Below are 57,671 nucleotides of genomic sequence, written 5' to 3' on the forward strand. Positions count from 1 at the left end.
CCAATGTGCTCGTGTTCCAAGTGGGCAAGTACAAGTACATGGATTTCGTCCGCGTCGGCGTGCCGTTGAACCTGGTCACCTGGATCGCCGGGGTCATCGCCATTCCGGTCTTCTTCCCCTTCTGACACCGATCACCGGCAAGTTCTGGTTTCAGCCCGTCGAAGCCTTTCCATCGGACAGATCGATCGAGGGCTGGTGCGTGAAACCGCGCAGGCCGCCGACCGCCTGGGCGTCGCGGCCGATTTCGACATCGCTCTCGGCATAGGCGACCAGCATCCGCGCGACATCGACCAGTGCGCTTTCGTGGATCCGCTCATAGCCGTGGCTGGCGTCGATCCCGAAGGTGACCAGGGCGGTGCGGATATCTGCGCCCGATTCGAGCGCCGAGGCCGAGTCGGAGCGATAGTAGCGGAACACGTCCTTCTGGTGCGGGATGTCGTGGTCGCGGGCCAGTTGGACCAGCTTGCGCGACAGGTGCCAGTCGAACGGACCGGTCTGATCGGCCATGGCGATGGTGACGCCGAACTCCGACGAATTCTGCCCCGGCGCAGTCGTTCCGTTGTCCACCGTGACCATGGCCGCCACGTCCGGGATGAGCACGGAAGAAGCCCCCAGGCCGACCTCCTCGGCGATGGTGAACAGCCACCAGGTATCGACCGTCGGCATGCGTTCTTCCCGGATCATGCACTCCAGCGCGGCCAGCAAGGCAGCGACACCCGCCTTGTCGTCCAGATGGCGCGAGACGATGAACCCTGTCTCCATAAACTCCGGCTGGGGGTCGATGGCGACGATGTCGCCGACGTCGACGCCGAGGGCCAGGGTGGCGTCCCGGTCGTGAGTCACCGCATCGATCCGAAGTTCGACCTGACGCCAGTTCACCGGCTGGGTGTCCACCTCTTCATTGAAGGTGTGGCCCGAGGCCTTCAGAGGCAGGATCGTCCCGCGCCAGGTTCCGCCTTCGGAGAAGATCGTCGCTCGCGCCCCTTCCGCGAAGCGCGAGGACCAGTTGCCGATGGGGACGAGTTCGAGCCGTCCGGTGTCCTTGACCGCCTTCACCTGCGCGCCCAGCGTATCGACGTGGGCGACGATGGCGCGGGCCGGCTTGGGCGCTCGGCCCGGCAGCCGGGCACGGATGGCGCCCCGTCGGGTCAGCTCATAGTCCATGCCCAGCCGATCCAGTTCGCGGCACAGCATCCAGACGGCCTCGTCGGTGTAGCCGGTGGGGCTGGGCGTGTTCAGCAGGTCGGCCAGACGGGCCTTCAGATAGTCGAGATCGATCGTGGGGCGGGCCAAGGGGCCTCCTTCAGGCTTAGGAGCGCGGGACGGAACGCGCGGCGGTCGGCGCCGACAAGGGGAACAGCAGATCGACAAAACGCTCCGCCGTCGGTTGAGGTTCGTGGTTGGCCAGGCCCGGACGCTCGTTGGCTTCGATGAAGGCGTACTCGGCTTCACGCGGAGACCGGACCATCAGATCGATGCCGGTCACCGGAATATCGATGGCCCGGGCGGCGGCGATGGCGGCGCGGATCAGCGTCGGATGCACCTCCTCAGTGACGTCGTGAATCGTGCCTCCCAAGTGGAGGTTGGCGGCCTTGCGCACCAGAATCTCCGCCCCGTCTGGAGCTACGTCTTCCAGCTTGTATCCAGCCTCGGCCAGAGTCCGTTCCGTCTCGGCGTCGATGGGGATGGTCGATTCACCATCGGTGGCGGCGGCCCGACGACGGCTCTGATGCTCGATCAGCGCGCGCAAGGTCGAACGGCCATCGCCGACGACGCGCGGCGGACGCCGCAGGGCGCAGGCGACGACCTTGTAGTCGATCACGACCAGCCGCAGATCCTCGCCCTGAACCTGTTCCTCGATCAGCACCTCGGGACAGATTCGGCGGGCCCGGTTCAGGGCGGTCTGCACCTCGCTCATGGTCTTCAGCCCGACTGCGACACCCTGGCCCTGCTCGCCACGAGCGGGCTTGACGACGAGGCTGCCGTGGGCCTCCAGCCCCGCGTCGATCGAGGACGGCTCGTCCGGGTCGAAACGCGCGGGCACACGAACGCCGGCCGCCTCGACGATACGGCGGGTCATCCGCTTGTCGTCGCAGATGCTCAGGGCCACGGCGGACGTCAGTTCCGACAGGCTTTCACGACACCGCACGGTGCGGCCGCCCCAGTTCAGCCGGAACAGCCCACCTTCCGCGTCGACGATCTCGGTATGGATGCCCCGGCGGCGCGCTTCGTTGACGATGATACGGGCATAGGGATTCAGGTCGTGATCGTCGGTCGGCCCGACGAACAGCGCCTCGTTGATCGGGTTCTTGCGTTTCACCCCGAAGAACGAGACCCGGCGGAAGCCGAGCTTTTCGTACAGGGCGATGGCCTGTTCGTTGTCGTGCATGACCGACAGATCCATGTGGGCGAGGCCCTGGGTCTTGAAATGCTCCGCCAGGCGACGGACCAGGGCTTCGCCAACCCCCGGCTGGGTCGCCTGAGGATCGACGGCGAGGCACCAGAGGGACGAGCCGCACTCGGGGTCGGCGAAGGCGCGCAGATGATTGACGCCGGTGACGGTGCCGATGACCCGACCCGTCGCCGTGTCCTCCGCCACGAAATAGGTCAGGGTACGGTCGTCGCGACGCGACCAGAAGAACTCAGGCGGAACCGGCACCATCTTGCGTTTGGCGTAGATGTCGTTGACAGCCTGGGCGTCCATCTCCGAGGTCAGGCGGCGCACGGTGAAGCCGCGCGGCTGGCGGCGACTGGCGCGATAGGTCGCCAGCTCCAGCCGGAAGGTGTCCGACGGATCCAGAAACAGTTCCTGGGGCGCCGAAGCCAGCAGGACGTGCGGCTTGCGCACATAGAAGGCGATGTCGCGCCGGTCGGGTCCCTCCGCGCGCAGGGCTTCGACCAGCGGCTCGGGCGTGTCGAACGTCTGGGCGAACAGCAGCCGGCCCCAGCCACAGTCCAGCACCGCGTCCGGCGTCGGACCACCGCCGTCCTGCCCCTGGACCGGCGGCTTCAGCCCTTCATGGCGCAAGCGTTTGAGCCGATGGGCCTTCGACCGTTCGGGCCGGATGTCAGACGCCATGGTTCTGCATCCACATCTCGAGGACGGCGACCTGCCAGAGCTCGGAGCCGCGCAGCGGCGTGATGTGCTCGGTCGGATTGGCGAACAGGGTGTCCAGATAGGTCTTGTCGAACAGGCCGCGATCGCGCGCCGCCTGATTGGTCAGGGCCTCGCGCACCATTTCCAGATACGGTCCCTGGATGTATTTCAGGGCGGGCACGGGGAAGTATCCCTTCTTGCGGTCGATCACTTCGGACGGGACCACCAGGCGGGCGGCCTCCTTCAGAACGCCCTTGCCGCCTTGGGATAGCTTGTGCTCGGGCGGGATACGGCCGGCCAGTTCAACCAGTTCGTGGTCGAGGAAGGGCACGCGCGCCTCCAGACCCCAGGCCATGGTCATGTTGTCCACGCGCTTTACGGGATCGTCGACCAGCATCACCTGGCTGTCGAGGCGGAGGGCCTGATCGACAGGGGTCGCGGCGCGCCCTTGCGCGAAATGGGCCTCGACCAGGGCGCGACTGACGTCGGTGTCGGCCATGTAGGCACCGTTCAACTGGGTCTTCAACGTCGCGTGGCTGCGGTCGAAGAAGGCCTTGGCGTAGGTCTCAACAGGATCGGTCGCGCCCAGCATCGGCGGATACCAATGGTAGCCGGCGAACACCTCGTCGGCGCCCTGGCCCGACTGGACCACCTTGATGTGCTTCGAGACTTCCTGGCTCAGCAGATAGAAGCCGACATTGTCATAGCTGACCATCGGCTCCGACATCGCGCCGATGGTGCCCGGCAGGGCCTCCATCAGCCGCTGGTGCGGCACGAAAATCTGGTGGTGTTTGGTCCCATAATGTTTGGCGATCAGATCCGAATAGACGAACTCGTCGCCCTTCTCGCCGTTGGCCTCCTCGAAGCCGACGGAGAAGGTCATCAGATCCTTCTGACCCAGTTCGGCCAATAGGCCGACGATCAGGCTGGAATCCACACCGCCCGACAGAAGGACGCCGACCGGCACGTCGGCGACCATGCGGCGCTTCACCGCTTCACGCAGACTGTCCAGAACCCGGTCGCGCCAGTCCTCAGCGCTCAGGCCCGCATCTTCGGCATGGCGCGTCATGTCGGGCTGCCAGTAGAGCGTGTCCTTCGCCGTGCCGTCCGCCTCGATCACCCGAATGGTCGCCGGCGGGAACTTCTTCACGCCCTTGAGGATGGTGTGCGGCGGCGGCACCACGGCGTGGAAGGTCATATAGTGGTGCAGGCCGACCGGATCGATGGTCTTGTCCACATCGCCCGCCGCCAGCAGGGCCGGCAGGGTCGAGGCGAAACGCAGGCGCTTGCCCTGTTCGGCCAGATACAGCGGCTTGATGCCGAACCGGTCGCGGGCGATCACGGTGCGGCCGGTGTCGCGTTCATGCAGAACGAAGGCGAACATGCCCTTGAACCGCTCGACGCAGGCCTCGCCCCAGGCCTTCCAGGCCTTGATGATGACCTCGGTGTCGCCGTGCGAGAAGAAGCGGAACCCCATCCCCTGCAGCTCTTCGCGCAGTTCAGGATAGTTGTAGATGCAGCCGTTGAAGGCCAGGGTCACGCCCAGGTCGGCATCCACCATCGGCTGCTGCGCGGCCTCGGAAAGGTCGATGATCTTCAGCCGTCTATGGCCTAGTCCGACTGGCCCCCGCATCACGATGCCCGACCCATCCGGTCCCCGAGGCGAGAGCGCATCCGTCATGCGTTGAACAGCCCCGGCATCGGCCGGTCGTCCGTCGAAGTTGATCTCGCCGCTCAGACCGCACATGGGCCCTCCTTGATTTGTAGAAGCAGCGTGTACAAATGGTTAGTGTACGAAAGAGTTCAACCCAATGACTGATATTTGTCCGGCGCCGAACCCGAATCCAACGGATTCCCTTGTGCGATCGGTTCGGCGGATCGCACAGGCGATCGATGTGCGGTCTCGCGAGATCGCGCGCCTGACGGGTCTCACCCTGCCCCAGCTCCTGGTCCTGCAGTCGATCCGCGGCCTGGGCGAAGTCAGCACCAGCGCCATCTCCCGCGACGTCTCAATGTCACCGCCCACGGTGGTCGCCGTGCTGGACAGGCTGGAGGCGCACGGCATGGTCGTCCGCTATCGATCGATGACGGATCGTCGGATCGTTCATGCCCGCTTGACCGATCAGGGACGCGAGGCATTGACGACCGCGCCCGGCCTGCTCCGCGCCGACGCGCTTTCGCGCTGGTCCGCTCTACCCCTGGACGAGAAGCAAGCCCTCGCGGACGCGATGGAGATGTTGTCGGCCCTCATGACCGTGGAGGCTCCGACCCGCGAAACCGGGTCGGTTTAAGGAGACTCAATCCTTTGGCGGCCATCGTCATCGGGAGAAACGTTTTGGGGGTCCGGTCAGTGCCGGCGGACCAAGGCTTGGCGCCTATTATTCGATCGCCTCCATTGCCGTCAGCGGCACTGACAGCAGAATCTCCATATCGTCAAACATACGGGCTTCAGCGCGGTTGAAGCTCCTCCGACAGAACCAGCGCACGGCGGATGGCCGGGTGGCGGGCCCAGATCGAGGTTTAGCGCCGAAATCCACATTGGTGGTGATAGCAGGCGGTTCGCATCCCACCGACTGCAGGTAACCGCATTCATCACGGCTCGGGCTGAACGCGGAAAGCGATCGAATGGCCGTCGGGCGTCGAAGCCAGGGTGACAAATCTGCCGGCCTGCCCGGGTGCCCAGGACGTAGTGACCGTCCCGGCTTGATGCTCGCCGTAAGAGTAACTCTGTGGATACAGGTGACCGGATACGGTTTCGAACAGGGCAGACGTCAACGGCATGACTGGTCTGGATGCTCGCACATCGCACTGCATCAATCCGCCGTCGGCCTCCACCTCAATCCATGCCGCCGGATTTGTGGGGTCCGTCCATCGCTGGACCCTGAAGTCATCTGTGACGAGAAAGCCAAGCTGATCGCCGTGATACTGGATGCTGTCGTCCAGTTGTTGTCTGACGAAGTGCGCGCAAAGGTCGAGGGCGTGGCGGAGCTGGGTTTCTGTGCGGGAAGGCGTCTCGGCGCAGGCTGCGGCCGTCCAGGTGAGCACAATGACTCTGATCAGGATCCCTGAGCTCATGATCGCCAGTTCCTCGCAGTGTTCAAAAACCACACCGACGCCTGGCCGTTGCCAAGGGCGTCGCTGGCGAGGGCGGGTGCAGCGTGTTGCTTCAATTTTGGCCGGAATGAAACATGGCGTTCACCTGACAGCGCCGTACCCATGGTCAATTGGCGGCGCCGAAGCAGGCCTCCATCGTGGCCACGACCGCGGCGGTCGTGTCTTCGGGGAGGAAGACGAAGTTCGCGCCCACGATTTGTCCGTCAAAGCTGGAGGCCCTGACCTGCAATGCCCTGGCTTCAACGAGCCGCCGCAACAGGGCGGAGAGATCGACCATCGACCAACTGTAGGCGGTGCCTTCAACGACTCTGCCGTCGCCACCGTTGCTGGACCAGGACTGCGTCAGGGAGGCCCCCTCTCGGAAGGCGAACGTCAGAAGGGGTGTTGGTCTGAACGAAAGGCTCCGACCGGAAACACGAAAGAGCCCCTCCAGCCTGTCGACCTCATCGCTCTGACACCGAAAGGTGAGGCTCGCCTGCCAACCCTTACCCCCGGTCTGATTCTGGCGGGTGTCGAGAACGACGCGGGTCGGCCCTTCCGCCGTATCGACGATCCGGGACAGGGTCCAGCGACCAAAGTTCTCTTCGGTTCGGGACTGCGCCCCGGCCAAGCCCGGAAAGCCGAGGAGCAATCCAGCGAGCAGATACCGCACCAGCATCCGTCTTTGCACCGGAGCCGCGACCTGGATCAGCGGACGTAGACCTTGGCGCCCGCGCGGCATGCGGCTGCGGTGCAGGCCGTCATCGCGACTTCCACCGTATGGGGGCCTGAAGTCGTGGCGACGAATCCAAATGTCGGAAGCTGGTCGGGCAGGACGTCGGACCCGATTGAGGAGGAACCGGAAAACACCTCGATATCCAGATTTGTACAATTTTCCGCGCAAAGCCCCACGACGATGTACACAGCCCCTGCGCGGGCGTTGAAGGTAAAGCGGGATCGGCGCCCCTCGGCCAGGTCGACCCGGTGGCTTTCGATCGCGGACAACTCCGGCTGCCGCCGCTCCATCTCGTGAAGGTGTCCGTCAGCCAGGCGTCGCCCTCAGGATCCGCGCGGGGCGCCGCCACCGTCGCACCGGCGCCGAGCGCGATCGCGGCGGCGAAGACGCCGCATGCGCCGAACAGGGACCGAACCCAAGGGGCCTGATCGGGGTTGGAAATCGTCATCTTGTTTGTCCGTGTTGAGAGCCTGTGGCGCTGTTCCGTTTCGCTTCAGCGCACCGCGTCGGGTCGGCGGAAATCATTCGCGATCGCTTCCGGCGAACGGCCCAGAACCTCGCCGGTCGGCACCTGCCCCCGGCAGCCGACGTTGAACATCTCCGCGCTCGGACTGCCCGGAGGGATCGGCCCCCAGCTTCCCCCGCCAGGTATCTCGCCCATGAAACGTCCGGTCGCGTCATAGCCCTTGCCCGAGCCGGCCCGGAACGTCCCGGAGGCGCAGTTGAACTCATGGGCAACCACCATATGCGAAACCTGTGTCTCGGCGAGGGCTTCGGCGTCCTGAGCGAGGATGCTGGTGACATGGGCGATATCGCCGACGCGACGGATGGAGCCGTGCTCCATGAACAGGAGGTCCGACCCGGGCCTCGACAGCAAGGTGTAACGACCCTGTGGCGTCGGCAGGCCCGGGCTCTCGACGCCCCCGGCGGAAACGTTCCCTTGTGATGGGCGCGGGGCAGTCTGCTGGCGCGAGCCGACCTCGGACACCCTGACGCTGTAGGCGCCGGTTTGACGGGCGAGCAGGCTGTTGACGCGGATCGTCCGCGTTACGCCGTCGCCATCGACCGTCAGCCTCGCACGGTTTCCGCCGCCACTGGCTACATTGCTCTGGTGCAACGTCATGCTGCCGCACTCACCCGTTCCGATCGACAGATAGCTGTGGAAAGCCTCCGACGTCTGGTCGATCTGGATCGTTTGACCTCGCCGGGTCTGCAGGGTGAAGCAATCGTAGTGGCTGTTGTCGTCGAGCGTGGGATCCGACGCCGAAAGCTCACCCTCGATCGTCTGTCCGGCGCGGACGGGCGTCTGTGCCGCCGCCTAACTGGCGCTGAAGGAGATCACGGCCGCGACCGCGCATAGGCCGAGGGCAGAGCGAACCATTTGGACCGGGCGGAGAGCGGGCGTCTGCACTGTGATTCACCAAGGTTGAGAGGGTTGATACGGCTCGTGTCGTTTCAGCGCGCCACGGCCGATTGACGGAAGTCGTTCGCGATCGTCTCCGGCGAACCGCCGAGAACCTCGCCGGTCGGCGCCTGCCCTCGGCAGGCCACGTTGAACATCTGCGCGCTCGGGCTGTTCGGGGCGATCGGGCCCCAGGTCACCGTGCGCGGGGACTCGTCCACCACAGCGCCGTTCGGACGATAGAATCGGCTGGAGAAAGCGCGGGACGTCTCTGACTCGGAGTTGAACTCGTAGGCCAGATCGAGATGCGAGATCAGATTCTCGGCCAATCCTTCCGCATCCAGGGCTTGGAAGAGCGTGACATGGGCGATGGGGCCGATGCGCTGGATCGAGCCGAGATCCATGAACAGCAGCTCGGAGTCTCGCCGCAACAACGAATGGTAGGACCCTTGTGATGCCCGCCCACCCGGGTTCGCCGGCCGACCGGCGGAACCTCCCGCTTGCGCCCCGACCTCGAACACCCTCAGGCCGTAGGCTCCGGTCTGACCGCCGCTCAGGCTGTTGGCGCGAATGGTCAGCATTGTGCCGTCACCTTCTAGCGTCAGCCGCGCATTCTGCCCTTCACCACCGTCGTCGTCGCTCTGGAGCAGGGCCATGCTGCGGCACTCGCCCGTTCCGACCTGCAGATAGCTGTCGAAAGCTTCCGAAATCTGGTCGATCTGGATGGTTTGACCTCGCCGGGTCTGCAGGGTGAAGCAATCATAGTGGCTGCCGTCCTCGAGAACCGGATCCGACGCCGAAAGCTGCCCTTCGATCGTCTGTCCGGGACGAACGGGCGTCTGAGCGGCGGCAGGGCTCGCAACCAAGATCGCCGCCAGAAGCAGGGTGTACGTGCGTATCATCAGACAATTTCCGTATCGGTGAGGGGCCGGTAATGCGGGGCGGCGCGCATTCAGCCAGACAGGGCGAATCAACCGCGCGATTCTTGACCAGAGACCCTGCAAAATCCGGGACCAGTCTCGCCGCTGACCGGCTCATGGAGGCGACGGATAGGCTCTTCAGCTTCCGGAGCGAAGTCGGGCGAGCTTGGCTTCATGCGTCGTATAGGCTCGCCCCCAGTCGTGCCCAGCCGGGTTACAGGCAATACGAACGACTTCAGACGGGAGCGTTCCCTGCGCTGGAGCGCCGTATCCACCCTCCGTAGCGACAGAGAATACCACCCCCTCATCAGAGTAACCTGTACCATTGGACGCAAAATACGTTCCTTGACGACAGTCGACGCTGTAGTCAGATAGCTGTGCAGTCACAACAATATCATTTCCATTCTCATCTTTTGAGTATGGCTTGCCTTCCTTGAACATGGTCAGGACTGGGAATATTCTGATTCCATTTATTTGCTCTTCGATCGGCAGACCAAAGAAAACATCGCGTCCCGCAGAAGCGAGAAATATCGCGGGTGCATTGAATGGATCCCTGATCGACGGGCTAACGGTTTCCGCCGACGCACCGATCAATGAGACACCGAGTTGATAGAGACCCGTCTGATCCGCCAGGAGCGTGTTGACCCGGATCGGCAACAGGTTGCCGTCACCCTCGACGACAATACGGGCGTTGAGGCCTCCGCCGCTGTCGTCATCGCCTTGCCGCGACTGGAAAGCGTCACACCCTCCTGTTCCGACTTGGAGAAAACTGTCGAACGCTTGCGAGGTCTGATCGATCTGGATCGTCTGCCCTCGCCGGGTCTGCAGCAGGAAACAGTCGTAGTGGCTGCCGTCGTCCAGCTTGGGGTCGGACGATGCGAGGAGGCCGGTGATCTTCTGGCCCGGTCGAATGGAATACTGGGCGGCCGCCGGGCCCGCCGCCGTGGCGACCACGGCCGCAAGGACGACGAGCCCCAGGCTTGAAAGGCCCCTGGTCCTGTTCGGATTGCCGCTTGATCGGCGGTCAGGGGTTTCGGGACGGGTCATCGATTTCGTTCCTGCAGTGTGATGTGTTCGGCGAGTCCGGACCGGTTCGTCACGGCGCTTCGTCCGCCTGGGTCCGGTAGGCGGCGTCGGCCCAGGCGCGGGCTGCGGCCATGTCTTCGACGACGACCTCGGGCGGCAGGTCATCCGGGCTGCAGATGTGGGCCAGAATGGCTTGGTGGTCCTCGCCGGTCGGCGTGCGCATCCGGAACGGCGGCGTGCTTTCCTCGACCAAGGCGTCGTCCTGATAGACCCGGTGGTTGAGGGACGCTGATCGCCCCGCCTGACAGTCGATCCGGGAGCGCGAGACCCGCGTGTTCCAGCCCCACGCCGATGTCAGGCGATCGGCCGGGTTGAAAAAGGTCCAGTGGGTGACCTCGACCGGCTCTGTCGGGATTGACCGGGCGCCTGCGGCCTCCTTCGGCATGAAGACCATGGCGATCGGACCGGAATAGATGAGCTGCAGCTGCTCCTGCTCCCCCGCCACGGCCATCGGTGCCGACAGAAGCAGGCCGGCGAGGGTGAGGACGGACGACAGCCTGGTGCTGGCAATCACCCTTCCGAAAGGTCCGTCGTCGACACGAGACGTGGTGAGCAGAGCGTGCGGTGCCCGCGGCGGTCGCAGGCGTCGGTCCGGTCGAACGGTCACCTCTTGTCCTCCAGCGGATCAAAGCTGGGTGACTATGAGAACCGTCGCCCGATGGTGCATCTGACAAAGGCCGACAGGTTTCGCCGACCTGTGTTTACCGCGCTTCCCGGACCTCAGGAGCCGACGACCGCGAAGGGTGCCCAGACCTCCGGATCCGATCCATTGAGCACGGACGGATCGTCCATCAAGGCCAGCATCGCGGTCCGAAGGGCCTGGGCGGAGCTTTGACCAGCGGCCGAGGCCTGGATGGTCGCGACGGTCAGCCGGGCCGCCGCATCGTCCCTCACGGGCCAGTGCGAGACCAGGATGTTGCGCCCTCCCGCAAACAGAAAGGCGCGCGCCAGACCCGTGAAGCCGGCTGCACCCGGCCGATCCCCGGCGGCCGTGTTGCAGGCCGACAGGACCACCCAGTCCGCGTCGAGATCCAAGAGCGCAGCCTCCGAGGCAGTCAGCAGGCCATCATCGTCGGCAGACGCAACGGCCGGCGGGGTAAACGCCAGGGCGGGCTCGGCAAGCCCCGGAACCTCCCCGGCCATGAGGCCATGGGTGGCGAACACCACCACATCGGCATCCCTCATGGCGGCGGAACGGACCGCACTCTCGGTCGCGTCGAGACCTCGAAGCACCCGGGACGCCGGGAAGGCGACCTCGAGCGCGTCAAGTTCACGTCGGGCATGGGGCAGATCCACCAGCGATTTCAGGGTCGATCCCTCTCCTGCAGAGTCAAAGATGGCCGCACCGGCCGCGAACAGGGTGTTCGACGTCCGGGCCCCGGCATCCCCGCGGCGCAGGGCGCTGATCGACGGCGCAACCTGGACCGCGACAGAGCGGATCAGCCAGGCGGTCTGTCCCTCCGCCGCCGGTTCCGTGATCAAGGCCGCCCAGGAAACAGGTGCGAAATCCTTACCCGTGGCGAAGATGAGCGTGTCCTGGCCGCAGACCGTCTGCGCAATCGTTGGCGTGAAGATGGCTCGGTAGAGGGCATGCGCCGCATCACGGTCAAAGACAGGCCCGGGCGGGCCGGGTGTCAGGGCGTCGACACCATCGCGTCGCAGGCCCGGTCCCGGGGCGTCGCCCGGACGGAGGCGGGACACGAGGCCTGCGATCTCGCCCGGCTCGACCTCTGTCCGCGACCAGGAGGCCGATGTCGCGGTCAAGGCGAACACATAGAGACTGTCGCGCGTCAGAAGCGGCAGGATGAGCGCCTGTCCGGGCTCCAGTCGGCCCTGGGCCTCGGCGACGGAAAGTATCTCCGCTCCCAAAACGGCTCCAGCCTCGGGGAAATCCAGACGCAGACGTTCTCCGGACGCCCGATAGGCCGCCTGCGCCTCGGCCACGGCCGCCCGCGCCGCGGCAATGGCGGTTTCATCTCCTGACGGAACGGCTGCCGAATAGGCACGATCCAACCGCTGACGCCTGAACGCATTGTCCTGATGCGCCCTCAGGGCCTCGGCCAGTGCGTCCGAGCGGCTGCCCAGCCGTGCGCCCGCCGCCGCCGCCGCCCGGGCCGTGTCGGTCTCGATGAGGGTCTGGGCCGCCCGAAATCCGGTCTCGATGTCGTCGGCCAGATAGGCCGTCTCAAGAACCTGGCCAAAAGCCGTGCGCAGGTCACGAGGCGGTGCGGGAGCCCCGCCCACCGCCAGTCTGGCCGCCAGATCGGCTTCCAGGTCGGGAAGGCTTGCGCGAGTGGCGCGCACGCCGGGCTCGACGTCGCCGGCCCTCGCAAATATCCAGGCCTTTGCGACCTCGGCCCGGATCATCTCGAAATCCGAGGCCGGTCGGACTGCGCCCAGGGCCGTCAGGGCCTCCTGCACGGTCGTGGTCGCCTGCGGCAGCTTGAGGGCGGATTGGTCCTCAGCGAGACCGAGCTTGATCTGGCCGACGATCAGCGGGTCCGCATCCAGAACGGCAGCCGCCGCGAGGGCGCGCTCGCGATACTCAATCGCCCGGCCGAATTCACCCCGGGCGGCGGCGGCCGAGGCGGCGTGCCTCAGGCTGATCATCACCGGTCGGGATTGGGGGCCAGCTGCGGCCTCAAAGCCCTCGATGGACCTGAGGAACGCTGCCTCGGCCGACTCGGGCCGATCGAGCGCAAGCGCGGCCAGGCCGTTCATGCCCCAGGACGCGGCCAGCTCGAACGGCAGGCCGACGCCGGCCTGGCGTTGCGCCAGGGCCTGTTCAAACGTGGCCGCGGCCTCGATCTCATTGCCCTGGGCGAGTTCGAACATGCCGAGCGATTCGGCGGCGAGGACGGTGTAGGTGTCAGACAGCCCCCGTTGGGCGCGACTATCCGCATAGGCGCGGCGATACTGTGCAAGAGCCTCGGTCCTGGCACCCGTTTCCGCGAGGGCTGTCGCCAACTGCAAGCGGGCCGACATCACCCCCGCGTCTGCGATCGGCAGGGTTCCCTCGACGGCGGCGAGCGCCGGTCGCAGACGCTGCACCAGATCCTCATATCGGCCGGCGCGGCGGTCCACACTGGCAATGGCCGCGTCAAGTCGGAAAAGTTGGGGGTCGGCCGGTGGCAGCGTCGGAGCGAGCAGTGCCCGCGCCTGTTCGAATCGTTCGCGGGCGTCGTTGAGCCGCCCGGTGTGGAGGTCGATCCGGGCCCTCCACTCGAGGGCGTCCGCCAGGGCCAGGGCGGTCGCGTCCGGCGCGGCCTCCAGAGTCGAGATGGCGGCGTCGGCCTCGACCCTCGCGGCGTCGATGTCCTCGCCATGATACAGCGCGGCGGAGCGCCAGCGCTGGGCCTCCCCTAGCCGACCCGTGGGCTGATCGCTCGTGGCCTGCAACACGGCCTGCAAGCGACGCCATTCCGCTTCAGCCTCCGCAGGCACCTGCGAGACGGTCAGTTCGTGGGCCGCTGCGAAAGCGGCGTCGAGTTCCGCCCCCGTCATGGCCTCCTGGGGCAGTGCGCGCGGAGGCCCTGCCCCCTCCCCAGCGTTGACCGTCCTGTCGGCCGGTTCCTGGGACGGGCCGGCCTGGGCCGCCGACCCGGCCAGCAGGAGGGCGATCACGCCCGCACCTATGCGCACGATCAGCGGCCTGGACCAGGCGGGGGAAGTGTCCGGACAGGCGCGACGGGGGTGCGAATCGGACATGGGAACAACAACTCGGCAGCGCAGCGGGAATGAACAGCGCGTCGCCGGAAACTGCAGGTGTCTGCGGGCCGGTCAGAAACGATGCGATCGACAGTCATCAAGACAACCGTCGATATGTCAACGCACCGGGCCGAAGGTCTGAAAGGTCACCCGGAGGCACAGACCCGGTGCGCGGTCGCCAAGGTCCAGGCTTGCACCATGGCGTTTGACCACGGCAGCCACCAGCGCCAGCCCGAGCCCATATCCGGCGGCGGGCTGAGCGTCCGCGCCACGCACGAAGCGTCGCAAGACCGCTTCCCGTTCGTCGGCGGGGACCCCTGGCCCCTGATCCTCGACGGTCAATACGGCTTGCTGTCCCGATGTTTGAACGGTGACCGTGACCTCACCGCCTTCCGGCGAGAATTTGATGGCATTATCGATCAGATTGGCGGCCAGCCGGACCAGCAGAACCCGTTCGGCCAGGATCGTCGCCGGTTCACGGGACAGGCGCAGGAGCACGCCCCGATCCTCTGCCACGGCGCTATAGAGGTCGGTGGCCGCCTGTACGGCGTCGCCCAGATCCAGCGGCACAAAGCCGGCGTCCGACCCCGCTTCGGCCTCGACGATGTCGAGCAGGGCCTCGAAGGTCTGCAGGATTTCATCGGTCTCGAAGACAGCCAGCGCCGCGCGCTCGCGGGCCTCGTCCAGGGTCTCCGCTCGCGCGGCGCGTTCAAGGTCAGACTTCAGCCGGGCCATCGGCGTGCGAAGATCGTGCGCGACCCGGTTGGAGAGGTCGCGCAGACCGATCATCAACTCGTCGATCCGCTCGAGCATCCCGTTGACGTGTCGCGACAGCGCACCGAACTCATCGTCGACGGCCGCCCCCGGAGCCCGTGTGGACAGGTCTCCGCCCCGTACCTGATCACAGGCCCGATTGATCGCATCAACCCGGGCCAGCAGACCGCGGCTTGCGAGGGGCCCGACCACAAAGGCACCAAAGGCCGCGAAGGCGAGGGCCAGCGCGGCGACCGCCATCATTTCCCGGCCGATGGAAAGGCCGTCATCCTGCCAGTCGGCCACCAGGACCAGACCGGGAGCGAGGATGCGATCCTGCGCCCCGGCCGTGGTGGCACCGGAACTTCCCGCGAGCGGCTGGCCGTCGCGAAGCAGAACATAGACGCGGGGGTCTTCCGGGCGTGCGTTGCGCGCCAGCACAAGAGCGGTGGCCTTGGCCTGCAGTCGTTGCGGATCATCATCCGCAATCTTGTCGAGCACGGCCTCCAGATCCGCCTCGATCAACGCAGTAAGGCGCTGATCGTTCTTGTACTGAATAAGTTCATATGCACCGGCCGCAAACATGACGGCGGCGAACGCGAACGACAGGGCGAAGACCCCTATCAACCGCCAGATCGCGGACCGACGGCCTCTCCGGCCCTTAAGCCGCACGAAGGACGAATCCTTGGGTTCGAACCGTTTCGATCATGGACCGACCTGCGACGCCGTCCAGCTTGGCCCGCAACCGGGACAGGTTCACATCGATCACATTGATCTGCGGGGGGATGCGGTATTCCGGCCAGACGGCATTCCAGATCATCTGGCGCGAAACGATGTCTCCGGCATTGCGCGCCAGGTAGGCCAGGATGTCGAACTCCTTGGGCGACAGATCGACATGTACCGTCCTCCAGTGAACGGTGCGTGCCTTTATCCGCACCTCCAGCATGCCCAGCAGGATGACGTCGGGGTGGGCGGTCTCTGCCCCCCGTCGCGCCAGGGATCGCACCCGGGCCGCCAGTTCCTCGCCGTCGAAGGGCTTGGCCAGATAGTCATCCGCTCCACCGTCCAGCCCCTCCACGCGGGATCGCGTCTGACCCAGATTTGAAAGGATCAGGGCGGGTGTCCGCACGTCGATACGGCGCAAATGGCCGAGGACGGTCAACCCGTCCATACCCGGGACCATCCGGTCCAGCACCAGCACGTCGTACTGTGTGGCGGCAGCGGCTCTCAGGGCTTCTTCGCCCGTCACGAAATGGTCGATGATGGCCTGTTCCCCGGTAAAGACCTGAGCGACGCGGTCCGCAGCGTCCGGGTCGTCTTCGAGAAGAAGGATGCGGAGAGGCATTGCGTGTTGCATGTCGGGCGTCATGGGACCGGACATCACCTGTTTCCCACTCCGGGCGCTTCTGACAATAATCGTAAGATGCGACGGCGCTGCTGAAGAGGCAAATACCTACGATGAAATGGGGTCTGATCAGCTTGCTGGCGCTTGGAATATGCGGAGATTCGGTGCCTTCGCACGCACAGTCAGCAGACGCGGACGCTGCGCGCGCGCCGTTTGATGACATGATGCTGGCGGCGCGGCTGGCGCGTTGGGGTCTGGCCAATGACGATCCCTTTGCCCTGGCGACCGCCGCGCGTCTGCGACAGGCCACGGACCGGGTGCTGATCGATCGGGGCGATCGGGGCGAGGTCGACGCACACGATCCAGTCGAACGCTGGCTGGCGGCGGCGGAGGCCCTCGCCGGGGGCGATCCTCGCGTCACTGCCTTGGTCGACGAGGTTAGGGAGACCGGCTTCAAGGGGCGACGCGGTGGACCCCGGGTCTCGCTTGGCCGGGTCAGGGCACAGCAAAGCAACCGTTATATTGAGCCCTTTGATCCGGCGAGAATCGCCGTGGTCTATGTTGAGGGCGATGGCGATACGACGCTCGAACTCGTGGTGCGCAAAGCCGACGGAACCATCGTCTGCGCCCAGGACGACCCAGGCGACCTCAAGATGTGCGTCTGGACGCCCGACCGCGTCGGCGGCCATACCGTCGAGGTACGCAACGACGGTATGGTCGACAATGTCTACAGTCTGGCAACCAACTAGGCCGGGCGTCCTGGCCGTGGGCCGATCCTGCCTCGCCACCCTGTGCGCCGTGGCCGCATTGGTCGGGGCGGCCCCCGCCTTTTCGCAGTCCCCCGAACCCCATGCCCTTTTGATCGGCGTCGGACGCTATGCCGGCCTTGCCCCTGGCCAGGGCCTAGAAGCGCCGATGGCCGATGTGGCGCGGCTGCGCGAGTCCCTGACCGCGGCGGGATATCCGGCTCACCGCATCGCGACAATGACCGAGGATGGGGCGCGCTCCCCGACCCGCGCCAATGTCTTGGAGGCGCTGGAGGCCCTCGCGACCGGGGCCCAACCGGGGCAGGAGATCCTGATCTATTTCTCCGGGCACGGGGCCCAGGCCGCCGCGCGTCACCCGGACCGGGAAGTCGACGGGCTGGAAGAACTCTATCTGATGGCGGACGCCGCCCCGGCGGACCGCTCCACCGGCAGCGCGCCAGGAACCATCGCCGATTTTGAGCTGGAGGCCGTGATCGCGCGGATCCGGGAGGCCGGGGCCGATGTCGTCCTGATCGCCGACGCCTGCCATGCCGCAGGCGTGACCCGGTCGGGGGAGATCACGGGCCGGGTCAAGGGGATGACCGGCATCGCGCTCGGAATGCCGGAGAGTCTCCCTCTGCGAAGCCGGCTCCCGCCCGATGCACAACCGGTGCGCGGAGATTTTACGGGCATCTTCGCGGCCTCGCCCGGACGGCTCGCGGTCGAGCGACACCTGCCTTTGGGCGAGGCGGGTGCGCAGCCTGCATCGGCCTTTACCTTTGCACTCTCACAGGCGATCCGCGACGGCCGCCATCGTAGTTGGAGGGATCTGCAGGACGGTGTGCGCGACGCGAGCGTGGAAGCAGGGCCCGGGCCCGTTCCTGTCTTCGAGGGCCGCCTGGACGCGGTGCCGGCGGGCCTTGATCCGGACCGACCACGATTGTTCCGGACGTACGACCAGGGCGGCATGGGCATCATCACCGCAGGCCAGATCGAGGGGTTCTTGCCTGGAGAGAGGGTGGAACTGGTCGATCTCGACGGGCGGGTTCTGGGCCAGACGACCGTCAGCGCCAGCAATGCGTTCAGCGCGCGCCTGGCCGCCCCGGCGAACGGCGCGAGGCGCGCCCGGGGCCTGCACGTTGGTCCGGGCGCGCCGTTTCTCGCCATGATCGGGCCCCACCTTGCATCGGCTGCGTCAGACCGGCCCATCCGGATATCCGGTCATGTCCAGTCGGGGGGATGCGGTTCAGCGGGACCGCCAGACCCCTCGGCGTCACCTCTGAGGGTTATCGACTTCACCGCGCGCCCTGAGCTTTCGCATTGTGACGTGGTTCATCTCCAGCTCCGCAACGACAACGACGCCGCGCTCGATACAGCCCTGTTCTTCGTCAATGCCCGAGGCGTACCGACTCCGCTGACCCTGGGCCCGGACAACAGTCCGCGGCTCGAACCCGGCCAAACACACCACGCCGCGGTCCGTATCGTGACACGCGATCCGGAGGGCCGTCGCCTGGCCTCGGGCGAGGAGGCCATCGTGCTCCTGTGGGTTCCAGCGAGAGGTCGGACCCCGAGGGATCTGCGCGCTGTCGCCCAGGGAGCCATGAGGGGAAGCCTCATCGCAGATGACCTGCGCGCTGTCGTACTGCCGGTCCTGACCTTGGACTCGAAGCCCGTGCCGTAGACAGTTGAACCGGCCGATGAGTTTGTTTGCCCTGCGTGGCCCGAATACGTTCCAGGCAGGCGTGACCGTCGATGACCCCGGTGATCCGGGTGGCGGTTGGAGGAGGCTCTGGGCGCGATGCCGTTTTCGAGGGAGGGCCATGTCGCTGAAGAGGGCTGTGGCCAAGGGAGTCGCCTCGCGACAGCCGGTCAGCCCCCCGAGCGGCAGACTGACGAGGTGGTCCTGGAGGTGGACATCTGACAATGCGCCGTCCGATCCCGGTCATGGGTTTGCGAGGCGGCATCCGCGGAATTGAGCACCGGCGGACAGGCTACAGCAGCGCGGTCGAACCTGTCGGCATTTGTCAGGTGCAGGTCGCCGCGGCGATGCTCACAGTCCGCTTTGCGACGGCGACGCCGCGATTGCGAGTGCTTCGGCGAAGATCGCGACGACCAACAATCTCGATCAAAAGGAGCTCCCATGAGCCGTAATGACCTCATCGATCGGCGCGCTTTGATCGCTGCCGCTGCCGCTTCGACAGTCGTGCCTTTGGCTCTTCGCACGAATCCAGCCTTGGCTGCCGCCACAGACTTGCCCATGCGCGTCAACAATGGACGCGCGATTGCGGGCATCGGACGCGTCATGATCGGCAGCTTCGGTGTGAACTTCGTAACCGAGCGCAAGGCCAGTCAGTCAAGCGGCGGCGGCTTTCGCGCGAGATTCACCCAGTCGAATGTGAACGTGCAAACAAACCTCACGGGGTTGACGCCGGAAGACTACATCGCCGCTGCCGACGCGGCCTACGCCGCTGCGATCGAGGCCTTGGGTGCCAGGGGGATCGAGGTCGCCGACAATACCGCGCTCCTGGCGTCCCTTCGCAACAGACTGGCTCCCCAACCGAATGGTGGGTCAGACCAGTTCAGTGAAGGCGGCGGATCATCGGTCGAAATGGTACGCTATGGCCCCTCAGCCTTCGGCGGATTCTACCCTCTGGACGGCTGGGTGACGACCGGGGGCGGGTTCTCGGGCCTCGCCAACATGGGAGCGCTGCGGGCTGGTTTGACGGCGACCGAACATCTCAGGGCGCAAGCGCGTGAAAATGACACCGCCGTCATCGGCCTTCTCCTCACGGTAAACCCCGTCAGAATGACGGCGGACCAGAATACCGACTGGCGCGTACCCGATGTTTTCGGCAACGGCGGCCTGGTACGGAACACCTCGATCAGTACGGAAACCGGGCTTTCGTCGAACCCGTACAAGACCTGGCTGGATGTCTATCCAAAATCGGGCCGTCCAGGTCAGGTCTCGGTCCAGAGGGAAATCGGGGTCAGGGGAGGCATCGGCACCCTCGTAGATTCGACCTCTGCCGGATCACGGGCGCTTCAAGGCCTCGGGAATGTGCTTTCAAATCCGCTCCTTGGCGGAAATGGGCGCAACTCAAGCACCACGAACTACACGCTGAACGCTGATTCCCCATCATACATCGCTGGCGTCGGAGCCTTGGGCTATGACGTGATGAGTGCATTCGCAGGGCCATTGAGCTGACACCGTGCGGGTCGGTCGTCCGCTCGCGGTATTCGAGCCGGATTTCCTGGACGGCTGGCCTCCCGAGAGCCTTGTCCAAGGACGAGAGACGCCGTCTTGAAACCTCTGCCGACGTCGCAATGACGATTTAGGGTTGGCGCGCATAAGCGTTCGTACCCCTTCAGTTTGATAAGGTGCCGCCTCTGCTGTGGTAATGTCGAAGCTGAGAGTGCTGATCAATGCGCCACTTTGAATGGTGACCATCATGCCCGAGACCGCTCAAGGCTCGCGCACTCCCCTTTTGGCACTCGGCATTTCAACCGTTGCGACTGCGGCCTGTGCGCACGTCAAATGGTTCGAGAAGTACGAGGTCGCGGCCGACCCTGTGCCCATCACGACAACCCTGGCGCTGCCGGCCTTCTGGTTCGGGATCGTGCTCGTGACGGTGTTGTTCCTGGCCACCACCGTTCTTGAGCGCCGGGCGGCCGGTCAGGCCGCGACCTGTATCCTGGACCGAGGCACCCGATTACTGCGCGACAACGCCGACGCCTTCATGATCGCCATCATGGCGGCCTTCTTCATCGCGCTGTTCGCGGTCGGCGGCACCTATCTGACGCCCGATCTGAAGACGGACTCCGAGCTGCTGCCATGGGCGCAGCTTTTGATCGGCATCCTGCTGATCTGGCGACGCACCCGACCCCTGGCGGCCGTCATGATCCTCGGCCTTTGGGTGGTCGCCCTGGCCAACTACGACCTGTTCCACCTCTACGACTATCTCGCGCTCGGCCTGGGGCTCGCGGGCTACCTCTTCCTCTCGGGGTTGAAGGACGGGAGATGGCATGACCGGCTTCGCTGTGCTCCGCTGGGGCATTGCGCTGGCGCTCCGCCAGCATTGCCGCCACCGAAGTCAGAATTATGAAAACATTGAGGAATTCGGCCCCAATAAAACTCGAGTGATGTCACTCTCTATCGACAGGCTCAACCCCTCTGGAGTCCGCGCAGCATTCTCGAGTTCGGTCTCAGAGCGGCTCACATACCGATAGAGCGATACCGACATGAGACCCATTGTCTTTTGATGCTCCTTAGTCAGGCAGAGGCGGGTCGGTAGCGCAACCCAGATCTCTGAGGCAGTCTGATCCACATGGAGCACGACATGCGCAAGATCGGGTTGATGGTTCTGGCCCTGGCCATGCAGGCGTCGGGGTGCAACGCCCAGACCCCCGCTGAGGCGCCGCCGCCGCCCGTGGCCGGGACTCTGGAAGAGACCTATCGGCAGGCGCTGGGCCTGAGCCCCCTGCCCTACGAGGTCGAGAACGCTCATCAGTTCTGGACCACCGCGTCCGGGGACATCAAAGACAGCGAGGAGACCTACCTCGAGGACCTTCACGCCCGCATCCGTCAGGACCGGAAAGCGGGGGCCGTTCGCACAACGCGCGAAGCCCTGGACATCTGCGTGGACGTGGTGCTGCGGGGCTGCACGGTCACCAGTGCCGGCTTTCTTTCGGCCAGCGACCAGGGTCGGCTGTGGTGGCAGATTCAGGATGGTTTCACGGAAGAGGATGGCGTCGGCGGGGGCGTTGTAGTGTTTGAAGAGCGTGAGGACGGAGCGCTCAGGCCTGTCCTGTGGACGTTCGAGGGCGCGCAGTACGAAACGCCCTCACTGGAGCGTCACGGCGACGGGCAGTGGGTGCTGATCGTTCCCGGAATCTCGCGTGGCACCGGCAGCGGCGACATGACCGTCATGATGCTGTGGCGCGAGGGCCGGTGGCGTCCGGTGGATATGGATTGGCAGGGCCGCGTCGGCGATCAGCTCGGAGGCATGGAGGTCTGGCATCAGCCACGCTGGGCCTTCCCGCGCTTGGTGGCCTCCTCGCCGCTCTGGCGACCAGGAGAGGGGGGGTGCTGCGGGACCGGCGGTACAGTCGAGATGGAATTCGACGTCATCGATGACCGGCTCACACTGATCGACGCAAAGATCACGCCTGCTCCTGCGGATTGAGCGCAGCGACGTCGACGGCCGTCATTCTGTGATCCATCCCTCTCGATCGTACCTGTCGGTCATTGTCAGATGCAGGAGTCTCGAGCCTTCGTTACGGTGAGGCGAATACCCGACACGATTGCCGTGCTGGCCGGGTGCTTGTTGATCGTACGGGGAACCGGCGTTTGGAAGATCGGTCTGCAGCGCTTGATGCGGGGGATGTCGGCGCAGAGGCCCTTGTGGCGATCCCCGTCATCGCGACATTCATCGGCCTCCGGTGGTTGCCCCCCTGGATCGCGCTGGTCACCAACAGTCTCAGTCCCTCGCTTCGCCTCGGATCCGGAGGGATGGAATACCGTGTCCTGCGGAGTCGCAGTGTTTCCTTCGCCGCGATCCAGTCTGTGGAGGTACGGACGGCCCCAGGCACTGTGAACCTCAATTTCGTGTTCAGAGACGCCGCCTTCACCTTCACCGCCAATGTCGCGAACAAGGGCACGGCGCAGGACGCGCTCCGCCGCTTGCCGCCCTATGTGCCCCGCGGGAAATCGGCGCGAGAGCTGGAGCGATGTCTACAGGCTTGCCGGCGTCGAAACGCGACCGGCTGAACCGGCGCCGCTGGATGTTCACTCAGTTGTGGGTCGCAGCGCGGAGGAGTGAGCCCTCTCCGGGCTGAGGGTCGGACTTAACCCTTCTGCGATCGCTCTTCATTCTCGCCGATAAAACCTTTCGATGTTTGTCAGATGAGGACCGGGATCCACCCGTCTTGCGCGACGCCGTAGTCGCCACCGCGCTCGCTTGGCTGCCTGTCCCGACCCCGGCCTTCACCTGACAGCCCTCCTCCCGCGTCGATCAAACCTGTCCGTGTTTGTCAGATGCAGCCCCGGGTGCTCGTTCTCATAGTCATGACCGTGAGACCTGACCTTCAGAACCCTGAGAGCCCGACATGAACCGCATCGGTCGTATGGATCGCCGTCAGCTGCTTTCAGCCGCCGTCGCCTCGACACTCCTGCCCGTCGGGCCGGCGACTGTGCCGTCGACAGCGTGGGCGAACGAGACCCGCGTCCGAACCGCGCCCACGTCCGTCCGGAAGGCGTTCGGCTCGCTGGGCCTGGTTCTTTGGACTGCTATTGCGGCTTTCACCCTGTCGCAGCCCGCGAACGCGCAGACGGCGAACGCGGTGTTCGAACAAGGGCTCGACGCCTACGACCGGGGCGACTTTCCCCGTGCAGCGGTGCTGTTCCAGCAATCCTGCGACGACGGGGCCACCAACGCCTGCAGCAACTTGGCTGTGCTCTATATGACGGGTCGGGGCGTTACGGCGGACCCGGAGCTCGGGATCGCCCTGTTCGATGCCGCCTGTCGTCTCGGCAGTTCTGAAGGTTGCGATAACGCGGCGACGGCAAGACAACGCGCGGCGGCTCGGCCCCAGTCACAGCCCGTCGCGACGGCCTCCACCCTCGATGGGTCTGTTCAGGCCTGTCTCGCCGGTAGCCAGGCGGACTGCGTCCGGGCCGGTCGGGCCTACACCCTGGGAGACGGCGTCGAAGCCGACATGACGGTCGCGCGACCGCTCATCCTCCGCGCCTGTGACGGCGGACACATGAATTCCTGCAGCTGGGTGGGCGTAAGCCTGGAGACGGGCGACGCCGGCCCGGCCGACCTCGCCCAGGCGGCGGTCTATTATGAGCGTGCGTGCGACGGAAATATCCTCGTTGGCGGATGCGGTAACCTGGGCCGGTTCTATGACCTCGCGGGGGACTACGCGCTCGCCCTGCCGGCCTATGCCCGCGCCTGCAGCGACAACACCCTGGAATATTGCCAACTGCAGGCGCAGGTCCTGCACCGACTAGGCCGGATTTCGGAAGCCTTGCCGCTGCTGGAACGGACCTGCGCCGCCGACCTTGGCAGCGCCTGCGCCCTGTTGGGCTACACCGAGGCCGGTCGGGAGAACTGGGAGGCGTCCAGCGCAGCCTATGACAAGGCCTGCCGTCTGGGTGAGGAGGCCCAGTGCGCCTATTCCCGGCAACTGGCAGGGGACCTGGCGCGACGCCGGGCCTGGCACGCGGAACGCGCCGCCGAGCGGGCCGAGCTGAACCGGATGATCCAGGCCGGGAATACCGCCGGCGCGGCCGACTATGCCGTCTATGAGCTCCGATCCGGCCCGATGGCGCGTGAGGTCGTCGAATCCGCGGTTCGCCGGAACGCCATGGGCTCGTTGAACACCCAAACGCTGTATGTCCTCGCCAGCTGGTTCCGGGACGGCGCGGTCGCCGGCGCCGTCTCCGCGGAACTTCGTCGCCGGGGGACGGGCCTGGAAGGCACGTTCGGGACGGGCACCAACCAGCCCGGCATGGCCGAGGCCCGCTGGCGCGCGGCCAACGGCGGGGACGCCAGCGCCTACAGCAGCTATCGACCCCAGGCGTCGTCAACTCCGGCCCCGCCGGTGTTCGGCGCAGGCGACGCGGCCGCGCAGACCCGCGACCGATACCGGACCGCCCACTGCGAGATGGCCAGCTCGCCCCGCAACTCGCCGGTCTGCCGCTAGCGCGACGGGCAGGTCTCCTGCCCCGGATGAAACCTGTCGATGTTTGTCAGATGCAAGCCCGGCGCTTCGATCTCATGTTCCCTGATCAATACAGGTCGCCACCAACGGGCTGTCGATATTCAACAGATGTCCTCCCGGACAGCCCTGACTTGCCTAGATTTGTCCCTCCCCGAAGGAGTTGTCTCATGCTGCGTTGGCCAGCCCTTGTCGCCGTGATGGCCGTGGTCGCCTGTCCGGCCGCCGCCCAGACTTCACTCCGTCCCGGCCAGACCGTTCAGGGCGAGCTGACGACATCGGACTCCACCCTGGGGGATGGCAGCTATTTCGATTGCTTCACCATCCAGACCCGACGAGGCCAGACCCTGCAGATCGACCAGGCCTCTGACGCCTTCGACAGCTACCTCCAGGCCGGCGCCGGGACCTGCGCCGGCGCCCTGAGCAATCTGGTCAGCGACGACGACAGCGGCGGCGGCCTCAATGCCCGGCTGGAGGTCCAGGGGGACGGCGGCGTGCTGACCCTGCGGGCTAACAGCCTGTCGGAAGGCATGACCGGTCGCTACACGCTGAGTGTTTCGGAAGTCGCGCAGTCCTCAACAAAGCCGCAGTCAGCGGAGGCTGCCGTTGCCCCGCAGCCTTTGAATAATTCCAACAGCGATCCTCAGGACTATCCGGGTCCGGCCCCGTGGGTCCAACCCGTGTCCTTTCTCGCAAACTCCGGCGAGACCCGGATATTTGCTGGCCGCCCCCAGCAATCCCAGCCGAATAATCCTACAATCTGGATGTGGATCTATCTGCGCCAGCCTCGCGGCGTGGGGACCCGGGCAGCTGATGGCGGTGATGGCAAACACAACATCATCGCTCAGTCTTTCCGAATAAACTGCCGCAGCCGGACAAGCCAGAGTTTGCACGTGCAAGCTTTTTGGTGGGAGTTCGGGGATGATATGCCGCGATCGATTTTGTCTGCCCCTCAAACCGCATCGGCCCAGCCCGCCACCCCAGGCACTCCAGCCGATCTTTTGGTGACGGCCGCCTGCGACCCCGACTCGACGCCCCAGTCTGGAACCAATTATTTCCCAAGCGCCTGGATCGCCATGATGGAGACCCACATCATGGGAAGCTGAGATTGAGTTTGGTTCGAAGTGGATCGCTCACGCTCGCCTTCAACCGACTGCTGTTTCGCTCTCGCATTTGGTCTCAGGTTCCACTTTCTGGTCGTCGTGAACGGGCTTGAGCTCAAGCCGGCCCTGTAAGGCGATGACAGTCCCTCGGTCATCCGGGTGAACAGCCTCTTCGCCGTAGCCACCGGCCTTAAATCCCCTTTATTTCAGAAGGCGGACTGGAGAATCTGCCAATGACCACGGCGGCGCGATACCTCGCTCTGGTATTCTCCAACCTGGTCCCCGTCGCCGGTGTGATCGTTCTGGGCTGGGACGTCGGCCAGATCGTCGTCCTCTACTGGTTCGAGAACATCATCATCGGCATCCTGACCCTGCCGCGCATTCTGTCGGCGAAGGGCGGTAAACAAGGGGGCGGCCTCAACGGCTCCGGCGCGCTCGGGACCGGCTGTTTCTTTGTTCTTCACTACGGCCTGTTCTGCCTCGGCCACGGGATCTTCACCCTGGTGCTGCTGGGCGAGGTCTCGCCCGCAGAGGCCGGCGATCCGGACAGCGGCGGCGGCACGGGCCTTCTCTGGGCGCTCCTGGCCATGGCCGTGCTGCACACCATCGCCTTCGTGCGCGAATGGGTCATGGCGGGCCGGTGGCGGACGGCGACCCCCACCGGAGAGATGTTTCGCCCCTACGGCCGCATCATGGTGCAGCACACCACGGTGTTGCTGGGGGTCTGGGGGATGAGCGAGCTGTCGGCCCCGACCTGGACGATCCTGGTGCTGTGCGTCACCAAGGCGATCATGGAGCTGGCCATGGAGGTGATCGTGGAACCGATCCTTCAAGCCTCGGGCCGAAGGTCTGGCGGCCCCCCTATAAAGGGAGCCTAGGCCCTTTATCGATCTGGACCAGATAGACGTCCGAAGCGTCCTCCGGGCGCCCTGGCCGGGTCGAGCGATGCCTCAGCCAGGCCCCGACATTGCCGCGTTCCGGGTTGGCCTCCATGTCCGCCTTGCTTCGCGCCTCGAACGCCAGGGTATACCGTCTGGTCAAGGTTGGCCGATCCAGGGCCTTGAATCACTCCCACTCGATTACACAAAGAAGCCCAAGACAATGATTGTCTTGGGTTTTTCTTCACTCAACAAACACCGAACCGATTGGAGAACCGACAAGTAGGAAGTATTCTGAAAACATTCGGGAATTTCCAAGCAATAACATTTGCGTGAATTCGTCATCTTTCGCGGTCTATTGACCTACTGAGACCCCGAAATGCGATGCAGCCAACTTGATTCCCTCGGCGACCTTCGACCGTCACTTGAACGTACACTTTATACCATCTGCGGGCTGGTCGTCGAACCCGACTTGATCCAGCAAACTCGTCGGCAACGCTGAGGGTGGCTTCGGCATGGCGAACCGCCGGGGTCGCCTATGTTGCAAATGGCATCTAGCATCGGAACCAGTTCATCGCCTCGGGGAAAATCCATGTCGGTCGCCAAACCTCTCCTCGCCCTCGCCATCTCCCTGTCGATCACATCAGTCGGCCCCGCGTTCGCTCATGAACCGGTCCAGACTGCCGCGGCCTCGGTCGATGATGTCCAGGCCCAGGCGGCCGCGGCGGCGAGTGTCGTCGATGCCTTTCATGCCGCGCTCGAACATGGAGACACACACGCTGCACTGGTCCTCCTTGCCGACGACGTCCTGATTTTCGAGGGCGGCGGGGCTGAACGGTCGAAGGCCGAGTACGCCGAACACCACCTGGCGGCCGACGCTGCGTTCTCAGCCGCTGTGCCCAGCGTCAGGTCCCGCCGCACAGCGCGAGCCGGCGCCGACAGCGCGTGGGTCGCAAGCGAAAGCCGAACGACAGGCGAGTTCAACGGCCGCCCGATCGACAGCCTCTCGGTCGAGACCATGGTCTTGCGCCACGAGGCCGACGGTTGGCGGATCACGCACATCCATTGGTCTTCGCACGCGGCGCGCTGATCTCGCGATCAGGCGGCGGGAGCCGCAGACGCGCCCTTCCGGGCGAGCCAGGCGTCAATCAGTGTGATTTCGCGCTCTTGCGCCGTAATCACCTCCTGGGCCAGGTTCCGCGCCTCGGCGTCCTTGCCCTGCACAAGTTCCACACGCGCCATCGAGACGGCGGCGACGTGGTGCCCACGCATCTGCTTCATGAAGTCGATATCCGCGTCTCCGGTGAAGGCCGGCATCGCCTCCATCATGGTGTTCATCGAGGCCTTGTAGCCCTGGGTGGCGACGGAGTCGCCGGGAGCCGCCGCAGCCATGCCGCCCTCCATCGCGCCATGGGCGCCCGCTGTTGCGGCGGCTTCCGGCGCGGCCCCTGCGGGCTCTTCGGCTTGCGGAGAACAGGCCGCGGACAGGGCGCAGGCGGCAAGGACGAGGCTGATGCGTTTCATGACGGCTCCTTGAGATCCCGACGGTAGCGATCAGGAGGCCTCGTTCGTTCCGTCTACCGTCCGGCCCGCGCCAGGAGTTCGATCAGTTCGCAGGCCTTGGCCTTTCGATCCTCGGGATCGTCGCCAGTCATGGCGCCCATGACGCAATGATCAAGGTGATCCCGCAGCACTTCGGTCTCCACGCGATGAAGTGCGGCTCGAACAGCCTGCAACTGGGTCAGCAGGTCGACGCAATATCGGTCGTCTTCGACCATGCGCGCGATTCCCCGCACCTGGCCTTCAATCCGGCTCAACCTGTTGAGGACCTTGGGTTTCGTATCGGTTTGCATCTGACCTCGCCTTCCAGAACCCACATATACCCCATGAGGGTATCTTGCGATATACCCCCTACGGGTATATGTGAGCGCTTCGGCCAACCGGAGACAGCGACATGTCCACGCATCCTCACAATCATGCCCCGGGTCACGCCTGCTGCGCGGCGAAGGCCTCGGACGGCGCGGCTGGGGTCAAGGATCCGGTCTGCGGCATGTCAGTCGATCCGACGACCACCGCTCACCGTGCCAGTCATGACGGTCAGGACTATTTCTTCTGCTCAGCGGGATGTCGGACCAAGTTCGTCGGGGATCCGGCGCGTTACCTGAATCCTCGCGTGGAGACAGAGCCAGCCATTCCCGGCGCCATCTACACCTGCCCGATGCACCCCGAGATCCGGCAGGAAGGCCCAGGCTCCTGCCCGATCTGCGGCATGGCGCTCGAACCGGAAACGGTCACGGCGGAGGCACCGCCGAACCACGAACTGATCGACTTCACTCGCCGCTTCTGGGTCGGTCTGGCCCTGACCCTGCCGGTCTTCGCTCTCGAGATGGGGGGGCACCTGACCAATCTGCACATGTTCATTCCGGGCCAGATGTCGAACTGGACCCAGTTCGCGCTGGCGACCCCCGTCGTCCTGTGGTGCGGCTGGCCCTTCTTTGAGCGCGGCTGGACATCGCTGCGCACCCGCCGGCTGAATATGTTCACCCTGATCGCCATGGGGGTCGGCGTCGCGTGGCTCTACAGCGTCGTGGCCGTCGTCGCGCCAACCCTGTTCCCGCCCGCCTTCCTGAAGGCCGATGGAAGCGCGCCGGTGTATTTCGAGGCGGCGGCGGTCATCACCGTCCTGGTCCTCGTCGGCCAGATTCTGGAACTGCGCGCCCGCGAACAGACCTCGGGCGCGATCCGCGCCCTGCTGGACCTCACGCCCAAGACCGCGCGCCGGATCCGGGCCGACGGTGTCGATGAAGATGTTTCGCTTGACCAGATCACCGTCGGCGACCGCCTGCGGGTCCGGCCCGGCGAGAAGATTCCGGTGGACGGCGAACTCCTGGATGGCCGGGTCGCTGTCGATGAATCCATGGTGACCGGCGAGTCCATGCCGGTGACCAAGGCCGTCGGCGACCGGGTCGTGGCCGGCGCGCTCAACAAGACCGGATCCTTCATCATGCGCGCCGACAAGGTCGGCGCAGACACCCTGCTGGCGCAGATCGTCCAGATGGTGGCCCAGGCCCAGCGCAGTCGCGCCCCGATCCAGCGGCTGGCCGATACGGTCTCCGGCTGGTTCGTCCCCACGGTCATCGCGATCGCCATGCTCGCCGCTGTCGTCTGGGGTTTGGTCGGCCCCGAACCCCGCCTGGCCTACGCCCTGGTCGCCGCCGTTTCGGTGCTCATCATCGCCTGTCCCTGTGCATTGGGCCTGGCGACGCCGATCTCGATCATGGTCGGGGTGGGACGTGGCGCGCACGCCGGCGTCCTGATCAAGAACGCCGAGGCGCTCGAACGCTTCGAGAAAGTCGACACCCTGGTTCTGGACAAGACCGGCACCCTGACAGAGGGACGTCCGTCGGTAACGGCGATCCTGCCCGCCGAGGGCTTCGCCGAAGTGGACATCTTGCGTCTCTCGGCCAGCCTCGAGCGCGGCAGCGAACATCCGTTGGCCGACGCGATCGTCCGGGCCGCTGGGGACCGGGACATCCCCCTTTCCGAGGCCGTGGACTTCGACAGCCCGGTCGGCCGCGGCGTCCGCGGGACGATCGAGGGTCGCCAGGTCGCCCTGGGCAACACCCGTTATCTCGGCGAGCTTTCAATCGACGTCTCCGCGCTGGAGTCGAAGGCGGACGCGCTCCGCCACGACGGCGCCACCGCCATTTTCGTGGCGATCGACGGAAAGGCGGCCGGGGTCATCGGCATCGCTGATCCCATCAAGGCCACCACGCCGGGGGCGATCCTCGCGCTGAAGGCGGCCGGTCTGCGGCTGGTCATGATGACCGGAGACAACCGGACAACGGCTGAAGCGGTCGCGCGTCGCCTCGGCATCGACGAAGTCCAGGCGGAAGTCCTGCCGCAGGACAAGGCGTCGGTGGTTCAACAGCTTCGTTCGCAGGGTCGGATCGTCGCCATGGCGGGGGATGGCGTCAACGATGCCCCTGCCCTCGCCGCCGCCGATGTCGGGGTCGCCATGGGGGCGGGTTCGGACGTCGCCATCGAGAGCGCCGGGGTCACCCTGCTGGGCGGCGATCTGCAGGGCATCGTGCGCACACGGCGCCTGTCCCGTGCGGTAATGGGCAACATCCGGCAAAACCTGGTGTTTGCCTTCGGCTACAACGCCCTCGGCATCCCCGTGGCGGCCGGCCTGCTCTATCCCGTGTTCGGCTGGCTTCTCTCGCCGGCCCTGGCGGCGCTCGCCATGGCGCTCTCTTCGGTCAGCGTCATCGGCAATGCGCTGAGGCTGCGCGCGGTGAAACTCTAGGCCGGCGAGGGAAAGAGGCGACCGCCGCGTATTTCTGAGACATCGTCTGGATGTCAGTGGAGTCACGACATGCGTTTCAATCGTTTCGTTCCCGCCTTCGCCGTGGCCGCGGCCGTGGTCATGACCGCCGGCGCGGTCAGCGCTCATGCGCGTCTGGTGAGTTCGACGCCCGCGGCCAACGCGACCGTGGCCCCGCCCCGTTCCATCGCCCTCACCTTCAGCGAGCGGATGGTCCCGGCCTTCTCGACGCTTGAAGTGGTCAACGCGGCCGGCGCGAAGGCCGCCGTGAGCACGACCGTCAGCGAGGACGGCCGGTCGATCACGGGCGCGCTCGCCCGACCGCTCGCCACCGGAGGCTATACCGTCAACTGGCAGATCGCCTCGAGCGACGGCCACCGCATGACCGGCTCCTACGCCTTCACCGTTCGTTGACGTGATCGAGGCCTGGGTCATTGGCCTGAGGGCGGTCCAATACGTCGCCGCCGCCCTGCTGTTCGGTCTCCCCGCCTTCCTGATCTACAGCGCGGGGGCGACAAGGCTCCTCCCCCTGGGCTGGCCGCGGCCCGCCCTGTTCTGGGCGGCCCTGGCCCTGGCTTTGGCGGCTCCGGCCGCCCTCGTCGCCCAGACCGCGATGATGGCGGGATCCTTGAGTGAAGCGATCAAGCCCGCTTCGCTGGGCATGATGGTCACCGGCATGGGTCTCGGCATGGCGTTGGCGGTGCGGTCCGCCACCGCCCTTCTGGCCGTGGCGGTGATCGCGATGGCCAAACCCGGACCCCGGCTGTGGTGGCTTTGCGCCTCGCTCGGCCTTGTCGTTTCGGCCAGCTTCGCCTGGACCGGTCATGGCGCGGCCACGGAAGGGTCCGGACACGAGATCCATCTGGCGTCCGATATTTTGCACGCCCTTTCGGCGTCGCTTTGGGTCGGCGCTCTGGCCGCCTTTGCCGCCCTTGTTATGTGGCGGCCCAAGGAGCCGTCCGCGCAGGATCTGGCTCTGGCGCGCGCCTTGGCTGGCTTCGCCGGCGTCGGCACCTTCGCCGTCGCTGTTCTTCTGCTGACCGGTCTGGTGAACAGCGCCTTCCTGGTCGGATGGGGCGGGCTCTGGACGTTGACCGCTACAGCCTATGGTCGCTGGCTTATCCTCAAGATCGTCCTGTTCGGTCTCATGTTGAGCCTGGCCGCCTTCAATCGTTTTCGTCTGACTCCCGCCTTCGAGGCCTCTAGTGCGGATTCTAGTCCGGTGCTTGGTCACCTGCAGCGAAGCTTGGTGGTGGAATTCGCGCTCTCCTTCGCCGTTCTGACGATCGTCTCAGTCATGGGGACGCTCGCGCCGCCGGCCTCGCTGCTATGACGACGCCAGGCCGCGACCGAGGGATTTGGCTGTACCCGGCGTATGGGACTACGGGGGCCGCAGAGGTGGAACATGACTGAGGACATCGATCGCCTGATCGCTACCGCCCGACCGGCGAGCCACGTCTCGCTGTCAGGGCTGGACTCCGATGTGTGGCGCCGCATCGAGAATCGGGTCGGCGAGCGGCGGATGGGTCAGGTCCGCGTCGCCGCTCTGGCGATGGCGCTCGTGGTAGGTGTCGCCAACGGGGGCGTGTTCGCCCTGTCCGCAAGGGCCGAGCCATCGGAGATGCAGGTGTTCAGCGTGTCGGGGGGCCTGTCCCCGATCGCGATCCTGGGAGCGGGCGAATGAAAGCGGGCTGGCGATCCATCGCGATCACGGCGGCGCTGGCCGCGCTCGCCAGCGGCGCCGGGACCTGGGCCAGCACGGCTTGGCTGATGAAGCGGCAGGAAGCGCCCAGCCTGCACAGCATCGTTCATCATCGACTGGACCTGACGACGGCGCAGGAAACCCGTCTGGAAGCGATCGAGGCCCGCTTCGCCTCGCGCCGGGGCGCGCTTGAAGCCGAGGTCCGCACCGCCAATCGCGAGCTGGCGGACGCGATCGCGGTCAGCGAAGGCGACAGTCCTCAGGTCCAGGCGGCGGTCGATCATTTCCACGTCGCCATGGGCGATCTCCAGAAGGCGACCATCGCCCATGTGTTCGAGATGCGGTCGGTCCTGACGCCCCAGCAGGCTCAGGTGTTCGACCGTCAGGTCGTCGGAGCTCTCCTGCAAGACGCAGGGTAGAGCCAGCGTGGATTCGGGGGTTCCACTCGAAGCACGGGCGGCGAAGGGCGACCGGGCCGCCTTCAGCGCGTTGATGACCGCGACCAAAGGCGACCTGCATCGCTTCGTTCGTCGATATATCGGCGACGACGAAGAGGCCTACGATGTCGTCCAGGAGACGTATGCGTCCGCCTGGCTCGCCATTCGCCGGTATGACCCGGGCCGCAGCTTCCCCACCTGGCTCCGCTCGATCGCCGTCAACAAATGCCGCGACTGGGGCCGCAAGCGCACGGTCCGCCGGATGGTTCGCGGCGTGATGGGCCTGGACGCGCCCGAAGCCCTGGCGGTCGGGGATGGAGCGACGACCCCCGAAGACCATCTGGATGACGGACGGCGTCGGGCGGCGCTGGACCGCGCCATCGCCGATCTGCCGGACGCCCTGAAGGCGCCGCTGCTTCTGACCGCCCTGGAGGGTCGGTCCCACGCCGAGGTCGCGCTTATCGTGGGCGCCACGCCCAAGGCGGTCGAGACCCGTGTCGCCAGGGCGCGCGCCAAGCTCGCCGAGGCGCTCCGGCGACTCTGATGTCGTCGTCGACGCCTGAGGCGGTTCGACGCAAGGGGATCGGCGCGTTCATGCGTATTGGCAGTAGGACCGTCCGTTCTCCCGCCCGGGATGAAGAGGTCGAGACAGCCTGAGCGAGGACCGAGCCTAGATGTCGATCATGCGACTGGACCGACGCACCCTTCTACGCAGCGCCGCGGCGGGAGGCGGCCTGCTCGGTCTGCAAGGCCTTCTGCCCGCTTGGGCCCAGACCGGTTCAGCGGGTCTTCGGTCGGAGTTGCCGTCCCTCGTCGGCCCGAACATCGACCTCACGGTCGGCCACTCGCCGTTCTCGGTCGGTGGGCGAACCGGACACGCCGTGACGGTCAACGGCCTGCTGCCGGCGCCGCTGCTGCGCCTTCGCGAAGGTCAGAACGCCCGCCTTTCGGTGACCAACACCCTGGACGAGGATACCTCGATCCACTGGCACGGCGTGTTGCTGCCGTTCCAGATGGACGGCGTGCCGGGCATCAGCTTCCCGGGCATCCGGCCGCGCGAGACCTTCGTCTATGAGTTTCCGGTCAAGCAGTCGGGCACCTATTGGTATCACAGCCACTCCGGGCTCCAGGAGGCGATGGGCCACTACGGACCGATCGTCATCGACCCGGCCAGCGCCGATCCCGTCGCCTATGACCGTGAGCATGTCCTGGTCCTGTCGGACTGGAGCTTCATGCATCCCCACGAGATCTTGGCGAAGCTGAAGAAGAGCCCCGGCTACTTCAACCGCCAGCGGACGACCCTGTCCGGCCTGCTCTCAGGCGCGGACGGCATGAGCCTCGAGGAGCGGCGCATGTGGGGGCAGATGCGCATGGATCCGCGTGACATCTCCGACGTGAACGGGACGACCTACACCTTCCTGGTCAACGGCCATGGCCCGGAAGAGAACTGGACCGGCCTGTTTCGTCCCGGCGAACGCGTGCGCCTGCGCGTCATCAACGCCTCGGCGATGTCGATCTTCAATGTGCGGATCCCCGGCTTGCCGATGACCGTGGTCCAGGCGGACGGCGACCATGTCCGGCCTGTCGAGGTGGACGAGTTCCAGATCTCGGTGGCCGAGACCTATGACGTCATCGTCCAGCCCACCGAAGACCGCGCCTACACCATCGTGTCCGAGGCGATCGATCGCTCGGGCATGGGCCGCGCCACGCTCGCCCCGCGCCTGGGCATGACGGCCGAGGTTCCGCCGCTTCGCGAGGTTCCAACCCTGACCATGCGCGACATGGGCATGGGCGGGATGGATCACGGCGGGATGGCGGGCATGGACCATGGCGGCATGGCCGGAATGGATGGCGGCGCGATGTCCGGAATGGATCACACCGCCATGGGGCAGACCCCACCCGCCGCTCCCGTGGCCGATATGGCGGGCATGGGCGGGATGAATATGCGGGACCCCGAAAATGCGTCGGCCGACATGGCGGTGGGCGTGGGCGTCGACATGATCGCCATGGCGCCGGCCAACCGGTTGGGCGACCGACCTCTCGGCCTGGAATCCGTCGATCACCGCGTGCTGGTCTATACCGATCTGGTGTCGCTCCAGCCGAACAAGGATCGCCGTCCGCCGTCCCGAACGATGGAAATCCATCTCACCGGCAACATGGAACGGTTCATGTGGGGTTTCGACGGGCGGAAGTTCTCGGAGTTGGTCGAGCCGATCCGCTTCGAACGAAATGAACGGGTCCGCGTAACCCTGGTGAACGACACCATGATGGGTCACCCGATCCATCTGCACGGCCATTTCTTCGAACTGGTGACCGGCGGCCCCGAAGGCCACCAGCCGCTGAAGCACACGGTGAATGTCGCGCCGGGATCGAAAGTGACCTTCGATTTGACCGCCGACGCCCCCGGAGACTGGGCCTTCCACTGCCACATGCTGATGCACATGCACGCCGGCATGTTCAATGTCGTGACGGTGCGGCCGATGGACGGAGCGGCCTGATGAACCGGCTCGCCCTCGCACTCGCCCCCTTGATCCTCGCCGCCAGCGCCTTGAGCACCCAGGCCCAGGACCCTCACGCGGGCCATGTCATGCCGGCGACCCCGGCGCCGCGCCCTGCGCCTGCGCCGGTCGCCACGCCTCAAACGCCCGCTCCGCCGGCAGCGCAGGATCCGCATGCCGGTCATGTCATGCCGCCTGCGCAGACGCCGCCCGCGGTCGATCCTCATGCGGGTCGCGACATGTCGACCATGGCGCCAGCGCAGGCTGATCCGCACGCCGGCCACGACATGTCCACGATGCAACCCGCCGAGGCGGACCCTCACGCCGGACACGATATGTCTGCAATGAGCATGGGTCCGCCGGATGTCCCGACCAGCGCGGACGATCCCGACAGACCTCCAGAGGCGCCGGTTCCGGCCGCCGCCCTGAGCGGTCCGACGCACGCCGCCGACGGGGTCTTCGGCGCAGAGGCGATGGACGCATCGCGCCAGACGCTGATCGCCGAGAACGGCGCCGTGCGCACCACCGCCCTCATCATCGACCGCCTCGAAGCGCGCTTCGGCGATGGCGGGGACACCTACCTGTGGGACGTTCAGGGCTGGAGCGGCGGCGACATCAACCGCTTTTGGTGGAAGTCAGAGGGCGAAGGCGAGTTCGGCGGCGCTCTGGAGGAGGCCGAACTCCAGGCCCTCTACAGCCGCGCCGTCACGCCGTTCTGGGACGTGCAGGCCGGCGTGCGCCAGGACTTCCGTCCTGACGGCGACGACACCACCCATCTGGTCCTAGGTCTCCAGGGACTGGCCCCCTATTGGTTCGAAATCGACGCGGCCGCCTTCCTGTCCACGAAGGGCGACCTGACCGCTCGCGTCGAAGCCGAATACGATCAGCGCCTCACCCAGCGCCTGATCCTTCAGCCGCGCCTCGAAATCGACGCCTCGGCCAGCGATATTCCAGAACTGGAGATCGGCTCGGGCCTCTCTTCGATCGAGGCGGGCCTGAGACTGCGCTACGAATTCCGCAAGGAGTTCGCCCCCTATGTCGGCGTCGAGTGGAGCCGCGCGCTCGGAAACACCGCCGACTACATCGACGCCCGAGGCGGCGAGGCAGAAGACACCCGCGTCGTCGTCGGCCTCAAGGCCTGGTTCTAACCGAAGGAGACGACCCCATGATCCGCGTCCTCACCCTCACCGCCGCTCTGGCCTTCGCCGGCACCGCCGCCGCCCAGGACCCGCACGCCGGCCACGCCGGAATGCAGCACCAGGCTCCGGCCGCATCCGGCATCGTCACCACCCCGGCCGACGGCGCCATGACATCCGGTTCGCCCGAACGGTTCAGCGCGACCTTCCCTCACCCGATGATGCTGAAGACCGTGACCCTCACCGCCGAAGGCCAGGCGCCGATTGTCGTCACCGCTCCAGATGCGCCATCGGCCGCGACCGTGAGCGTGGCCTTGCCGCGTCTCGCACCGGGAACCTATGCTGCCGCCTGGGCCGCCGAAGGTCCGGACGGCCACAAGATGTCCGGCTCCGTCAGCTTCATGGTTCACTAGGAGAACGACGATGAAAGTTTCCAACCTGCTGGCCGCCGCCGGTGCGATACTGACCCTGAGCGCCGGGGCGGCTCTGGCCGCGGAGGGCTGCGACTGCTGCAAGGACATGGCTGCCGACGCCGCCATGACGTGCTGCGACGAGATGAAGACCGAGCCTGCCCCCGCCGAACCGGCGCCGCGAGCCCCGGCTCCGACGGACGCGCCGGCGCCCCAGGGGCACGCCGCCCACAACTGATCGGTCCGACCCGGCTCGCTCCCGACCGACGCCCGTTCAGGGACGCCGGGGCGCGCCGGCGTCAGACTGTTCTATTCCGTTCGTCGACCTGCTCCAGCCTGGAGCCGTGCTGGTCAGCATCCATCCGGACGAAACGGACGGTTTCGGCGCGCGTTTGTGGTTCGGCGACGAAGCCGGCGTCCGCAAAAGCGACGTGCTGAGGCATCTGGGGGGCCGATGGGTCCCCTCGCCACCATCCGTCCGTGGTCGCGGCTTTCGGCAGGATGCCGCCGACAATCCGTTCGATGTCCCGGAACGTCAGATCCACTTCCGCCCGCTTCTGGCGCCGAAGGAAGGTTGCGAGGGGCGCGTATTTGGCCATCGGCGTGTTTTCCTCCCTCGCCGCCTTCGGTCAAGCCCGACTTTCGCAACCCGCCGTGAGCAGTGTAGGCTCATCGTCGGCGGGTTCCGGGAACGATAGGCGTCGATCGAGAGCCAGGGGACGCGTCAGCGTCGGCGGCGATCGGCGGCGAAACGCCGGGCTTCCTCACAGAAGTTCCTGGCCCGCCCCCTCCCCCGACCGTGAGTCACCTCGCGATCGCCCCGGTTCGCCGAGGCCTGATCGAAACCGGTCGGCGATCCGACGACTGCGGTGCTGCGACGATCCCGCCGTTGCGCGGCAGGGCGATTCCCCCTAACCGACAAAAATCGGGGACTTCTATCTTGCCGCAACTGCTCCGCCTCTTCTGCGTCTGTCTCGGCGTGACCATCGTGGTCGCGCTGCAGGCGCATGGCGTGATCAACACCCAGCATCGCATCGAACACGGCCTGCAGTTCCCTGGTGTGTCCTATGCGGAAGCGGCCATGATCGACCACGATCACGAACGCGATCAAGGTCACGGACACGAGCACGAGCACGAGCAGCCGGAGCCTTCACCGACCGACGACGCCTCGGCGTTCGAGATCGCCGAGACGCCTGCGGACGGCCCGATCAAACATCACCACCACGGTGGCGGTGACGTTCAGGTCGCCTTGGCGACGCCCGCACATCCGATCGAATCCGTGATCATGGCGTCCGCTGATCTGGGACCAACGCCAGACCTCGCGCCGCCCGGACTCCGAGGTGACGGTCCTTCCCACCCTCCTAAACAGCAGCGCCTGATCGTCTGATCCTGCGCGGCCGAACGGCCGTGCGCGCCCTGTTTTTGGAGACCACCTTGAGACATCCCCTGTCCGGCTCGACCGGATCGTGGGCGCGATGTGGAGCCGTTTCGGCCCTCGCGCTCACCCTTGCGGTTGCTTTGCCGCCCACGGACGCGTTCGCCCAGGCGATAACGCCCCCGTCGCCCGCGAACGCCCCGGCGCGTTCGCTGCCTCTGGAAGAGGCGTTGCGTCGCGCCGCCGCCGCCGACCCGGCCCGCGCCGGCCTGGAGGCCCGCGCTCGCGCTGCCGACGCCGGCATCCGCCAAGCGGACATCCGTCCAAACCCCACACTGGGCCTGATGGTGGAGAACTTGCCGACCGTCGGCAGTGGCGACCTGCTCGGCCGCACCGAGACGACGATCAGCTACGAACAGCGGATCGAGCGGGGCGGCGACAGACCGGCCCGGGTTGATCTGGCCCGTAGCGAAGGGGCTCTCGTCGCCGCCAACGCCCGTGTGCGGCAGCTCGATCGGCTCGAAACGGTGCAACGTGACTGGACGGATGTCCTGACGGCCGAAGCTCAACTTGAGATCGCCCGCGAGCGACTGGAGCTCGCGGAGCAGTTCCAGGTCCAGGTGCAGCGTCGCGTCGACGCCGCCCGGGATCCGCTGTTCGCAGGCGCCCGCGCAGAGGCTGAACTGGCCCAGGCCCAGATCGATTTCGATCAGGCCGAGATCACCCTCCGGGTGGCGCGCGTCACCCTCGCCAAGTTCTGGGACGGTTCGGCGGACTTCGGGGTCGGTGCCGCCGCCTTCGAGGACACCAGCGCCTCGCGCATCACGGCAGGCGACGTCGCCCAGTTCGATCTGGATATCTTCCTCGCCCAGCGGGGGATCGCCGACGCCCAGGTGCGCGTCGAGGAAGCCCGCGCCGTTCCGGACCCGACCGTCAGTGTCGGCCTGCGGCACATCTGGGATAATGATCTCTCCCTGGTGTTCGGCGGCTCCATCCCGCTCCAGCGCTACGACCGCAACCTCGGCGCCATCGACCGGGCTCGCGCAGAAGGTACGGCGGCCCAGGCTGATCTCGAAGCCTATCGCATCGATCGAGAGCGTGAGATCGCCCGCCTGCAGGTCCAACTCCTGGCCCGGGCCAGCGAGGCGCGCAGGATCCGCGAGGAAATCCTGCCGCAGGCCGAACGGGCGGTGTCGCTCGTGCGCGAGGGCTTCGCGCGCGGCGGCTTCACCTACAACGACGTCATGAGCGCCCATTCGGCCCTGCTCGAAACCCGGGCGCGCCGCGTCGCGGTGCTCCAACAATTCCACATCGACCGCGCCCGCCTCGACCGGCTGACCGGCGCGCATGCCGGCCTGCTCGGCCTGGAGACCCAACCATGACCCCTCCCCCCGTTTCGCGGCGTCTGATCGCCGTGTCCCTGATGGCGCTCGCCGTCGGCGTCTCGGCCTGCGGCCAGGGCGCGCCCGCCGAGAAGGCGGAAGGCGAAGCCGCCGCGGCGGACTACGAACGCGGTCCGCACCGGGGCCGCATGCTCCGTGACGGCGACTTCGCGCTTGAGATCACTCTCTACGAGGAAGGGCCCGAACCGCTCTTCCGGCTGTATCCCTACGTCAACGACAAGCCGGTCGATCCCCGTCAGGTTCAGGCCGCCATCACCCTCAACCGCCTCGGCCCCAAGACCCACCAGTTCGTCTTCGCTGCGGAAAACGACTATCTGACCTCGCCCGCGCCAGTCTTCGAACCCCACTCCTTCGACGTCGTGGTGACGGCCGCGCAAGCCAGCAAACGCCACCGGTGGACCTACGCCTCCTATGAAGGCCGCACGACCATTTCGGCCGATGCAGCCCGAGCCGGCGGCGTCACGGTCGAGCGCGTCGGGCCGGCGGTGCTCGGCGAGACCCTGCCGCTGACTGGCCGTGTCGAGATCACGCCTGAGGGCCAGGCCGAGGTCCATGCCCGCTATCCAGGACGGGTGATGAGCCTGAACGTTCAACTGGGCACGCGCGTCTCGCGCGGCCAGGTCATCGCCCGGGTCGAGTCCAGCGAGAGCCTGCAAACCTATTCGGTCACCGCGCCCATCTCGGGGATGATCGTCGCCAAGAACGTCAATGTCGGTTCGATTACGGGCGCCGGCGAGCCGATGCTCATGATCGGCGATCCGACCCGGCTGCACGCCGAGTTCCTGCTCTATCCGCGCGACGCCGAACGGGTGCGCGCGGGCCAGCCGGTCACGGTGCAAAGCCTGGCGGGCGACTACACCTTCAACGGCCGAATCGAGGCGGTGTTGCCCTCGACGGATCTGACCAGCCAGGTGCTCATCGCCCATGTCGACCTGCCCTATCAGGGCGGCGTCTGGCGGCCGGGTCTGGGGGTGTCGGGCACGGTTCAGGTCGGCGCCGGTCAGGTTCCATTGGCGGTCCGCACCAAGGCGCTTCAGCCGTTCCGCGACTTCACCGTGGTCTATGCCCGCTTCGGCACGACCTATGAGGTGCGGATGCTGGAACTGGGCCGCCGCACGCCGGAATGGACGGAGGTCCTGAGCGGCATAGAGCCCGGCGTCGAATACGTCGTGGACGGCGCCTTCCTCATCCGCGCGGACGTCGAGAAGTCCGGCGCGAGCCACGATCACTAGGGGCTCGAACCGTCATGCTCGAACGCATCATCGCGCTGTCGATCCGCTTCCGCTGGATCGTCATGGCGCTCGTCATCCTGGCCTGCGCGGTCGGCGTCTGGAGTTTCCAGCGCCTGCCGATCGACGCCACGCCGGACATCACCAACGTCCAGGTCCAGATCAACACCGAGGCCCCCGGCTTCTCGCCGCTGGAATCCGAACAGAGGATCACCTTCCCGGTCGAAACCGCCATCGCCGGCGTGCCGGGCCTGCAGTACACGCGCTCGGTTTCGCGCTACGGGCTGAGCCAGGTCACCGTCGTCTTCGAGGACGGCACCGACATCTATTTCGCGCGTCAGCTGGTCAATGAACGGCTGCAGGCGGCGCGGGGTCAGCTGCCGGAAGGGCTGACGCCCGAACTCGGTCCCATCGCCACGGGCCTGGGCGAGATCTTCATGTACACGATCGAGGCCGAACAGGGCGCGCGCCGTCCTGACGGCGAACTCTACACGCCCGAGGACCTGCGAACCCTGCAGGACTGGGTCATCCGGCCCCAGCTGCGCAACACGCCCGGCGTCACCGAGGTCAACACCATCGGCGGCTTCGAGCGGCAGTATCACGTCACGCCCTGGCCGGATCGTCTCGTCGCCTATGGCGTGACCATGGCTGAGGTCGTCGAGGCGCTGAATCGCAACAACGCCAATGTCGGCGCCGGCTATGTCGAACGCTACGGCGAGCAATACCTGGTCCGGGTTCCCGGCCAGGCGGAGACGCTCGAGGATCTCGGCGCCATCATCGTCGCCAACCGCAACGGCGTGCCGGTCCGGGTGGCCGATGTCTCTGACCTGGTGATGGGGGAAGAACTGCGAACGGGCGCCGCTACGGAGGACGGCCGCGAGGTGGTGCTCGGCACGGTGTTCATGCTCGTCGGCGAAAACAGCCGAACCGTGGCCCAGGCGGTCGCCGCCCGTCTGGGCGAAGCATCCAGGGCTCTGCCCTCCGGCGTCCGGGCCGTGCCCGTCTATGACCGGACCGATCTGGTCGACCGGGCGATCCACACGGTCGAGAAGAATCTGGTCGAAGGGGCGTTGCTGGTCATCGTCGTGCTGTTCCTGCTGCTCGGGAACATCCGGGCGGCTTTGATCACGGCGGCGGTCATCCCCGTCACCATGCTGATGACCATCACCGGCATGGTGCGGACAGACACCTCGGGCAATCTGATGAGCCTGGGCGCGCTGGATTTCGGCCTCATCGTCGATGGCGCGGTCATCATCGTCGAGAATTGCCTGCGCCGTTTCGGCGAGACCCAGCATCGCCTGGGCCGCCTGCTCACACGCGAGGAGCGGTTCGAGCTGGCGGCTTCGGCCTCCGGGGAGGTCATCCGACCGTCCCTGTTCGGGGTGCTGATCATCACTCTCGTCTATGTGCCGATCTTCGCCCTCACCGGCGTCGAGGGGAAGATGTTCCATCCGATGGCGATCACCGTCGTCATCGCCCTGACCTGCGCGCTGGTCCTGTCGCTGACCTTCGTCCCGGCCGCCGTGGCCATGTTCGTCACCGGCAAGGTTCAGGAGAAGGACAGCTTCGTCATGCGCGGCGCCCGGCGCTTCTATCAGCCGGCGCTGGACCTCGCCCTGCGCATGCGGGTGGCCTTCGTGGCCGTGGCCGTGGCCCTGGTGGCGATCGCGGCCCTGGGCGCCAGCCGCATGGGGTCGGAGTTCATCCCGAACCTCGACGAGGGCGACATCGCCATGCACGCGCTTCGCATCCCCGGCACCTCCCTCAGCCAGGCCGTGCAGATGCAGACGGCCCTGGAGCGGCGGATCGCCCAGTTCCCCGAGGTCGAGCGGGTCGTGGCCAAGATCGGCACCGCCGAGGTGGCCACCGATCCCATGCCGCCCTCGGTCGCCGACACCTTCATCATGCTGAAGGATAGGAAGGACTGGCCCGATCCGCGCAAACCCCGGGCCGAACTCCTGGCCGAACTCCAGGCGGCCGTGGCCCAGATCCCGGGCAACAACTACGAGTTCACCCAGCCGATCCAGATGCGCTTCAACGAACTCCTCTCGGGCGTTCGCGCCGACGTCGCCATCAAGGTGTTCGGCGACGATCTCGACGCCCTTCTTGAGGTCGGCAACGCCGTCGAAAGCGTGGTCGGCGGCATCGAGGGCGCCGAGGATGTCTCGGTCGAACAGGTCACCGGCCTGCCGGTCTTGCAGATCAGGCCCGACCGCGCCGCCCTGTCGCGACTGGGGATCAGCATGGATGATGTCCAGCAGGTCGTCGCGACCTCGATCGGCGGCGTGGTCGCAGGCCAGGTGTTCGAGGGCGACCGGCGCTTCGATGTGGTCGTGCGCCTGCCCGAGACGCTGCGCCAGGACACCGAAGCCATCGGCCGGCTGCGCATTCCCGTGCCCGGCTCGGGCGGCACGGCTTTCGTGCCGCTGGAGGAGATCGCGACCATCGTCGTCGAGAAGGGCCCAAACCAGATCAGCCGCGAGGACGGCAAGCGCCGGGTTGTGGTCACCGCCAATGTGCGGGGCCGCGACCTGGGGTCCTTCATCGCCGAGGTCCAGGAAAAGGTCGGAGCCGAAGTCGAGGTCCCGGCCGGGTCCTGGATCAGTTACGGCGGCACGTTCGAACAGCTGATCTCGGCAGCCAAGCGGCTGCAGTTGGTGGTGCCGGTGGTGCTGCTGCTGATCTTCGGCCTGCTGTTCGCCCTCTTCCGGTCGGTCAAGGACAGCGCCATCGTCTTCTCGGGCGTACCGTTGGCCCTGACCGGCGGGGTCGCCGCCCTGGCGATGCGCGGACTGCCGCTCTCGATCTCGGCGGCGGTCGGCTTCATCGCCCTGTCCGGGGTGGCGGTGCTGAACGGCGTCGTCATGGTCAGTTTCATCCGCACCTTGATCGCTGAAGGCAAACCCCTTGGGGAAGCGATCCGCGAAGGCGCCCTGACCCGGTTGCGGCCGGTGCTGATGACCGCCCTGGTCGCCAGCCTCGGCTTCGTGCCGATGGCCCTGAACGTGGGGGCCGGCGCCGAGGTCCAACGCCCGCTGGCGACGGTCGTGATCGGCGGGATCATCTCCTCGACGATCCTGACCCTGCTGATCCTTCCCGCCCTCTACAGCCTCGTCCACGGTCGGCCGTCCCACGCGGACGGCGCGCCGCGGCGCTGGCTTCCCCGTCTTCCCTTCACTCGGAGCAACGCATGACCGCCGCGATTCATCGGTGGACGGCCTGGCTGAGGACGCCTGCGGGCGTCCTCCTGCTGGGGCTGTTCATCCTGTTGCTCAACGGCTGCCTGACCGTCGCCCTCGCCCACGGCGTCGCCGAAGGCGACAAGGGCTACATCCAGGAGACGTCGGGCTTCCTGTTCTGGCCCTTCGTCTACCTCGGGGCCAAGCATATGGTCACCGGCTACGACCACCTGCTGTTCCTGCTGGGGGTGATCTTCTTCCTCTATCGGATGAAGGACATCAGCCTCTATGTGACCCTGTTCGCGATCGGCCACTCCACCACCCTGCTGTTGGGCGTTCTGACCAATATCAGCGTCTCCAGCTATCTGGTGGACGCCGCCATCGGCCTGTCGGTCGCCTACAAGGCGCTCGACAACATGGGCGCCTTCCAGCGCTGGTTCGGCTTCCAACCCTCCACCAGGGCGGCGACCCTGATCTTCGGCCTGGTCCACGGCTTCGGCCTGGCCACCAAGCTTCAGGACTTCAACCTCTCGCCCGACGGCCTGATCGGCAATCTCATCGCCTTCAACATCGGCGTCGAGGTCGGCCAGCTCCTCGCCCTGGGCGCCATCCTCATCGTCATGGGCTTCTGGAGGAAGACGACCGGCTTCTGGCGGCACGCCTACGCCGCCAACGTCATCCTCATGACCCTCGGTTTCATCCTGGCGGGCTATCAGCTCGTCGGCTTCTTCGTCGCCTGACCGGAGACCTCAAATGTACAACGCCAACAAACCCGACGCCTCCGAACTGCCGTCGACCGCCAAACTGCTGAAGTCCACCGGCATCGCCGTCGTCGTCGCCTCGGCCCTGCTCGCCACCGTCGTCTTGCCCGCCGAGTACGGGATCGATCCTACGCGGGTCGGCTCCCTGCTCGGCCTGACCGAGATGGGCCGGATCAAGCGCCAGCTCGCCGCCGAGGCGGAGGCTGAAGAGGCCGGGGCCGCGCCGCAAACGGTCACGGTGGCCACCACGCCGCTGACGGCGCCGACGGAAGCTCCGACGGCTGGGTCGCAGCCAGACACGGCTGTACCTTCTGTCGCTCCACCTGCGACCGCGCCCGGCGCAGCCGCTATCCCAGCGCCCGTCGCCGCCGCGACGGCGCCGGGCACGCCGGTTCGTTCGGACCGCACGAGCCTGACCCTCGAACCCGACGAGGGCGGCGAGATCAAGCTGACCATGAAGGAAGGCGATCGCGCCGAGTTCACCTGGTCCGCTGACGGCGGAGCGGTGAACTACGACACCCACGGCGACGGGCGCGGAATCTCCTACCATGGCTACGGCAAGGGCACGGACAGCCGCGTTCAGGGCGTGCTGGTGGCCGCGTTTGACGGCCATCATGGTTGGTTCTGGCGCAACCGAGGCGATGGGCCGGTAACGATCACCCTGGTCACGAGCGGTGCCTACGAACGGGTCGAGTTCGTCGAATAGTCATCGTCGGAGCCGGGCTTCGCAATTCCGGCTGTCACAGCTTACCGCGTCGGCCCGATCCCGGCGCCAACACGGGATGAGCCTTCTCGAACACGGCCACCACCGCCAGTCATGCTGGCGGCCGCGGGACTGGAGCCGTGCTCCTGCGGCTCTGACCGTGCGCCACGACGCGCGGCTGCCGGGTCGCTATCGACCCGGTGGAGTCATGACCAACTACGGCGAGCGTATCGTCAGTCCGGACGCTTCGGCCACCGCGGATGGCTATCGTCGATGACGACCGGATGCGCATGCGCAGCACCGGCCTCGGTCACCTCCGCGTCGGCCAAGTGCGCATCCCCCGCACTCAGATTATCGTGGACGTGCGGGAGGTCCGCAGGGTCGTGAGCCGGCCAGATCACAAATCCCAGCACGGTCCCGACCGCGCTTAGGCCAGCCAGCACGAGGAAGGCGGCGCTCGGATCGACGGCGGCGCTGACCAGGCCGGCCACTGGATAGGCGATCAGCCAGGCGGCGTGCGACAGGGCGAACTGGGCCGCGAACAGAGCCGGCCGGTCCTGGGTGTTGGAAGACCGCCGCAACGCCCGACCTGCCGGGGTCAGCGTCAGGGAGTAGCCCATGCCCATCACGGCCCACAGCCCGAGAAGCACGACATAGCTCGTGGCCAGGACCGATCCTGCGAGCAGAACGCCCGTCATGATGACCGTCCCCCAGAGCATGGCGATGCGATCGGAGACGCGCGTGAGCAGACGCGGCAAGGCGACGGCAGAGCTCATGGAGCCGATGCCGAAGGCCGCCAGGGCCCAGGCGGTGTGCTGGCCCGAGAGGCCGAAGCGGGATTGAACCAGGACGACGGTGTTGACGAACACCATCGCCCCACCAGCAGCCTCGGCGAGGCTGATCGCCATCAATCCGCGCAGGCGCGGCGTCAGGGCGAACAGACGCAGGCCGCCCGTCAGCCGCTGCATGAAGGGCAGCGGCTGCGCCCGGGACAGGGTGGGCAGGACCGCGCTGACCACGAAGAGGGCCGAGACGACGAAACCGAGCGCCGTTCCGACGAACAGATTGTTGTAGCTCATCACCGCCAGCAGCAAGGCGGCCAGAACCGGGCTGGCCACGCTCTCCAGATCGGCCGCCAGCCGCGAGAGCGACAGGGCCTTGGTGTATTCGCCCTCGTCCGGAAGGAGGTCGGGAATCATGGCCTGAAAGGCCGGAGTGAAGGCCGCCGAGGCGACGTAGAGAACCGTCATCAGGGCATAGACCTGCCAGGCCTCGCCGACGAACGGCAGGGCGGCCGCGACGCCCGCGCGGACCACGTCGAGCGACACCAGAAGGGTCTTCCTCGGCAGCTTCGCCGCCAGGGCGCTCGCGAAGGGCGCGACGCCGATATAGGCGATCATCTTGATCGCCAGCGCGGCGCCCAGGATCTCGCCGGCGTTGGCGCCCGCCAGGTCGTGGGCCAGCAGACCGAGCGCGACGGTCGCCATCCCCGTCCCCAGCAGAGCCCCGACCTGGGCGATGAACAGATGCCGGTAGGCGCGGTGACGCAGGGGAGAGAACACGAGCGACTCCGAGGTCCGACGCGAGCGCGCGCCAGGCGGACCTTATCCCCCCGGGGAGGATAGTTGCAATGTCCTCCTGGGGAGGATATGCGGCGGCATGGCCCACGTCTCCCACGCCTCCCATCCCGAGATCGTCAAACGCCTTCGCCGCGCCGACGGCCATCTGCATACGGTCATCCAGATGATCGAGAGCGGCCGGCCCTGCCAGGATCTGGCGCAGCAGCTTCACGCCATCGAGAAGGCGGTCGCGGCCGCCAAGAAGACGCTGATCCACGATCACATCGACCACTGCCTGGCCCATGCGGCCGAGGGCGATCCGGACGAGGCCCGCAAGGCCCTCGCCGAGTTCAAAGACATCACCAAATACCTGTGAGGTGTCGCCCGAGACCGCATGCTCGGATGGATCGACAATCGCGACGGCGGCCGACAAGATGAGGGCGGCGGGTTCCGGAACGGACAGGCGCTGGTCTTGAGCCAGGGGACGCAATGCGTCGGCGGCGATCAGGGCCGAAACCTCCGGGCTTCTGTACAGAAGTTCCAGGCCCGCCCCCTCCTCCCGCAGCGCACCGGACGGGGCCGCGCCGGCTCAGCCGCCTTCGGGGTCGATGATGCCGGTGCGCACCCCGACCGCGACCGCCTCGATCCGGGTTCGCACACCCAGTTTGGCGCAGGCCTTCTCGAGGTAGCTGTCGACGGTTCGCGGGGAGAGCCCAACGATCTGGCCGATGTCCGCTGAGCTTTTCCCGCGACTGACCCAGAGCAGACATTCGGCTTCGCGGCCGCTCAGCAGCATGATGGGACGGCGTTCCGCGTGACGACTGGGCTCCATGATCGGCTCCGCTTCAATTGATCTCGATGCACGGTGGGCGGGAATCATCAGCCGGGCAACGACAGTGAATTGCGGGGCGTCCGCCAGTTTTTTGCGGTTGGGACCGCCTGCCCCGTAGGGCGAATTGACGCGCTTGCCCTCAGTTGGACGCCCTTCTAGACCGCCCCGGTCGGGCGCCGTGAGATAGGCGCACAGCTTGAGCCGGGGCCTGTCAAAGCCACAGGGGCGCCGCTTTGAACCGAAGCAGCGGGCCTCACGATCGCAGAGGATTCCAACGCCCGACCCCTCCGGCTTGCACCGGGATTTCGTTTGATTCATGCTGGCGTGGCCGACGCTTGCGTTGGTGGGGCCTGGAATCCCCTGTGCGATATCAAATCATCGACGGCGTCGCGCATCCGCGCGGATGCCCGTTCCCAACGCCTGACGGCGCGCGCCTGCGCGCCTGTCCCGGGCCGTGTGGACGCGTCTGGGTTCCGGACCCTCTCGTCGAGAGGCCGGAGAACTGTGGTGACCGATACGAAGCAGCTTGGGGCGGAGGCGCAGGACGGTATCAACCGTCTCTATCGGCGCTATGCCGCCTGGCTGGATCGGCGCTTACGAGCCCACATTGACGCCGATGCGGCGGCCGATGTCGTCCAGGAGACCTACATTCGCGCCGCGCCTTATGCGCTGGACGACATTCGCCACCCGAAGGCGTTTCTGCTCAAGATCGCCCTGAACCTGGTCCGCGATGAGAGCCGGAAAGAAGGACGTCGGCGACGGGATCGGGAGTTTCAGAGGCCGGCCGGAGCCGAGGCCGCCTCCCAGTTCGATCAGGTTCTGCTCGAGCAGGTGATCCGGTCCATGCCGCAACTCTACCGCGACGTCTTCGTCTTGAGCCGCTTTGGCGGTATGACTTATCCGGAGATCGCTCAGTCGTTCGGGATCAGCGTAAAAACGGTGGAATGGCGAATGTCCAGGGCGCTCGAGTACTGCGCGTCTCGGCTGGACTTGTAGGCAAGACGGATGACGATCGAGGCTGAAGCCGAAATCAGGCGCACGGAAGCAGCGGAATGGTTCAGCAAGTTGAACCAGCGCCAGGTCACGACTGCCGACATCAAGGACTTCAGCGACTGGCGGCGGGATCCTGAGAACGCCCGCGCCTTCAGTCGCCTTGAAGCGATGTGGGATGCGGCCGGAACGCTCGCAAAGACCCCTGGGATGGCGGGGCTCACGGAAGACGCGACGAACCGGGCCCGCCAGGCCACGCCCAGCCGGCGCAGAAGTCCTTCCGGCCGCCTGATCCCGCTCGGTGCAGCGGGCGCGGTAGCCTTGGCGCTCGCGGTGGGAAGCTGGTCGTGGTGGTCCGCCCAACGGCCGGACGCTTATGACACCGCCATCGGGGAGCAGCGGACGGTCCGGCTCGAGGACGGCTCACGCATCATTCTGGACACGGACTCCCACGTTACGGTCCGGTTCAGTGGTTCCGAGCGGCTGGTGACCCTGGCCTCCGGACGCGCCATGTTCGAGGTACAGGGGGATGCGGCTCGCCCCTTCCTGGTGAAGGCCGGCGACACCGAGGTGACCGCGATCGGCACCCGCTTCGATGTCCGCAGGGCCGGCGCCGGCGCCCAGGTCGTTCTGGTCGAGGGAAAGGTTGCGGTCCGGCAGGAGGCGGCGTCGCGGTCGGCCTGGACCCTCGCACCGGGACAACAGGTCACGACTTCGGTCCAACGCCCCGCGGTCGTCGCGGTGAACGTGCCGGCGGCGACGAGTTGGACGACCGGCCGCCTGACATTTGAGAACACCCCGATCGCCGTCGCGGTGGCGGAGGTCAATCGCTACAGCCCTTCGCCGGTCGAACTGCGGGACGATCGAATCTCCAGCATCCGTGTCAGCGGCGTGTTTGATGCCGGCGATGTCGACGGCTTCGTCGCGGCGCTGAGGGACCTTTACGCGCTCGAAGCGACCCGGGCGCCGGACGGCCATCTCGTCCTGACGGGTCCCGCCTGAAAATAATTTGACCCCTGACTTAGGGGATGGTCCGCGACCCGACGTCTCCTTCCCCGACCCGCAAAACTGCGGGTAGAAAATCGGGGGAGATCATGAGTCACAGGTTCACTTCAACCGCGTTCGCCGCGCTGATGATGGGTGTTACGACGCCGGTAGCGGCGCAGTCGGTCGACGCCGTGCGCGCGTTCAGCATCGGGGCCGGCCCCCTTGAGCGAAGCCTGCCGGTCTTCGCCCAGCAGAGCGGCCTGCAGATCCTCTATCCCAGCGCGCTCGTCGCCGGACGCCAGTCCCCGGCCGTCACCGGTGATTTCACGGCGGAAGCGGCGCTCGCCCAGTTGCTGCGCGGGACAGGCCTCACCTATCGGCAGAGCCGGCCGACCGTCTTCGTGCTGGTCGATCCGTCGGCCCGCGCGGAGGCGGAAGCCGAAGCCACCCAGCTCGAAGAGGTCGTGGTCACGGGCAGCTATTTCCGGGGTGTCGACAGCCCCTCGCCTGTCACGGTGCTGACCCAGGACGATGTGGCGCGGCAAGGACGCGCGACGGTGGCCGAGACCCTCGCCGCCCTCCCCCAGAATTTCACCGGCGCCGCCTATGAGGGCTCCGCGAACACCGGCGCGGATCGCTCGGCCCGGAACAGCGGCGCGGCGACCGGCCTGAACCTGCGCGGGCTCGGCGCGGACGCGACCCTCGTCCTCGTCAACGGCCGGCGGATCGCCGGCACCGGCCTCTCCGGCGACTTCGCCGACATCTCCAACATTCCGTCCAGTGCGATCGCGAGGGTGGACGTCCTGCTGGACGGGGCTTCAGCGCTCTACGGCGCGGACGCGGTCGGCGGAGTCGTCAACATCATCTTGAAGTCCCAGTTCGATCAGGCGGAGAGCCGCTTGCGGGTGGGCGGTACGAGCGACGGCGGCGCCGAGGAAGTTCTGGTGTCCCATGTCGGCGGGTTCAACTGGGCGAGCGGAAGCCTTGTCGCGGCCTATGAGTTTCACGATCGCGGAGAGCTTCGATCCGAAGATCGACGGGTGACCTCCAGCGCCGACCTGCGCCCCTTGGGCGGCTCTGACTGGCGGCTGGTCTACAGCGCGCCCGGCAACCTCATGGCGCAGGATCCTGTCACGGGCTCCTATCGGCCCATCTTCGCCATTCCTCGCGATCAGGACGGCACTGGGCTGACCCCGGGCGACTTCCGGGCCAATGAGGTCAACCTCACGAACCAGAACCAGGGTCAGTGGTTCCTGCCGCACCAGCGTCGGCACAGCCTCTTCGCCGCGGTGCGGCAGAACCTTCCCTTCGGTTTCAGCCTCGACGGCGACATCCGCTACACGGAACGGAACCACACGCTTCAGACGCCGGCCGACACCGGCATCGTGGCGATCACCTCCGCCAATCCTCATTTCGTGTCTCCGGTGGGCGCAACCCGCCACGACATCGCCTATTCCTGGATCGACGAGCTGGGCCCGGCGCTCTCGGAAGGCCGCACGCGCAGCGTCAGCGGGGCCTTTGGTGTCAACGGCGCGATCCGGGACTGGAACCTGTCGGCCTACGTCAGCGGCGGTCGGGAGTTCAGCAGCCGCACGCTGTCCAATCGCGTGCAGACGACCTTCCTTCAGGAGGCTCTCGGGTCACGGGCGGACATACCGACGACGGTCTTCAGAACGGCGGTCGACGGCTTCTTCAATCCCTACGGCGATCCGACCAACACCAGCGCGGCCATGCGGGCGCATATCGGCTCGGGCTATTCCTGGACCGACCATACGACCACAGTGGCGTCGGCGAACCTCAAGGCCGACGGATCGCTCCTGGAGCTCGCCGGCGGGCCGCTGCGCATGGCTGTCGGCGTCGATCTTCGCCGCGAGCGGTTCGAGACCGAAGGCGAGAATTTCCTCTCCGGCGTGGCGCCGCGCATCGTCGCCCCGCTCGTCTATGAACGCGACGTCTCGGCGGCCTTCGTCGAGTTCCGCGCGCCGTTCGTGAGCGCCGCCAACGCCCGCCCCGGACTGGAACGTCTGGAGTTCTCCCTGGCGGCGCGGATCGAAGACCATGAGGGTGTCGGGCAATCCACCAACCCCAAGGTCGGTCTGCTCTACAGCCCAACGCCCGACCTGCTGCTGCGCGCGAGCCATGGGACATCATTCCGGGCGCCGGCGCTCCGGGAGCTGTTCACGGCCTACGCCCTGGGCCCGACCTTCCTCAACCGTGGCGGCGTCAATGTCCTCGCGGTCGTCCAGTACGGCGGCAATCCAGATCTGCGCCCGGAAACGGCCGCCTCGACCACGGCGGGCTTCGTCTGGACGCCGGCGGCCCTGAGCGGCTTCCGGCTGGAAGGCGGGTGGTTCCGGACCCGGTTCGAGGATCGCATCGGCAACCCGGTTCTTGAGAACCTGACGAATGTTCTCAACGACCCTGCCCTGTCCCCCTTCGTCCGTTTCGTGAGCCCGGCCACGAACACGGAAGATCGCGCCCTCGTCCAGTCGTTGCTGGACCACCCCGGCAACTTCAACCCGACCGTCATGCCCGTCACCGCCTATGGCGTGGTCGTCGACAACCGCTTCGTCAACGCCGCCGCCGTCGAGGTCGAGGGGCTGGACCTGTCGGCGCGATATCGCTTCGACCTGGGCGCCGGTCAGATGTCGATCGACGGATCGATCACCCATCTCCTGACCAACGATCGCCAGATCACCGACGCCTCCCCGAACGAAGACCTGCTGGGAGACCCGCACTTTCCCGCACGCTGGCGCGGCCGGATCGGCGGTCAGTGGCTCAGCGGCCCTCTGACGCTCGGCCTGATCGCCAACTATGTCAGCGGGGGTCGAGACCCGGTCGGCGGTCGAAGCATTGATGACTGGGCGACCTTCGACGGTCAGGTCCGCTACGACTTCCGGGACTGGGGTGAGGGCCTTTCCCTCTCCCTGAACGTGCTCAATCTCGCGAACTCGGAGCCGCCGTTCTACGACGCCTCGCGCGGGATCGGCTATGACGCGGCCAACACCAATGCACTTGGCCGTCAGATCTCGCTGCAACTCGTCAAGCGCTGGTGAAGCGCCATGCGCAAACGTCTGTCCGGCGCGCTGGCCGCGCTGGCTCTGGGCTGCCCAACGACGGGCGCGTCTGAGCCCCTAACCCTCGACACCCTGCTCGGGCTTGAGAGCTTCGGGCGGATCGCCGTCGATCCGTCCGGTGAAGTGATCGTGTTCGAGGAACGGCGCGCGCGGGACGATCTGCCACGCTACGACCTGCAGCCCGAAGGCGCCCTCCGCTACGCCCGCCTCTATCGGGCCGATGTCGAGACCCCAACCCGTGTCGGGCCGCTTCTGCCGATGGAGGAGGACGCCGGCTACACCGTCGGCCCCTTCTCCCCCGATGGCGGCAGGCTCGTCGTCTTCCGCCTGCGCGCCCTGGAATTCCGTATCGGGGTCGTCGATCTGGACAGCGGCGCGGCTGTCTGGACCGATATCTCCCCGGAGACGGGCGCCTGGGGCCGGTCCGTGGAATGGCTGTCCAAGGACGTCTTCGTGACGCTCGGCATGCCCGACGGCGGGTTGCCGCAGCGTCTGGCCGACACCAACCGGACCCAGAGAGAACTGCCCCCGCTCTGGGACCGAGCGGCGCATGGGGAGGCGGCCTTCGTTTCGGTCGGGCTTGGGCCCGAACCGGAGCGGCCGCAACGCGACCTCTGGCGGATCGACGCCCGGACCGGTGCCGCGACGCGTCTCGCAAGTGGTCCTTTCCTTGACCTGGAGGCGTCTCCGGACGGTCGCCATATCGCCCTGATCGTCGACGGCGCCCTCCAGCCCCTGCCCTCTCCGGGCGCTGCGACGGAGTTTCGACGCGTTCGCGCCCTGCAGCTGGTCGACAGTCGCTCCGGCGAGACGCGGGACCCGCCCGAAGCCCGGGACGTCTCCACAAGCCTGCTGACCTGGTCGCCGGCGTCCGACGCCCTGCTGGTCGCCGCGATCGACGGCGATCGTCCTCGCCTGATCGCCGTCGGCCCGACCGGCGCGGCGCGGGACGTCACTCCGCTGGGCGTCACCCCGGTCGTCCCGCTCGACTTCCACGGATTGCCGACCGCCGAGGCCGGTTGGATCGGTGACACGATCGCCGTGCACGGCCGTCATCGCGGCGAAGAGGGTTGGTTTCTCAGCGGCGAGGACCGCGCAGCGAGGCGCGCGGGCTTGGCGCCGGACGCCCGCCTCATCGCCCAGGGAGGCCGTGGAGTTCTATTCGCCAGTCGCGGACGTGTCGTCCGCTTGATCTCCGACGGAGTGTCCGAAGACCTGGGTGCGCTCGCCTCCGGCGTTCGGCCGGATGGGCCGCTCGGTCAGCGGGCCTTGGCGGGACCCTTGAAACAAGACAGCGCCGTAGTGTCGGAGCCGACGGGACGACTGTGCCGGACCCCGGCCGACCCGGGACCCGTCGTCTGCGTCACGGGTCCGTCCGGCGCGGCGGTGAGCTGGCCTCAAGGTGTGGCCGTCGCGCGTGGCGCCGAGGGTCGGGCCGTCAATCGCCTCACCGTGACACGCGGATCGTCGACCGAGACGATCTGGAGCCTCAATCCCGAGCTTGACGATGTAGACCTTACCGCCGCCCGGCGGGTCCAAGGTCCCGGCGGCGCCGCTGGGTGGCTGTATGCCCCCGCTACCGGCGAAAGCCCGCCTCCGGTGATCGTCATCCCCTATCCCGACCGCCTCTATGCGACGCCGCCGCCAACGATGCGCCCCGAGGCCGGCAATCTGACGCTCAACGGCCAACTGCTGGTCGCCGCCGGCTACGCCGTCCTCTACCCGGACTTGCCCGTCGGCCCCGAGCCGTCCGTCGGCTTGGCGGACAAGATCCTCGCCGTGGTCGACGCCGCCGCCGCCGACGGCCTCGTCAATGGCGACCGGATCGGCCTTTGGGGGCACAGCTTCGGCGCCTGGGCCGTCGTGCTGAGCGCGACCCAATCCCCCCGGTTCAAGGCCGTCGTCGCCCTGAACGGATCCTATGACCTGGCCGGATCGGTCGGCAGGCTGTCGAACCATGCACGTCTGGCGGGCGAGAACGACGCCGCGATCATGGGAACCGCGCGGTGGCTGGAATCCGGTCAGGTCGGGATGCACGCGTCTTACTGGTCCGATCCGGAGCGCTACCGACGCGGCAGCGCCTTTGAACAGGCCGACCGGATCACGGCCGCGGTTCTGCTGGTGCAGGGCGAAATGGACCATGCGACGGGCGAGGCCGAGGGCATGTACGCCGCTCTCAGACGCCTCCAGCGCCCGGCCGCCCTGCTCCATCTGATCGGCGAGGACCACAGCCTTCATAATCCCGGCAATGCCCGCATCTACTACGAGCAGGTCATCGGCTGGTTCGATCGCTATCTCACCGCGAACGCGCTTCCAGCCGCGCCGTCCACCGTCGAACCCAGGCCTCCGTCAGCGCCAGGGTGAGCAGGCGGGAGAAGCCGCCGCGCCAAAGCAGCGCCTCCCGGGAAAGGTCCGCCTCCAGGTCGTTCAGCAACCCCGCCTGGGCGAGGGCCCCGCCCAGCAGATAGTCCCGCAGGAAGGGCAGATGGCTCGCGACAGCCTCGCCGTAGAAGGCGCCGAGTTCGCCCTTTGAACGGCGGGCATAGATCGACGGAGGCAGGACGTCCCGAAACGCGTTTCTGGCCGCAGCCCGGTCCCGGCCACCCCAGGTCAGATCGACGGTCGACCAGGACAGGCCTGCCTCCATTACGGGCTGGCTCAACAGCGGGTTCACGCAGACCCCGTGCCGGCTCCGCGCCGCCTGCCCCTGGAAGGTCTGGCAGAAGGCGAGGATGGAAATCTGCAGCGCCTTGGCGGGCGGAACGCCGCGCAGGTCGTCGAGCCAGGGATGATCCCAATCGGCGCGGCTGCGCCGATGTTCCTGCAACGCCCGGACCCAGGCCGAGGGCCAGAGCGACCGGCGGGTCCAGCGCGCGATCCGGTGCACGGCCGCCGGCCGCGCCCTGACGCCGCGCTCCTGAAGCTCGTCGAAGGCGATCAGCGGGCTCGGCATCTGGAAGAAGACCGCGTCGCCGCCCTGTCCCGTCAGCGATCCCCAGGCCCCACCCTCCCGAATGCGGGCGGCGATATCGTCGTTGTAGTCCGTATCGATGTCGTTGGTGGCGGGCCGGAACGCGTCCGCCGTGCGCGCCAGACGCTCGGCCGACAGGCTCAGCCCTTCGCGCCGCACTTCGGTCAGCACATGCCCCTGGGGCGCCACCACCGCCCTCGCATACGCCCGCTCGTCGCCTTCGGGTTGTTCGACGTAGTGGTTCACCCAGGCCGAGACGCGATCCCGCTGCGAGGTCTCAAGGGATGCCGCGACGATCGCCGAGTCGAGGCCGCCGCTGACCTCGGCGATCCATGTGCGATCACCGGCCAGACTGCGCACCGCCGTCTGCACGGCCGACCGAAGTTCGGGCGGGCGGCCGCGCCCGCGACGATAGACGTCCGCCGGCCGCCACACCTGCACGCCGTGAGAGTCGCCTGCGCCGAGCGTGCGGAGTTCTCCGGCCGCGATGGGCGTCAGTCCGTCCAGGGCGAGATCGTGACGATACTCGCCGCCGCGACCGACCAGCCGGGCCACGGCCTCCCAGTTCAACGCCAGATCCTCGGGCAGCAGGGCGTCGAGAACGGGGGCCGCGCTTGAGGCGACGAGGGTGACGCCGGACCTGTGCCAGCAGACAGCCTCGATCGCACCGGACGGATCGCGCAGGATCGCAGCGTCGCCCCGGGTGCGTCGGATCAGTACGTAGCGGCCCCAATGCTCCGCCACCAACCGCCGGGCGGAAGCGGCATCCAGGGGCCGGCAGGCCAAGGTCCCACGCTCCGAGGCCGAGGCCGCCCGACCCGTGTTGTCGAACATCTCGCCGATCAGGACGCCATGGCCGTCCAGCCCCGCTGTGACCGCAAGGCGGTCTGACGGCGCATAAACCTCAACGAAAGGGTGCGAGACCCGGCGCGACCATCCAGCGCCGGCGAGCCGTCGGCGCATCGGGGCCGCGAGCGCCTCGAGCGCGGCGGCCGTGTCGCCCATGAGCGCCACGAAGGAGTCGGCGCCCATCCTCAGATCACCAGAATGGGATGGAAATGGCTGAGCGTTTCCGCGGACTGGCTGACGCAGACGTCATCGACCTGCAGCCAACAATGGGCCAGAAACGGCCAGGCGCGGACGCCGAACACCCAGTCGGCGTCCAGGCCCTTGGCGTTGAGGAAGCGCAACAACAGCTCGGCCTGGAACAGGCATGCTCCGGTTCGGGGCGCAAAGGGCAGAAGCTGGAAGAAGGTCTCCGCGCGCGCCGAGATCGCCTCCAGGTCATCGCGCCGCCCGGTTCGGTCCGCATAGGCCGTCGCCAGCCCGGCCAGCGTCGGACGACGCCAGGCGCGATCGGTCCAGATCGCGCTGAACGTCGCGATCTCTCCCAGGCGCAGCTGGGAACCGGCAACCTCGGGCAGGCGGCGCAGGGGAAGCGGGGGCGGCGCGACGCCGGCGGGGCGTGCAGGACCGGAATGCAGCAGCTCTGCGGACGCCAGCTCC

General features: G+C 66.7%; 52 protein-coding genes (2 of these 52 only partly in view). 32 read left to right on the plus strand and 20 right to left on the minus strand.

What is annotated here, in order from left to right; translation table 11 throughout:
• On the plus strand, positions 1 to 125 hold the end of the coding sequence (locus ACW171_RS05620) for an SLC13 family permease (protein WP_492096108.1). It extends 1,174 nt beyond the left edge of the window; the window shows 125 of its 1,299 coding nt (coding positions 1,175–1,299); the start codon falls outside the window, past its left edge; its stop codon occupies positions 123 to 125.
• Between the two features lie 25 nt (positions 126 to 150).
• Here the strand turns inward: ACW171_RS05620 and ACW171_RS05625 are convergent, their stop codons facing one another.
• From ACW171_RS05625 to ACW171_RS05635, 3 genes are read right to left on the minus strand one after another with little or no spacing between them, the layout of a single operon-like run.
• Complete coding sequence (locus ACW171_RS05625) at positions 151 to 1,293, minus strand: osmoprotectant NAGGN system M42 family peptidase (RefSeq protein WP_492096109.1); 1,143 nt, start codon at positions 1,291 to 1,293, stop codon at positions 151 to 153.
• 16 nt (positions 1,294 to 1,309) lie between these two features.
• A complete protein-coding gene (gene ngg, locus ACW171_RS05630) occupies positions 1,310 to 3,079 on the minus strand; it encodes an N-acetylglutaminylglutamine synthetase (RefSeq protein ID WP_492096110.1) in 1,770 nt (589 codons plus the stop codon).
• The gene (locus ACW171_RS05635) at positions 3,069 to 4,844 is read right to left on the minus strand and encodes an N-acetylglutaminylglutamine amidotransferase (protein WP_492096111.1); all 1,776 of its coding nucleotides are present in this window, start codon (positions 4,842 to 4,844) and stop codon (positions 3,069 to 3,071) included. Before ACW171_RS05635 ends, ngg begins: the two co-directional genes overlap by 11 nt.
• Positions 4,845 to 4,992: 148 nt before the next feature.
• Between ACW171_RS05635 and ACW171_RS05640 the strand changes: the two genes are divergently transcribed.
• Positions 4,993 to 5,388: a MarR family winged helix-turn-helix transcriptional regulator gene (locus ACW171_RS05640; RefSeq protein WP_492096112.1), complete on the plus strand. Its 396-nt coding sequence runs from the start codon at positions 4,993 to 4,995 to the stop codon at positions 5,386 to 5,388.
• Between the two features lie 301 nt (positions 5,389 to 5,689).
• On the opposite strand, the gene ACW171_RS05645 is transcribed toward ACW171_RS05640, so the two are convergent.
• The 10 genes from ACW171_RS05645 to ACW171_RS05690 all read right to left on the minus strand — a co-directional run bounded on the left by ACW171_RS05645 (position 5,690) and on the right by ACW171_RS05690 (position 16,176).
• On the minus strand, positions 5,690 to 6,172 hold the full coding sequence (locus ACW171_RS05645; protein WP_492096113.1) for a hypothetical protein: 483 nt from the start codon (positions 6,170 to 6,172) through the stop codon (positions 5,690 to 5,692).
• A 145-nt stretch (positions 6,173 to 6,317) separates the two neighbouring features.
• Positions 6,318 to 6,863 carry a hypothetical protein gene (locus ACW171_RS05650; RefSeq protein ID WP_492096114.1) on the minus strand — a complete coding sequence of 182 codons (546 nt, stop codon included), beginning with the start codon at positions 6,861 to 6,863 and terminating at the stop codon, positions 6,318 to 6,320.
• A 35-nt stretch (positions 6,864 to 6,898) separates the two neighbouring features.
• Positions 6,899 to 7,216, minus strand: a complete 318-nt coding sequence (locus ACW171_RS05655) for a hypothetical protein (RefSeq protein ID WP_492096115.1) — start codon at positions 7,214 to 7,216, stop codon at positions 6,899 to 6,901.
• 203 nt (positions 7,217 to 7,419) lie between these two features.
• On the minus strand, positions 7,420 to 8,049 hold the full coding sequence (locus ACW171_RS05660; RefSeq protein ID WP_492096116.1) for a surface-adhesin E family protein: 630 nt from the start codon (positions 8,047 to 8,049) through the stop codon (positions 7,420 to 7,422).
• 332 nt (positions 8,050 to 8,381) lie between these two features.
• On the minus strand, positions 8,382 to 9,230 hold the full coding sequence (locus tag ACW171_RS05665; protein ID WP_492096117.1) for a surface-adhesin E family protein: 849 nt from the start codon (positions 9,228 to 9,230) through the stop codon (positions 8,382 to 8,384).
• 156 nt (positions 9,231 to 9,386) lie between these two features.
• Positions 9,387 to 10,295, minus strand: coding sequence for a hypothetical protein (locus ACW171_RS05670; RefSeq protein WP_492096118.1), 909 nt, complete (start codon positions 10,293 to 10,295; stop codon positions 9,387 to 9,389).
• Between the two features lie 49 nt (positions 10,296 to 10,344).
• Entirely contained in the window at positions 10,345 to 10,848 is a 504-nt protein-coding gene (locus tag ACW171_RS05675; protein WP_492096119.1) for a hypothetical protein, read from the minus strand.
• Between the two features lie 206 nt (positions 10,849 to 11,054).
• Positions 11,055 to 14,042 (minus strand): CHAT domain-containing tetratricopeptide repeat protein, encoded by a 2,988-nt coding sequence (locus ACW171_RS05680; protein WP_492096120.1) that lies wholly within the window; start codon positions 14,040 to 14,042, stop codon positions 11,055 to 11,057.
• A gap of 117 nt (positions 14,043 to 14,159) precedes the next feature.
• Positions 14,160 to 15,467 carry a HAMP domain-containing sensor histidine kinase gene (locus ACW171_RS05685; protein ID WP_492096121.1) on the minus strand — a complete coding sequence of 436 codons (1,308 nt, stop codon included), beginning with the start codon at positions 15,465 to 15,467 and terminating at the stop codon, positions 14,160 to 14,162.
• On the minus strand, positions 15,457 to 16,176 hold the full coding sequence (locus tag ACW171_RS05690; protein WP_492096122.1) for a response regulator transcription factor: 720 nt from the start codon (positions 16,174 to 16,176) through the stop codon (positions 15,457 to 15,459). The genes ACW171_RS05685 and ACW171_RS05690 overlap by 11 nt, the downstream gene beginning before the upstream one ends.
• A gap of 77 nt (positions 16,177 to 16,253) precedes the next feature.
• Between ACW171_RS05690 and ACW171_RS05695 the strand changes: the two genes are divergently transcribed.
• The 9 genes from ACW171_RS05695 (at position 16,254) to ACW171_RS05735 (ending at position 27,679) form a co-directional block, all read left to right on the plus strand.
• Positions 16,254 to 16,889, plus strand: coding sequence for a hypothetical protein (locus ACW171_RS05695; protein ID WP_492096123.1), 636 nt, complete (start codon positions 16,254 to 16,256; stop codon positions 16,887 to 16,889).
• A complete protein-coding gene (locus tag ACW171_RS05700) occupies positions 16,864 to 18,567 on the plus strand; it encodes a caspase family protein (protein WP_492096124.1) in 1,704 nt (567 codons plus the stop codon). Before ACW171_RS05695 ends, ACW171_RS05700 begins: the two co-directional genes overlap by 26 nt.
• A 459-nt stretch (positions 18,568 to 19,026) precedes the next feature.
• Positions 19,027 to 20,091 (plus strand): hypothetical protein, encoded by a 1,065-nt coding sequence (locus tag ACW171_RS05705; RefSeq protein WP_492096125.1) that lies wholly within the window; start codon positions 19,027 to 19,029, stop codon positions 20,089 to 20,091.
• Between the two features lie 232 nt (positions 20,092 to 20,323).
• A complete protein-coding gene (locus ACW171_RS05710) occupies positions 20,324 to 20,989 on the plus strand; it encodes a hypothetical protein (protein WP_492096126.1) in 666 nt (221 codons plus the stop codon).
• 234 nt (positions 20,990 to 21,223) lie between these two features.
• Positions 21,224 to 22,069: a hypothetical protein gene (locus ACW171_RS05715; RefSeq protein WP_492096127.1), complete on the plus strand. Its 846-nt coding sequence runs from the start codon at positions 21,224 to 21,226 to the stop codon at positions 22,067 to 22,069.
• Between the two features lie 922 nt (positions 22,070 to 22,991).
• Entirely contained in the window at positions 22,992 to 24,593 is a 1,602-nt protein-coding gene (locus ACW171_RS05720; protein WP_492096128.1) for a tetratricopeptide repeat protein, read from the plus strand.
• A 185-nt stretch (positions 24,594 to 24,778) separates the two neighbouring features.
• Positions 24,779 to 25,714 carry a hypothetical protein gene (locus ACW171_RS05725; protein WP_492096129.1) on the plus strand — a complete coding sequence of 312 codons (936 nt, stop codon included), beginning with the start codon at positions 24,779 to 24,781 and terminating at the stop codon, positions 25,712 to 25,714.
• A 230-nt stretch (positions 25,715 to 25,944) separates the two neighbouring features.
• Positions 25,945 to 26,589, plus strand: a complete 645-nt coding sequence (locus tag ACW171_RS05730; protein ID WP_492096130.1) for a DUF6498-containing protein — start codon at positions 25,945 to 25,947, stop codon at positions 26,587 to 26,589.
• Between the two features lie 538 nt (positions 26,590 to 27,127).
• Entirely contained in the window at positions 27,128 to 27,679 is a 552-nt protein-coding gene (locus ACW171_RS05735; protein ID WP_492096131.1) for a YybH family protein, read from the plus strand.
• An 8-nt stretch (positions 27,680 to 27,687) separates the two neighbouring features.
• Here the strand turns inward: ACW171_RS05735 and ACW171_RS05740 are convergent, their stop codons facing one another.
• Positions 27,688 to 28,113, minus strand: coding sequence for a DUF305 domain-containing protein (locus ACW171_RS05740; protein ID WP_492096132.1), 426 nt, complete (start codon positions 28,111 to 28,113; stop codon positions 27,688 to 27,690).
• A gap of 53 nt (positions 28,114 to 28,166) precedes the next feature.
• Positions 28,167 to 28,442 carry a metal-sensitive transcriptional regulator gene (locus tag ACW171_RS05745; protein ID WP_492096133.1) on the minus strand — a complete coding sequence of 92 codons (276 nt, stop codon included), beginning with the start codon at positions 28,440 to 28,442 and terminating at the stop codon, positions 28,167 to 28,169.
• A gap of 101 nt (positions 28,443 to 28,543) precedes the next feature.
• On the opposite strand from ACW171_RS05745, the gene ACW171_RS05750 reads away from it, so the two are divergent.
• From ACW171_RS05750 to ACW171_RS05795, 10 genes are all read left to right on the plus strand, one after another.
• The gene (locus ACW171_RS05750) at positions 28,544 to 30,898 is read left to right on the plus strand and encodes a heavy metal translocating P-type ATPase (RefSeq protein WP_492096134.1); all 2,355 of its coding nucleotides are present in this window, start codon (positions 28,544 to 28,546) and stop codon (positions 30,896 to 30,898) included.
• 69 nt (positions 30,899 to 30,967) lie between these two features.
• Positions 30,968 to 31,330, plus strand: a complete 363-nt coding sequence (copC, locus tag ACW171_RS05755) for a copper homeostasis periplasmic binding protein CopC (protein WP_492096135.1) — start codon at positions 30,968 to 30,970, stop codon at positions 31,328 to 31,330.
• A gap of 1 nt (position 31,331) precedes the next feature.
• On the plus strand, positions 31,332 to 32,249 hold the full coding sequence (gene copD / locus ACW171_RS05760) for a copper homeostasis membrane protein CopD (protein WP_492096136.1): 918 nt from the start codon (positions 31,332 to 31,334) through the stop codon (positions 32,247 to 32,249).
• Between the two features lie 72 nt (positions 32,250 to 32,321).
• Positions 32,322 to 32,600, plus strand: a complete 279-nt coding sequence (locus tag ACW171_RS05765; protein WP_492096137.1) for a hypothetical protein — start codon at positions 32,322 to 32,324, stop codon at positions 32,598 to 32,600.
• Entirely contained in the window at positions 32,597 to 33,037 is a 441-nt protein-coding gene (locus ACW171_RS05770; RefSeq protein ID WP_492096138.1) for a Spy/CpxP family protein refolding chaperone, read from the plus strand. Before ACW171_RS05765 ends, ACW171_RS05770 begins: the two co-directional genes overlap by 4 nt.
• A gap of 7 nt (positions 33,038 to 33,044) precedes the next feature.
• Positions 33,045 to 33,599 (plus strand): RNA polymerase sigma factor, encoded by a 555-nt coding sequence (locus tag ACW171_RS05775; RefSeq protein WP_492096139.1) that lies wholly within the window; start codon positions 33,045 to 33,047, stop codon positions 33,597 to 33,599.
• A gap of 130 nt (positions 33,600 to 33,729) precedes the next feature.
• On the plus strand, positions 33,730 to 35,553 hold the full coding sequence (locus ACW171_RS05780; protein WP_492096140.1) for a copper resistance system multicopper oxidase: 1,824 nt from the start codon (positions 33,730 to 33,732) through the stop codon (positions 35,551 to 35,553).
• On the plus strand, positions 35,553 to 36,701 hold the full coding sequence (locus ACW171_RS05785) for a copper resistance protein B (RefSeq protein ID WP_492096141.1): 1,149 nt from the start codon (positions 35,553 to 35,555) through the stop codon (positions 36,699 to 36,701). The genes ACW171_RS05780 and ACW171_RS05785 overlap by 1 nt, the downstream gene beginning before the upstream one ends.
• Before the next feature lie 17 nt (positions 36,702 to 36,718).
• Positions 36,719 to 37,102, plus strand: coding sequence for a copper resistance CopC family protein (locus tag ACW171_RS05790; RefSeq protein WP_492096142.1), 384 nt, complete (start codon positions 36,719 to 36,721; stop codon positions 37,100 to 37,102).
• Between the two features lie 10 nt (positions 37,103 to 37,112).
• Entirely contained in the window at positions 37,113 to 37,337 is a 225-nt protein-coding gene (locus ACW171_RS05795) for an ammonium transporter family protein (RefSeq protein ID WP_492096143.1), read from the plus strand.
• Positions 37,338 to 37,398: 61 nt separating this feature from the next.
• Here ACW171_RS05795 and ACW171_RS05800 read toward each other — a convergent pair whose 3' ends face one another.
• A complete protein-coding gene (locus ACW171_RS05800) occupies positions 37,399 to 37,698 on the minus strand; it encodes a DUF7662 domain-containing protein (protein ID WP_492096144.1) in 300 nt (99 codons plus the stop codon).
• A gap of 380 nt (positions 37,699 to 38,078) precedes the next feature.
• Between ACW171_RS05800 and ACW171_RS05805 the strand changes: the two genes are divergently transcribed.
• The 6 genes from ACW171_RS05805 to ACW171_RS05830 are packed head-to-tail and all read left to right on the plus strand — an operon-like array spanning position 38,079 to position 45,752.
• Positions 38,079 to 38,486, plus strand: coding sequence for a hypothetical protein (locus ACW171_RS05805; RefSeq protein ID WP_492096145.1), 408 nt, complete (start codon positions 38,079 to 38,081; stop codon positions 38,484 to 38,486).
• A 47-nt stretch (positions 38,487 to 38,533) separates the two neighbouring features.
• Positions 38,534 to 39,856: a TolC family protein gene (locus tag ACW171_RS05810; protein ID WP_492096146.1), complete on the plus strand. Its 1,323-nt coding sequence runs from the start codon at positions 38,534 to 38,536 to the stop codon at positions 39,854 to 39,856.
• Positions 39,853 to 41,109 (plus strand): efflux RND transporter periplasmic adaptor subunit, encoded by a 1,257-nt coding sequence (locus ACW171_RS05815; RefSeq protein ID WP_492096147.1) that lies wholly within the window; start codon positions 39,853 to 39,855, stop codon positions 41,107 to 41,109. Before ACW171_RS05810 ends, ACW171_RS05815 begins: the two co-directional genes overlap by 4 nt.
• Before the next feature lie 14 nt (positions 41,110 to 41,123).
• On the plus strand, positions 41,124 to 44,300 hold the full coding sequence (locus tag ACW171_RS05820) for an efflux RND transporter permease subunit (protein ID WP_492096148.1): 3,177 nt from the start codon (positions 41,124 to 41,126) through the stop codon (positions 44,298 to 44,300).
• Complete coding sequence (locus ACW171_RS05825) at positions 44,297 to 45,025, plus strand: HupE/UreJ family protein (RefSeq protein ID WP_492096149.1); 729 nt, start codon at positions 44,297 to 44,299, stop codon at positions 45,023 to 45,025. The genes ACW171_RS05820 and ACW171_RS05825 overlap by 4 nt, the downstream gene beginning before the upstream one ends.
• Positions 45,026 to 45,038: 13 nt before the next feature.
• Positions 45,039 to 45,752, plus strand: a complete 714-nt coding sequence (locus tag ACW171_RS05830; RefSeq protein ID WP_492096150.1) for a transmembrane anchor protein — start codon at positions 45,039 to 45,041, stop codon at positions 45,750 to 45,752.
• A 230-nt stretch (positions 45,753 to 45,982) separates the two neighbouring features.
• On the opposite strand, the gene ACW171_RS05835 is transcribed toward ACW171_RS05830, so the two are convergent.
• Positions 45,983 to 47,311 carry an MFS transporter gene (locus ACW171_RS05835; RefSeq protein ID WP_492096151.1) on the minus strand — a complete coding sequence of 443 codons (1,329 nt, stop codon included), beginning with the start codon at positions 47,309 to 47,311 and terminating at the stop codon, positions 45,983 to 45,985.
• Between the two features lie 97 nt (positions 47,312 to 47,408).
• Between ACW171_RS05835 and ACW171_RS05840 the strand changes: the two genes are divergently transcribed.
• Entirely contained in the window at positions 47,409 to 47,684 is a 276-nt protein-coding gene (locus ACW171_RS05840) for a metal-sensing transcriptional repressor (protein WP_492096152.1), read from the plus strand.
• 213 nt (positions 47,685 to 47,897) lie between these two features.
• Here the strand turns inward: ACW171_RS05840 and ACW171_RS05845 are convergent, their stop codons facing one another.
• Positions 47,898 to 48,458, minus strand: a complete 561-nt coding sequence (locus ACW171_RS05845; RefSeq protein WP_492096153.1) for a response regulator transcription factor — start codon at positions 48,456 to 48,458, stop codon at positions 47,898 to 47,900.
• Between the two features lie 189 nt (positions 48,459 to 48,647).
• Between ACW171_RS05845 and ACW171_RS05850 the strand changes: the two genes are divergently transcribed.
• From ACW171_RS05850 to ACW171_RS05865, 4 genes are all read left to right on the plus strand, one after another.
• Positions 48,648 to 49,136 carry an RNA polymerase sigma factor gene (locus tag ACW171_RS05850; RefSeq protein ID WP_492096154.1) on the plus strand — a complete coding sequence of 163 codons (489 nt, stop codon included), beginning with the start codon at positions 48,648 to 48,650 and terminating at the stop codon, positions 49,134 to 49,136.
• A 9-nt stretch (positions 49,137 to 49,145) separates the two neighbouring features.
• Complete coding sequence (locus ACW171_RS05855; protein ID WP_492096155.1) at positions 49,146 to 50,132, plus strand: FecR family protein; 987 nt, start codon at positions 49,146 to 49,148, stop codon at positions 50,130 to 50,132.
• A gap of 92 nt (positions 50,133 to 50,224) precedes the next feature.
• A complete protein-coding gene (locus ACW171_RS05860; protein WP_492096156.1) occupies positions 50,225 to 53,173 on the plus strand; it encodes a TonB-dependent receptor domain-containing protein in 2,949 nt (982 codons plus the stop codon).
• A gap of 6 nt (positions 53,174 to 53,179) precedes the next feature.
• Positions 53,180 to 55,558 carry a S9 family peptidase gene (locus tag ACW171_RS05865; RefSeq protein WP_492096157.1) on the plus strand — a complete coding sequence of 793 codons (2,379 nt, stop codon included), beginning with the start codon at positions 53,180 to 53,182 and terminating at the stop codon, positions 55,556 to 55,558.
• On the opposite strand, the gene ACW171_RS05870 is transcribed toward ACW171_RS05865, so the two are convergent.
• Positions 55,491 to 57,197, minus strand: coding sequence for an asparagine synthase-related protein (locus ACW171_RS05870; protein WP_492096158.1), 1,707 nt, complete (start codon positions 57,195 to 57,197; stop codon positions 55,491 to 55,493). The two genes, ACW171_RS05865 and ACW171_RS05870, sit on opposite strands and share 68 nt — an antisense overlap.
• A gap of 2 nt (positions 57,198 to 57,199) precedes the next feature.
• Positions 57,200 to 57,671 carry the 3' portion of a lasso peptide biosynthesis B2 protein gene (locus tag ACW171_RS05875; RefSeq protein ID WP_492096159.1) on the minus strand. It continues 161 nt past the right edge of the window, so the window shows 472 of its 633 coding nt (coding positions 162–633); its start codon lies beyond the right edge, outside the window; the stop codon is at positions 57,200 to 57,202.

The organism is Brevundimonas sp. FV1ye28 (assembly GCF_058681135.1).

Bases quoted from the DNA above. Each gene is read 5' to 3' on its own strand.
- ACW171_RS05680 (WP_492096120.1), bottom strand. From the start codon at position 14,042: ATGTCCGATTCGCACCCCCGTCGCGCCTGTCCGGACACTTCCCCCGCC.
- ACW171_RS05855 (WP_492096155.1), top strand. From the start codon at position 49,146: ATGACGATCGAGGCTGAAGCCGAAATCAGGCGCACGGAAGCAGCGGAA.
- ACW171_RS05700 (WP_492096124.1), top strand. From the start codon at position 16,864: ATGTCTACAGTCTGGCAACCAACTAGGCCGGGCGTCCTGGCCGTGGGC.
- ACW171_RS05665 (WP_492096117.1), bottom strand. From the start codon at position 9,230: ATGATACGCACGTACACCCTGCTTCTGGCGGCGATCTTGGTTGCGAGC.
- ACW171_RS05750 (WP_492096134.1), top strand. From the start codon at position 28,544: ATGTCCACGCATCCTCACAATCATGCCCCGGGTCACGCCTGCTGCGCG.
- ACW171_RS05655 (WP_492096115.1), bottom strand. From the start codon at position 7,216: ATGGAGCGGCGGCAGCCGGAGTTGTCCGCGATCGAAAGCCACCGGGTC.
- ACW171_RS05780 (WP_492096140.1), top strand. From the start codon at position 33,730: ATGTCGATCATGCGACTGGACCGACGCACCCTTCTACGCAGCGCCGCG.
- ACW171_RS05660 (WP_492096116.1), bottom strand. From the start codon at position 8,049: ATGACGTTGCACCAGAGCAATGTAGCCAGTGGCGGCGGAAACCGTGCG.
- ACW171_RS05690 (WP_492096122.1), bottom strand. From the start codon at position 16,176: ATGTCCGGTCCCATGACGCCCGACATGCAACACGCAATGCCTCTCCGC.
- ACW171_RS05770 (WP_492096138.1), top strand. From the start codon at position 32,597: ATGAAAGCGGGCTGGCGATCCATCGCGATCACGGCGGCGCTGGCCGCG.
- ACW171_RS05705 (WP_492096125.1), top strand. From the start codon at position 19,027: ATGAGCCGTAATGACCTCATCGATCGGCGCGCTTTGATCGCTGCCGCT.
- ACW171_RS05725 (WP_492096129.1), top strand. From the start codon at position 24,779: ATGCTGCGTTGGCCAGCCCTTGTCGCCGTGATGGCCGTGGTCGCCTGT.
- ACW171_RS05795 (WP_492096143.1), top strand. From the start codon at position 37,113: ATGAAAGTTTCCAACCTGCTGGCCGCCGCCGGTGCGATACTGACCCTG.
- ACW171_RS05710 (WP_492096126.1), top strand. From the start codon at position 20,324: ATGGTGACCATCATGCCCGAGACCGCTCAAGGCTCGCGCACTCCCCTT.
- ACW171_RS05790 (WP_492096142.1), top strand. From the start codon at position 36,719: ATGATCCGCGTCCTCACCCTCACCGCCGCTCTGGCCTTCGCCGGCACC.
- ACW171_RS05860 (WP_492096156.1), top strand. From the start codon at position 50,225: ATGAGTCACAGGTTCACTTCAACCGCGTTCGCCGCGCTGATGATGGGT.
- ACW171_RS05845 (WP_492096153.1), bottom strand. From the start codon at position 48,458: ATGAATCAAACGAAATCCCGGTGCAAGCCGGAGGGGTCGGGCGTTGGA.
- ACW171_RS05830 (WP_492096150.1), top strand. From the start codon at position 45,039: ATGTACAACGCCAACAAACCCGACGCCTCCGAACTGCCGTCGACCGCC.
- ACW171_RS05840 (WP_492096152.1), top strand. From the start codon at position 47,409: ATGGCCCACGTCTCCCACGCCTCCCATCCCGAGATCGTCAAACGCCTT.
- ACW171_RS05730 (WP_492096130.1), top strand. From the start codon at position 25,945: ATGACCACGGCGGCGCGATACCTCGCTCTGGTATTCTCCAACCTGGTC.
- ACW171_RS05740 (WP_492096132.1), bottom strand. From the start codon at position 28,113: ATGAAACGCATCAGCCTCGTCCTTGCCGCCTGCGCCCTGTCCGCGGCC.
- ACW171_RS05785 (WP_492096141.1), top strand. From the start codon at position 35,553: ATGAACCGGCTCGCCCTCGCACTCGCCCCCTTGATCCTCGCCGCCAGC.
- ACW171_RS05765 (WP_492096137.1), top strand. From the start codon at position 32,322: ATGACTGAGGACATCGATCGCCTGATCGCTACCGCCCGACCGGCGAGC.
- copC (WP_492096135.1), top strand. From the start codon at position 30,968: ATGCGTTTCAATCGTTTCGTTCCCGCCTTCGCCGTGGCCGCGGCCGTG.
- ACW171_RS05865 (WP_492096157.1), top strand. From the start codon at position 53,180: ATGCGCAAACGTCTGTCCGGCGCGCTGGCCGCGCTGGCTCTGGGCTGC.
- ACW171_RS05820 (WP_492096148.1), top strand. From the start codon at position 41,124: ATGCTCGAACGCATCATCGCGCTGTCGATCCGCTTCCGCTGGATCGTC.
- ACW171_RS05800 (WP_492096144.1), bottom strand. From the start codon at position 37,698: ATGGCCAAATACGCGCCCCTCGCAACCTTCCTTCGGCGCCAGAAGCGG.
- ACW171_RS05670 (WP_492096118.1), bottom strand. From the start codon at position 10,295: ATGACCCGTCCCGAAACCCCTGACCGCCGATCAAGCGGCAATCCGAAC.
- ACW171_RS05645 (WP_492096113.1), bottom strand. From the start codon at position 6,172: ATGAGCTCAGGGATCCTGATCAGAGTCATTGTGCTCACCTGGACGGCC.
- ACW171_RS05715 (WP_492096127.1), top strand. From the start codon at position 21,224: ATGCGCAAGATCGGGTTGATGGTTCTGGCCCTGGCCATGCAGGCGTCG.
- ACW171_RS05825 (WP_492096149.1), top strand. From the start codon at position 44,297: ATGACCGCCGCGATTCATCGGTGGACGGCCTGGCTGAGGACGCCTGCG.
- ACW171_RS05815 (WP_492096147.1), top strand. From the start codon at position 39,853: ATGACCCCTCCCCCCGTTTCGCGGCGTCTGATCGCCGTGTCCCTGATG.
- ACW171_RS05745 (WP_492096133.1), bottom strand. From the start codon at position 28,442: ATGCAAACCGATACGAAACCCAAGGTCCTCAACAGGTTGAGCCGGATT.
- ACW171_RS05695 (WP_492096123.1), top strand. From the start codon at position 16,254: ATGAAATGGGGTCTGATCAGCTTGCTGGCGCTTGGAATATGCGGAGAT.
- ACW171_RS05870 (WP_492096158.1), bottom strand. From the start codon at position 57,197: ATGGGCGCCGACTCCTTCGTGGCGCTCATGGGCGACACGGCCGCCGCG.
- ACW171_RS05635 (WP_492096111.1), bottom strand. From the start codon at position 4,844: ATGTGCGGTCTGAGCGGCGAGATCAACTTCGACGGACGACCGGCCGAT.
- ngg (WP_492096110.1), bottom strand. From the start codon at position 3,079: ATGGCGTCTGACATCCGGCCCGAACGGTCGAAGGCCCATCGGCTCAAA.
- ACW171_RS05735 (WP_492096131.1), top strand. From the start codon at position 27,128: ATGTTGCAAATGGCATCTAGCATCGGAACCAGTTCATCGCCTCGGGGA.
- ACW171_RS05720 (WP_492096128.1), top strand. From the start codon at position 22,992: ATGAACCGCATCGGTCGTATGGATCGCCGTCAGCTGCTTTCAGCCGCC.